We start from the raw sequence: 55,530 nt of genomic DNA, 5'->3' as shown, positions 1-55,530 counted from the left end.
ACAAGAAGTGATTATTGTTGATGCTGGCGATGCTGAGCCTGTTGTAGAGTTTGTAAACCGTGAAAATCTAACCATCACCCAAATATGGGTAACCCATCATCACAGCGACCACATCGGCGGCGTAACAGCATTGGCAAATGCGTTTCCAAACGCACAGATTTTTGCGCATGCCAATATTCACCCGTTAATCAATGCCAACAATCTAATCGCTATGGCTGAAGGGCGCGAATTAACCGCTTGGGGCAGTCCTGTGCAGGTGTGGCAGGTGGCAGGGCATACCGAAAATCATTTAGCGTATTTAGTGACGCTTGATAACCGTCTGCATATTTTTTGTGGAGATACGCTATTTCGCGCAGGTTGTGGCCGTGTTTTCACCGGCACGATTGAGACGTTGTTTGAAAGCTTTGACCGTTTTGCGCAGTTACATGACGATGAAACGCTATTTTATCCTGCCCATGAATATACGCTATCAAATCTAAAATTTGTTCAGTTTATTGAGCCACACAATCCAGCCATTGCACAGGCAATAGCGCATGACAGTGAGTTACGTCAACAAAATACGCCAACCTTGCCAACCTCGTTAGCCGATGAAAAAGCCATCAATCCATTTATACGTGCAGTGATTGCACCCAGTGATGAAATGATAAACACCGTACAAACGCAGACAGGAATTGAAGACGACAGTCCGTTTGAGATATTTAAAGCCTTACGCCAACTAAAAAATAACTTTTAAGGGCAACAATCAACGCTAACTATTAAGGTAAGGCTAATAATGAGGGATAACCATGGGCAAATATATTCTTAAACGGCTGTTGTTAATCATCCCCACCTTGTTTTTGATTCTGCTCACCAATTTCACCATTGTCCAATCGGCGCCTGGCGGTCCTGTCGAGCAAAAAATATCCCAAATTGAAGCAGAACAAAAACAGGGCGCCACCCAAACCCAACTGTCGACGACCACTTATCAAGGCAGTCGGGGCTTATCGCCAGATATGGTCGAGGCTATCAAAAAACAATACGGCTTTGATAAATCCGCGCCCGAGCGATTTCGGCTCATGTTGACAAGCTATGCCAAGGGCGATTTTGGTACCTCATTTTTTAAAGGAAAACCTGTGTCACAGCTGATTTTGGATAAAATGCCCGTGTCGATTTCGCTAGGGCTTTGGAGTACGCTACTGATTTATTTAATCGCTGTGCCGCTTGGGATTGCCAAAGCCAGACGCCATAATTCACTGATGGATAAAACCACCGCGTTACTGCTTGCGGTGAGTTATGCCGTGCCTGTGTTTGTGTTGGCGGTGGTGTTACTGGTGATGTTGGCAGGGGGGAGTTATTGGCAGATTTTTCCGCTGCAAGGCTTGGTGAGTGAGAATTTTGATAAGCTGTCCACGTTTGGCAAAATCAAAGATTATTTTTGGCATTTGGCATTACCCATCACCGCAAGCACGATTGGCGGGTTTGCGGGACTCGCGTATTTGACCAAGTTTAGTTTTATGGAAGAATTGAACAAACAATACGTGCTGACGGCTCGCAGTAAAGGGTTAAGCGAAAAAAAAGTGCTATACGGTCATGTATTTCGCAATGCGATGATGATTATTATTGCAGGCTTGCCATCGGCGATTGTGGGGATATTTTTTACGGGCAATTTTTTGATTGAAGTAATTTTTAATTTGGATGGTTTGGGACGACTAGGGTTTGAAGCGATTGGGCAACGCGATTATCCGGTGATTTTTGGCACGTTGTTTATTTTTACCTTGATGGGGTTGATTTTGCAGTTGATAAGTGATGTGACTTATCATCTGATTGATCCCCGTATTGATTTTGAGGGTCGCTAATGCTGATAAAACATCCTGTTTGGCAAGCCCGAATTCACCGCTTTCGGCGTAATCGGTTGGGATTTTTTTCGCTCATCATGTTTAGCCTGATTTTCCTTGCCTGTATGGGGGCAAACCTTATCGCCAATGACAAGCCGATACTGGTCAATTACCAAAATCAGTGGTATTTTCCCATCGTCAAGTCTTACCCCGAAACCACCTTTGGCGGTGTGTTCGAAACCGAAACCAACTACCAAGACCCTGTGGTGAAAGACCTAATCAACCAACATGGCTATATGATTGAGCCTATGATACCGTTTGCCGACCAAACGCCAAGTGTGAGTCGTGATGTGCCGTTTCCTGCGCCGCCAAATAGCGAGAACTGGTTCGGTACCGACGACCAAGGTCGAGATGTTCTGGCAAGGGTATTGTATGGCTTGCGTGTATCGCTATTATTTGGGTTGGCGTTGACGGTGGCAGGGTCAATCATTGGCATTGCAATAGGGGCGGTGCAAGGGTATTTTGGCGGCTGGACAGATTTGGTGGGTCAGCGGTTGATGGAAGTGTGGGGTGGTCTACCACAGCTGTTTATGATTATTATTTTGGTCAGTCTTTTTAGCCCAAGCGTGTTTGTGTTGTTTGGCTTGATGCTGCTCTTTGGCTGGATGGGGCTCGTTGGTCTGGTGCGTGCTGAGTTTTTGCGAGCGAGAAATTTTGATTATGTGCGGTCGGCAAAAGCGATGGGGGTGTCAAATGCCAAGATTATGTTTCGCCATATTTTGCCCAACGCCATGTCGTCGAGCCTGTCGCAGTTGCCGTTTATTTTGACGGCGAATATCACGGCACTCACCACGCTCGATTATTTGGGCTATGGCTTGCCTGCGGGGTCGCCGTCTTTGGGGGAGCTAATCTCACAGGGAAAAGATAATTTGGATTCACCGTGGCTCGCTTTGGCAGGGTTTTTTAGTTTGACAATTGTGTTGTCGCTGCTGATTTTTATTGGGGAAGCGCTGCGAGATGCGTTTGACCCAAGGCAGTCTTGAATTAACTAAAATTCAATGCAGCAATCAACCCAAAATGCTGAGTAAACGGAATAAAATCCCTATCGCAAAATAACAGGGGTAATTGATGTTCAACGCAAAAACTAGCAATCATCACATCATTGGATTTACGAATGGTAATGCCTTGCTTGCGTAATTGGCGGTAATAATCAGCGTATTTAATCGCATTTTGTTGGTTTAAAATATCGTAACATAATAAACTATCAAGGGCATTTTTGGCTTGATTGTAGTCTGTATCAAGGCGAAAACCTTGCAAGATTTCCATCAAAATCACATCAAAAATCGCCACATTACTTGCCTCAAGTTGCGTGTCCAAAAAATCGGTGTGAGGTGTTGAATGACCGTTAAAATAGTCTATCCAAACGCTAGTATCAGCGATGATAGGCAAGCTCACCCTTCAACACCTGTTTTACGCATTTCGGCTAAGTCGCCTTCCCAATGCAGTTTGCCCCGTAAGTCACGGATTTTTTGTTGTTGGCTTTTTTGCAAGAGTAGCTTTAGCCCTTGTTCGACGGCTTCTTTTTTAGTTTTAATGCCTGTGGCTTGTAGGGTCTGTTGCATTAGATTGTCATCTATTATGATGTTAGTTCGCATATCATTTCGCCTTTGTGTATGATTCTTTGATATTATACACATTTTAATAAATAGTTAAAAGGATAAAAATATGAGTTCAGGTTTTGTGGCAGGGACGCTCGTGCATACGGATAAAAGTTCGACCATTCGAGGAAATGATAAATGAGTGAGTTACTCAAGGTCAAAAACCTAACCATTAAATCCGCCACCCAAACGCTGGTCGATAACCTATCTTACACCCTCCACACAGGCGAAACCCTCGCCATTGTCGGCGAATCGGGCTCTGGTAAATCCCTCTCAAGCCTTGCTTTACTCGGACTGCTGCCAAATAGCCTAAGTATCACAGGACAAGTCCATCTAACCGACAGCCAAACCGACCAAGCAATCAGATTACCGATTGAAAAAAATAGCCTAAGCAAAGATAATCAAAACGTCTTTCGCCAAATCCGTGGCAAACGCATCGGCATGATTTTCCAAGAGCCCATGACCGCCTTAAACCCCTTGCACACGGTGAGCAAACAAATCGCCGAATCGCTTGCTATGGCTGGCGTGGCAAAAAAACACTGGCGACAGCGTACCATTGACCTACTTACTCAAGTCAATATTGCCAACCCTGAAAGCAAACTTGCCCGCTATCCGCACGAGCTCTCGGGTGGCCAACGACAACGTATCATGATAGCGATGGCACTGGCGCAAAACCCTGACATTATTATCGCAGACGAGCCAACCACCGCCCTAGATGTGACTTTACGCCATGAGATTTTGGGCTTGCTCAACCGCCTAAAAAATGAACGTGGCATGGCGATGATTTTGATTAGCCATGATTTAAACCTTGTCAAACGCTACAGCGACAATCTTATCGTCATGCAACAAGGCAAGGTCATGGAGCAGGGGGAGACTCAAGCAATTTTTGACCAGCCGCAGCAGGATTATACTCGCTCATTGATTTATCAAGATTTTGGACAAAGTTTGCCCATCATTGACAATTTACCCAGCGTTTTGGAAGTTAAAGCGTTAACCATTGCTTTCCCCCAAAAAAACAATATATTAGGTCAAACCACCCAATGGTTTGAGGCGGTCAAAGGGTTAAACTTAACCCTTACGCAAGGTCAATCCTTGGGTATAGTGGGCGAGTCTGGTTCTGGCAAAACTACCACGGCTTTGGCACTCATCAAATTATTGGCGAATGCTGCCAAGGTGCAAGGTCAGATTTTGCTGTCAGCCAATGCTCACATGACGGACGTTTTAGCGTTGTCGAATAAAGCCTTTTTGCCGTATCGCTCGGATATTCAAATGGTATTTCAAGACCCTTATGCCAGTATCAATCCACGGTTTAGTGTGTTTGAGATAATTGAAGAAGGGCTAACTATTCAAGGTATGGCAAAAACGGAGCGTGAAAAAGCGGTATTAGCGGCCTTAGACACGGTGCGGTTGCCACGAGATTTTATCAGCCGTTATCCGCATGAGCTTTCAGGCGGCCAGCGTCAGCGGGTGGCACTTGCGCGGGCATTGGTAATGAAACCCAAAATTTTGTTACTCGATGAGCCTACATCGGCGCTTGATAGCAGCACCCAAGTGGCAATGGTGAAGTTATTGCGAGATATTCAAGCAAAATTTGGTTTAAGCTATATTTTTATCAGCCATGATTTGCAGGTGGTTAAGGCATTGTGCCAAACGATACTGGTATTGAAAAATGGCGAAACACAAGCGTATGATACGACAGACAATATCTTCACCCAACCACAAAATCAGTATGTGACTGCCCTAATTGCGCACAGCGGTGAAAACTAGCGGGTTTGCTGTCAAAACATTAGAAAGTTAACAATTATCATGAACCACGTTGTTACGTAAGTTTGCTTGGTTATAGCCAATTTACCCTAGTGACTTTATTACAAGCACTTATAAAGCGACTTGATTACATGCAATTAACGACAGCCCCTTTAGCAATTGTTAAAAATTAACCATGCCAAATTCCATCATTACCGAAGACAAAAAGCCACAGCATGACCTATTTGCTATCGCTGCCTTGACCCCCGCGCAAACCAAATATTTGCCAATCGTGGTGGCAATCGCTTTGTTTATGCAAATTTTAGACTCAACGGTGCTCAATACCGCTTTGCCTGCGATGGCGCATGATTTGAATCAGCCTGCGTTATCAATGCAGTGGACAGTAATTAGCTATGCGCTTACTTTGGCAATTTTTACCCCGATTAGTGGTTTTATTGCCGATAAGTATGGTACTAAGACCACCTTTATGGTGGCGATTGGCGTGTTTACTGCAGGCTCGATGATGTGTGCGGTGTCACCAACGCTCAATAGCCTAATTTTTTCTCGCGTGGTGCAAGGATTGGGCGGTGCGATGCTGATGCCTGTGGGCAAGTTGACGCTGATTAAAAGCTATCCACGAGAACGTATGCTATCGGTAATGAATTATGCGGTGATGCCTGCAATGATTGCGCCAGTGATTGGACCTTTGGTCGGGGGGTATTTGGTGGAGCTTGCAAGCTGGCATTGGATTTTTTTGATTAATATTCCCATGGGGGTGTTGGGGATGTGGGCAGGGTGGAAACTGATGCCCAACTATCTACAGCGCAATCCCAGCATGGATTTGCTTGGATTTTTGCTGTTTGGTGGCGCGATGGCAAGCTTTACCTTTGCGCTCGAGTTTGCCAATAACATTCATGCCGATAATCTGGCTTCAGCGGTTTTTCCGGTGATGGTTGCTTTATTGGCGATTATGCTGCTTATTGGCTATTATTATCACGCCAAATACTCAGAATCGCGTAATGGACAACAACCACTATTTGGCTTGGATTTGTTTCAAGTGCGTACCTTTCGCGTGGGCATTGTTGGCAATTTGCTGACCCGTTTGGGGATGAGTGCGATTCCTTTTCTACTGCCGCTACTGCTGCAAGTGGTGCAGGGCTATTCGCCGTCACAAGCGGGTTGGATGTTGGCACCGATTGCGGTGGGCGCGCTGTTGACCAAACCGCTGGTCACGCGTATTGTGAAGCAATTTGGCTATCGTAGAACATTGGCGGGCAATACCTTGTTGATTGGCGTTAATATCATGCTGCTATCACAACTCAATCAAACCACGCCGATTTGGCTAAGTGTGCCATTTTTGACTTTTATGGGGGCGTGTAATTCGCTACAATTTAGCACGATGAACACCATCAGTATTGCACGGCTTCGCCCAAGTCAAACCAGCAGTGGCAATAGTTTATTGTCGGTTAACCAACAATTGGCGATTAGTTTTGGGATTGGCTTTGGGGCGATGCTGCTACATTTAATGACGCCCGCTCGCGCCTCGCTGGCACAGACGCAAACCGCGTTTTCATACAGTTTTATCATTTTGGGTATCATGACGATTTTATCTGGGCTGTATTTTTTGCGGTTGCACCGATTTGATGGCAAGGGGTTATATCAGTAGTTACCCTTATACTCTTGCCTATATTGTTGATACCACGTTGTCGATACTATATTGTCATTGTTGATATAGGTTATCTAGCCATACCGATGGGTAGCGTGGTGATTTATTTCACTCAATTTTATGATAATTTTAATCCTTTAACCCGATTGCCCTAATTGCTATGGCCGTAATCGTTTTGGAAACCCTATGCTCTCCAATGCTTTTTCAATGATAATTGATACCCGTTGGTGTCTTGATGAACTGCTAAAAGATGGCATCATTGACCAACGTGATTATAATTTGGTGATGACCCATAACCGCAAAACCTTGCATCCCTTGCAAGTGATTGCAGGCTTTCATCTAGTCGATAAGACTACGCACATGGCGCTCACTCTTGACCAGCTCAATCGCTGGTTGGCACAAAAAGCCGGCGTTGATTATGTACGTATTGACCCACTGAAAACCGATGTGCCCTCAGTGACATCGATTATGTCATTTGAATATGCGCGCTCGCAGCACATTTTGCCAGTCGCCGTCACCCAAAATACAGTGGAAATCGGCACTGACCAGCCATTTTATCAAGATTGGCAGCTCAATATTGCGCATATCGTGTCGCCCAAAAAAATCAAAACCGTATTAATCAGTCCTGAGCAAATCAACCGCTATCGCCAAGAATTTTATCAAGTCACCAAAGCCATTGCGGGGGCAAACCATCAGCAAAAACGCGCGGATGCCGATATCACCAATGTCGAAGCGTTATTACAACTGGGCAATGCCGCCAATATTGAAAATCCCGATGCCAATGACCAACACATCGTCAAAATTGTTGATTGGCTATTACAGTACGCTTTTGACCAGCGTGCCAGTGATATTCACTTAGAGCCGCGCCGAGATAAAAGCAACGTGCGTTTTCGTATCGATGGTATTTTGCATACCGTTTATCAAATGCCGACTGGGATTATGACCGCCGTGGTGGCTCGGATAAAAATTTTAGCAAGACTCAATGTCGCTGAAAAACGTAAACCGCAAGACGGACGGCTCAAAACCCGTACCCCCAAAGGTCAAGAAACCGAGCTGCGGTTATCGACGCTCCCCACTGCGTTTGGGGAAAAATTGGTGATGCGGGTATTTGACCCCGAGGTGCTGGTGCGCTCTTTTGAACAGTTGGGACTGACAGGGCGGGATTTGCAAAAATGGGATGACATGACCCGTAAAGCCAATGGCATTATTTTGGTCACAGGTCCGACAGGCTCAGGTAAAACCACGACGCTGTACAGTACCCTCAAAAAACTGGCGACAGAAGAAGTCAATGTCTGTACCATTGAAGACCCCATTGAGATGGTGGAGCCATCGTTTAACCAAATGCAAATTCAAAACAACATTGATTTGACCTTTGCTGACGGTATTCGCTCATTGATGCGTCAAGACCCTGATATCATCATGATTGGCGAGATTCGCGATACCGAAACCGCAGAAATGGCGGTACAAGCCTCGCTGACTGGGCACTTGGTGTTATCGACCTTACATACCAATGATGCACCCAGTTCGTTAACAAGGCTACATGATTTGGGCGTGGCGCCGTTTTTAACCTCAGCGACCATCTTGGGCATCATGGCACAGCGTTTGGTGCGTACCCTTTGCCCACATTGTAAATCCAATAAGCCCATGAATGACATTGAGCAGCAGACTTGGCAGGCGTTAGTCAGTCCTTGGAAAGCCGCCGCCCCAGATAGTATCAATCATGCCGTGGGCTGTGAACATTGCCGTAATACGGGTTATCTTGGGCGAGTGGGGTTGTATGAAATCATGGTACTCAGTAATGCGCTTAAAAAATTGATTAGCGAAGGCGCTGACTTGTCGCAAATCGCGCAAAAAGCCTACCAAGATGGGTTGCAGCCGTTAAGACTAGCAGGCGCGAAAAAGATTGCCGAAGGTATTACCACGTTTGAAGAAGTGATGAGAGTGGTGCCATTGACTTAGGCGGCTACCCATTATTTGAAAGACAACAAATAAAATTTGAAAAACAACAGGTAAAATTCAAAAATAATCGGCAACAAAAAAGCCTAAACGTAAAAGTTTAGGCTTAATCAATGGTGCCCGGGGCCGGACTTGAACCGGCACGCTCGTAAGAGCGAGGGATTTTAAATTCTTAGATAGTTAAATTCATGTGAAAACATGATAATTCATATCAATGCGTCAGGCTTCACAAAATCAGTATTTTCAAGGCTTACAAGGTTTTTTGGACTTCATATAAATTCATAAAAAATCATGTAACGACATATTTCAAGTATATTTTCAGTATATTTTTAGCCAATTTCGCTGATGAAAAGTATATTCAATATACTCCGATATACTGCAAATTAAGGGCAAAATTTCGGTTCTACGTCGGGATAATGATATCTATTTGAGTATAAAAAAAGCCAGCGTTTAGCTGGCTTTACGATAGTTGGCAGTACATTTGTAAGTCATGCGCTGTAAGAATCCATGTAAGACTCTCGCTTGGTAGAGTACGACGCTCCGGCATGGTTTAGAGTATTCCAGCTTGTCGCTGTCGTTGTCGCGCCAACTTTGCAGTGTGCGAGGCGATACGCCAATAAAAGCGGCGGCATACTCAGGTGTGAAATACTCGTCTGGACTGGCATGAGTGACGGCTGTTTTCATCAGTTCTTTTTCGTGGGCGGTGTAAGTTGCCCATTTCTTACGTGGTATCATGCCAGTTCTCCAAATAAGTCAGGTTGATTTTCTTCAATAGTCTTTTTTTGCTTGATGGCCATGGGCTTAGCTTCAACGGCGGGCGCATAGCTAATACCGTTCACATCCAAAGCTGATTGAAAGCCAAATTGGGAATCACTGCCTACAAATCCTTGCGGCTCCGCCTTCAAATGAAAATAGTATTTCTCATACAGTTCATTTAAAAACATATATGCCGGTACCGCACAGCCAACAAATTGACCTGTTTTGCAATGTTTGAGCATACCGATATAGTGTTGGCGTGGGTTCCGACAATATGAACTTTGGTGGTTCTCTATGCGGCAAGTTTCACTATAGATATCGTAAGGTTCAAAGCCTAAGTCTAGTATCTTCTTGAACATACCAAACGTGCTGTAAGTTCCACGAAAGACACTTGTTTTATAGCTTGTTGAGTCAAATGCTGATTTGATACCACTTGCTTCATACTCATAAAAATACTTTTTCCAAAACTGACCAGGGTTCTTTTCAAACTGTTTGGTGAAACTATCTTTTGCTCGCCAAAAATCGATTTCAACATTGCGATGATAGTCAATTGGCTCAATGACTTCGCCAAGCATGTTGTGAGTAGTGAAATAACCGTCAATCGCTATTCCTATATCCTCACGGTTCTCGTAGTGATTGCCGTTATAAATCCATGCAATGTTAGCTAGGATTTCGGCCTTGGTTGGTTTATTGCTCACGGCTTTCTCCTTATCCTTTTACCCATTAAAATGGGTGGCATAGGCAGCGCTTTGACTGCCTCTTTAAACTTTATTTCACACTTCACCGACTCATGATAGAGTCGGTGGTTGTTTTGGCGAATGCGTTTGGCAGTTCTTTTGTTCACGCCACACGCTCCGATTTTTCAACCGCATTGACCAATTCTTTTAGGTCATCAAGCGAGAGGGTAAGGGTTTTACTTGTCGCTCGTCGGTCTAAAAAGATTTTGGCTTTGCCTTTTTGCACTTGGTACCCATGATAGGATTGGGCGTAAAAGGCTTATTGCGTGGTTTTTTGGGCATGATTAATTTTTCGTACGGTGCGTCTTTGGCTTCTTCCAAGATGCTTATTTGTTTGACACCTTCATTAATTATGGCGTCATGGTCGGTATCCGTATCGATATCACTGGGATTAACGACCTTGGCACTTGGATTAGTGACTTCAGCACTTGGATTAATTAGGGTAGCTCCGTTGTTATCAGGGTAGCTAACATGGGGAGCTTGGGTATTAAGCTCCCCATCTTGCATATTTACAGGCGCTTCTTGGATATTAACGGCTACCGCATTTAATTCGTGGTCATCACGTGGCAAGTAATAGCCGTTTTCGTCTTGTTTGACGCCTTCAATCTTTGCCAATGTATTTTTGATGACAGTGGGGGATGAGCCAGTGGCATTGACTAGATCGTCGATTGTCATACTAATCATGCTGTCTTTTAAGGCTTCAGTGACTTTGCGGATGGTTTTCTTTTGTTGTGGGGTAAGTTTGGTTGTCATGGTTATCTCCAGTGCCACCGTTGCCAGTGGCACGTTTTTAGTTATTCAGTGGCTTGGTTGATAACGGTCTCAAGGATTTCGTTGAGCTCTTGCACGCGTTCATCACCTAGCTTGTCTTTGGCACCATAAATACGCTGGCGCATTTCTTGGGCATCATCTGCCGTTGACTGATTGATGTCATTTAGCAGCTCGTTGTAGATGATAGATGCGCGTTGCTCAGCCCAAGTGTTTTGCAAGATTGACAAGTCATCACCACATAGGTTCTCAGTGGCTTTGATTTGGGCAATGTCTTTCCCTAGCACCATCAATTCATCAAGCGTGGTGGCTGATTGGATTTCTTTGACCTTTGGATCAATGTCAAAGCATTCAGCCGCTTGCGCTTCCATCACTGGCTCAGCCTTTTTAGCTTTGATACGGTCTTTGATTGATGCGGTGCCGCCGTTTTTGGTTGGCGTAGGGGTCACGTCTTTAGGCTGTGCGTTGCGGTCTTGCAGTTCATCTTCGCTATATAAGCCTAAGACAACATCCGGGCAGTAGAGACGCGCCCAACGCTTCGCAGCAAGGTAGGCAAGTTGCTGGCGTGGGTCAGCAGTCCAAAGTGGTGAGTTACGCACCGTGCCAACTTGAGCCATTGACAGGTCAAGGACGGTTGGCTCGTCATCACCGCGCATGGTCGCTGATACCTTGACGCCTACATCCGCAGGGCTATCAGTCTTAGTTTTGACTTTTGACCAGTCGCCGTAGTATTCAAACTTCAAGCGACCAACGATAGGGGCTTTGCCATTGATGACAGCGATAATTAGCTGCGCTTCATATCCCAATACGCCATTCACAAGATGGGTTTTTTGCGCCACTGCATAAGGGTCAAACCCCCAGCGCAATGCTTGACCGACGATAGCGAAACAGTCGCCAACATTGCCCTGTAAATGCTTGGGCACGGTGCAAGCGCCGCTTGCCATGATTTGCGCCAGTCGATGGCATTGACCGAACAGGGTGTCATCAAGCGCGATTTGCATTGGGCTAAATGCGTCTGCTGTGGCTGGTGCGGTGATTGGGCTTGGGGTGGTTAAATCGTTCATGGTAATTCCTTATTACATTGGGTTGTTCAAGATTTGGTTAATATCACGTCGGCAACGGTTATAACCTTCGCTAAATGATTCGTTTTCGATGTACTCGATTATTCCACGAAGGTTAGTTAGGTCATGTTTGGTTGACTGCCCATAAAGTTCATCGCCATCTTGGTCAAGAATTACGCCTTCATCACTAACTTGAAATGCCAATAGCTGACCTAAAACTTCACGCTGTTCATTAAGGGGTAGCTTTCTATCTAATAAACTCATCATTTAATCCTCAATGTGCGACTGACTTCGCCAGTCTTGGTAAATTTGGCAAATTGCTCTGCCAGTTCTGGATAGGTTTTAAGACAGCCTTTTTTGTCAAAGGTTTCACGCCCTTTGCTTGCCTTGTAGGTCGCAACAAGTTCGCCATCGACCGCCAAGGATTCGTTAAATCCAATCAGGTTGATTAACTCGACTTGAGCTAACTCAAGGGCGGATTTGACAAGCTTTTCTTGGTCCTTTAGCTCAACATAGCGGTCAATGATGGCGATGTTGTCATAATCGTTAAACGCTAAATCAAGCGTGCTATCTGGAGTTGACGTTGCATATTTTTGCTTGGCATTGGCTAGAGTGGTGGGTGTTGGCTCAACTCTTGCTAATACATGATTGACCCAGAAGTTTTGAGCTTCATCAATCATGATTTCAAACAATTCGGCATCGAATTTGATGTTGTACTGGCGGTATTTGTTGCCCCCAAGTAGCAAGGCAAGGTCGCATTCATCGACGCCTGTAATGCCCATGTACCATTGACACTGCAAGTTATAGTTATCTGGCACTTGGTCCGATGCTTCATCACCCCATACATTTTTCATGTACTCAGATGCGGTTTTGACTTCAAGCAACTTGTTGGTGGTCAACTTGCCGTCTTTGAGTCGCACGTTGCCGCTAATGGCTGGATTGATAACAGCGCGGTCAGTGTTGGCTAGGGCAAAATCAAACTCAGGATGACGGATCATGTAATTGACCTTTTGCACTTTACAGTCATTACGCAGGGCGTATTCTTTGGCTACCACGTCCTCAAGGATTGTGCCCCAATAAGCCGCGTCGCTTTGAGCATCTGCCACCACGTCATTGATTTTGTCGTGGTATAGGTCATACGCGGTTTTGTAGGGGTTAAAGCCCATGATGGCTGAGATATCGCTGCCACCGATGCCACTTTGGCGTAAGCGTAGCCAATCTTCACGGCTTAGGTCTTTGGTGGGGATTGCCAAGGCTTGCTTGGCAGTATTTTGGATTGCTAAGTTGGTCATGGCTTAATCCTTATTTTGCTCGGCTTTTAGCTCAGCCTTGTGGTTTTCGATATTATCGGCTTCGGCTTTAGCCTGTGCGTCTAATCTACTTGGAATTGAATAAACAGCGATAATCACGAAGATTAAAGCAATAACGATGACCACCAGTTTTAACACTGACAGCCATGCTTTAAGGGGGTTGATTTTCATGCTCACCCCGCGACTGGATAAAGCTGATAGCCTTTTTGGTCGGCATCGGCTTCACTCATTTGCAGCACTTCTAAAAACCGTGGAGCGCCGCGGTTAACTTCACGTCTGACGATGTGTCCACGGGCTTCCATTTTGGTAGCGCCTTCGACTAATTCGGTCATCGGGATAGGGCAAGCATTGCTCACCCAAGTGATTTCAAATAGTTTCATCGTTGGCTCCTTAAGCTGCGTCATAATGGTCAGTCTCAATCTCTGCGCTTTCGATAAAGCGCGTGATGATTGATTTGATTTCGTCGATACGCGACATGTAGTTGATGCTGTCGCAGTCATAGCTATCTGCATAAGTGACTTTGAGTGCTGACACGCTTTCAACTTTGCCGTAATCATAAACGCGGCTGTGCCAGTGACCACGGCAGATTGACTCGTAGGGATGCTCAACCTCGGCGCTAAAGTTAAAACCAATCCATGCGCCGTTATCGCCGATTGCTAGATAAACAACGCCTTTTGCTTGGCTGCTGCTGATTTCAATTTCGTGGTCGCATTCGCTGTCCAAGCGAAGTGCTTGCTTTAAAAAGTCTAGTTGTGCCATAATTTGATTGCTCCTTTCTGAGTAAAGCCCTGTCACCGTCCAAAGTTGCAGGGCTTTTTTTTGTATAAAATTTGGTTGCCGTTCTCTGCACGGCTTGACAGGTTCCTAAGTTTTGATTGAATTTCGCGATAATCGGCTTATCGTGTTAAGTTAATCATAGTTTACTTTCGGTTTACTATTCTGTCAATGAAAAAGTTAATTATGATTTACTTATTTTGTAAACTAAATATAACTGGTTAACTTTAAGCAATAAAAAACCCGCATTTAAGCGGGTCAAATATTTGTAAGGAATTGTAAAAAGGATTGGCTAACCTTGAGCTTGATGTTTTTTTAAGTATGGGATAAACATTTATGTTTACATTATAAACAAAAACGTTTATAATATACTTAATTAAACAGCACAGAGAGGTGGTTATCAAACGCAATGACTTAATTCGCTACCTAGAGTCTTTAGGTGCGACGTTTAAAGAAGGTGGTAAACATACCAAGGTATCTTTAAACGGTAAGCAAAGTACGATTCCAAGACATACCGAGATAAAAGAAGGTTTGGTCAAGGCAATCAAAAAACAATTGGGCATACAGTAAACGAGTTGGGGGTAAGTCCCCCAATAAGCCTAATTATTAATCAGCGTTTGAGAGCACTCTTACTAGGATTTCAGACCACCAGGTCGCTCATCGTGCCTAGTCGATGAATTAAAGGAGAACCCTATGCAATATCCAGCAACTTTTTTGCAGGAAGATGGCGGATATATTGTAACTTTTCGTGATATTCCTGAAGCCTTAACCCAAGGCGATAGCTATGAAGAAGCACTTGAGATGGCGCAAGATGCTTTGGCAACTGCGATGGATTTTTATTTTGAAGATAACCGTCCAGTACCAATGCCAACCCAAGCGTTAGATGGTGAAGTTATGGTTAGTTTACCATTAAGTGTTTGGTCTAAAGTATTACTGCTTAATGAGATGTTAAATCAGCATGTCAGCCAAGTCGATTTAGCCCAACGTATGGGAATTAAACCACAGCAAGTAACCCGTATTGTTAACTTAGAACATGCGACAAAAATTGATACCCTAGTCGATGCGTTTAAGGCTTTAGGCAAAACCCCTGTGCTTTCTTTGGCATAAAATTATTAGTTACTTAATAAAAGCCCTGCGAATATGCAGGGTTTTTGATTTTTGGGAGTAGGGAAGGCAATAAAAACCCCACCGGGGTGGGTTGTGATTAGATAAGATTGTTAAGACGATGTAACGGAAGTATTTTGGATATGGGTTTCTATCATATCAATAGTGATATTCTCTAGTAATTCTACACGAGGTACGAGATTAATGGCAGTTTCCATGCGATAATTTTTATTATGCTTAATCAGATTCGCTTCTTCCTGAATATATTTGATACTTGACTGAAATTCTTTAATTTGTTCACTAGAGTATATTCCAGTAACTCGCGCCTTTATAGTGTTATGATTAAAATATCCACCAATATCAGCATTGGGATTGTTGTTTCCAAGGATTCTACTAAGTGATTCATAAAATACTGAAAGAGTAACCGCAAGTATAGACGGGTATTTGTCGACCGATAGATTACACATTGACTCGTAGAATTGACTAAGTTTTCTATTGTTTAGTTTGTTAATAGCATTAACAAGTTTTGAGTTCTTTGGTAAAGTTTTGATTTTTTTATTAGCGACTTTTGGTTTTGCCACTACTTGGGGTTTTTGACTGGATGTTTTTCGACTAGTTGCTGTCTTTTGAATAATTACTGATTTAGTATTGGGTTTTCTAGTGTTGATACCTGGATGATTAAATGGTTCATTTTCATCTAGAAAGTCAAGTTGATCACCAAATGTAATATGCGGATTGTTTTTTCGACGTTTTGGGCTGACTTTTCTGCGATAATCATCGGCAATTGGTTGGATTTTTTCGGCAACCTTGAGGAATAAGTGAGCATCGGTCGTAACTGCTGTTTTAGCCGTATTAATAGGTAGTAATGTTGGATCTGATGAGATAAATCTGACAATACAGACAAATCCATTGTACTCAGAGTGCCATCTGGTAGCCCAACCATATTGTTTCTCTGTGCTACTGCTGACGATTACACGGTCATTACAGACAATGTAAATACCAAAATCATCTGTTAGTGCTCTATTACTAGCTAGCGAATAGCTTTGTTCATCACTAAACCGGTAATCTGCATGAACACCTGCTACAATATCAATATATACACCATCTTCTACATAGTAGCCAAATTTTAGTGGTTTAAAGCCCTCATCTTCTCGAATAGCGACAAATTTATGCTTAACTGAAACTTTAGAATTATCTTGATACTTGATGTTAATTACCAATCCTTTTTCGAGATAAATGGTATAGCGTTGCTGAATACCGCGATAAGCATTTTCATACCATATTTCAGCTGTAATATCAGGCAAGATAGCATCTTTTAGCTTAGTAATAGCAAAGTAGGATTTAGTGTCACCTTCACTTGGCTCTATTTTTGGGGTGATAGTATTTTCTGAAGTTAGGTCATTGTTAGTGAGGTGTGCACTGATTCTTTCAGTACCATTATCGGTCAAAAAAGTATATTCATCGCCCATTTTTAGTAGCGCTCTTTTAAGCCCAATACCGTACTGTCCAATCCCATAATCGTGACTTGAGGGACTACCGATAAAAAATGCTCTAGTCTCTAGATCCCTTGCTGAAAATCCTGAGCAGTTATCCTTTATCTTAATTTCCTTTTCATTAACAGTAATATCTATTTGAAAGCCTGTATAGTCGGATGGCATACCGTATTCATCAAGAAGCGCTATTTTACTTTTAAAAATATCCCTTCTAGCAGCATCAATAGAATTATCGATCAAATCATAGATTGCTTCTAAAGAGCTGATATCTTGGGTAAGAGAATTTTCTAAATATCCTTTTTGAATGCCTGTATTGATGACGGTCTTCGTTGCCATGCTAGGATGTCCTTATTAAGCGATTATAAATTACTGTTAATATCTTTTGTGAAACAATTGGAGACACGCTGTTTCCAATCATCCTAAAGCTGTGCCATTTAGTTGGGTGGAAAATAAACCAATCAGGAAAGCCTTGTAATCGGGCTGCTTCTCTTACAGTGATCACTCGCCCTTGTTCTGGGTGTAAAGGCCGGACAGCTTGGTGGCTACCTTTATCCGAACCTGTGCCTGCTCGCAAGGTTGGAGCAAATCCATCCCAAGCCAATTTTTTTGAGCGACTTACCCGGTCAGTTTTGCCTTGGGGTGTATCTTTATAGCGTTGCTCGACTTCGGCTGTGTGGACGGTATCAAAGAAACCTGATACTTGATTATTGGAGTGCTTTTCTATAGCAAATGGTAAACCTAGCCCTTTTGGAGCAGGTTGACGCATTGCTAAAGCATATTCAGATAGATTTTCATTTTTTTTATACTTAGCGAAACCAAAGTCATTAACATCTTTGCTTTGAGTGATTGGGTTAGGCAAGTCATAAATGGCATCTCTAACAGTTACAGGAGAACAAGTAAAGAAAAAATCATCTTTATCTAGTGATTGGACTCTATTTTTGTCATACCCTATAACAATTACCCTCTTTCTTTTGGTGGGTACACCACAAGTTGACGCATCGACAATGATCGGATCTAAAATTGTATACTTGCTATCTGCTAATGCTAATGCTTTTTTAAGTTGTGGTAAGTTTTTAGCATCCATTAAGCCCTCAACATTTTCCATGATGAAGAAACTTGGATCTATTAAATTAACTTGATGAAAAAAGGCTGATAATAATTCGCGTCGTGGGTCATTTTCATCACCTAGACCCATTCGACTAAAGCCTTGGCATGGGGGACCACCTATAACACCATCAATTTTTTGTCCTTCAAGTAACTTTGTCCATGTTTCTTTATCGAAAGTAGTAATATCTTTGGTAATGGTGTTGGTGGCTGGGAAATTTAATTTATATGCAGATTGTAATGTACTATCAATATCTACTGCTGTATGGGTATGGAATCCAGCCAACTCTGCACCAAGACCAAAGCCACCACAGCCGCTAAACAAATCAACAATTAAGGGTTTATAGTTCATAGAAAATCCACAAATTTAAAAACAAACATTTTGCCAAAATTATCTCTAATTGTCGACCGATAATCTGTTTTAAATTGATCATACTTTAAAAGGCACCTTTCGCCCCGTCACCACCAACTGAGCGATATACACCAAGCTAAACGGCACCCAAGCATAAGCCAGAGCGGCTAACCACGTTGACAAAAACGCTGGTCTTACAATAAAAAGAGCGATAATGTCAGCAATCCATATTCCTGCAACACACGTCCACAAAATCAACCAAATCCATCTGTTCATATCAAAAATCCAACTCAATCTCTCGATAAACACACCAACCCTTTGCCCGTGTCGCTGGCGTGATCAGCTCACCATTGTAGATAAACCAAACGATGAAATAATGGTCAGGGTCAACATTTTCTAATGACCAGCCTGAAAGAATTGGCTTGGGTTTGGTGTGGTTGTGGGTGGGCATATTCATTTTAGTCAGATCACTATCTACAAAACCCATGTATAAACCCAGCAAAAAATTCATGCGGCTCAGGCGTCCAATATTCATTATATGAAGAAACCTTGTCTTTCTTTTCAATTAAATGCCCGTTCTTATCATAAAGTTGATATGCAGATATTCCCGCTTGAGTTTTGCTACAATCCAAAATTATACGCATCTTAATAGTTCTGACATTTGGCATATTTTTAAACATCCTTTGGTTCTCAAGCTTAAACCATGCTAGATACCTATTATTTTTATCTTTAGTAAATGAATCAGTATCGCCATAAAAATCACCTAATCTTATATCAGAGTCCAAATATTCCCAATGAGTAGCTAAGCAAGCAGGGCTCAAACATATCATCAAAGAAGCTAGAAGAAGCTTTTTCATAATAATTCCATTTAGAATTCAACAAATGCAAATTTAAGACGCCCAATAACTTCAAAAGTATTAAATAAATCTTCACTGACGTCTTGGTCTGGGTATAAATCTTTATTTGGATTATCTGAATGTAGCTTGATGGTACCATCTAAATTACGGTAAATGCGTTTACAGATAATTGCCCCATTAGCGCAGAACACATAAACCTTACCGTTGACCAGGGCATTAAAGCATTTCTCTAGCGTATTAATCAGTAAAGGCGTATCACTTGGAATAGATGGAGCCATGCTGTCACCATCGCTATCAATGAGTATCAAACCTCTGCCATCAGAAGGTAAACCTAGTCTAAATAAAAAATCTTCTGATATCTCATACCGCCCCAATATGTCTGGCGTATCTGCATTGAAAGCACCAGGGCCACACGCCGCCCTAGCATCCAAGTAAGGAATAGAAATTAATGATGAAGTGTCACTACCGCCGGTTAATAGGCGTTGAATAACATCGCGGGCAGGTTCGTCGCGGGTCAATTCAGTAGGTTCGATAGAGCTGTCTTTTGAGCCTTTCCCGGTAGTTATCCACTCAGCATTAGTCTTTAAAATCTGAACTAATTTAGTTAAGTTTGAGCCAGTTGGCTCAGTGTCACCTTTGCGCCATTTTCCGACCGCTACCTTACTAATTCCCACATGTGCAGCAACAGCAACATTAGACAGGTTTAATTCTGTCATGCGTTCATCGATTCTACTGCCTATCTTTTGTTTTTCTGATTCTTTCATGCTCACCTCTAAGTTAATTGTACTTTACTAACGTTATATAAAGCCATTGCAACCAGAGTTAACCTATAGTAAACTATAATTAACCAAATAAGTTAAACAAGGTTTACATCATGACTTTAGCTGAAATTAAGAAGTATTTTGGCGTTACGACCAACGCTGACGTTGCTCGGAAATTAGGCGTGTCAAAAGTTGCTGTTGGTAATTGGGAAAGTGAAATCCCAACCGAACGCCAAGCCATCATTGAAATTCAAACCAAAGGCGAATTAAAAGCCGATGGCATCCCTCAACTAGAAACCGCCTAGGAGCAACCCATGTGCCATAAACCGATAAGTGAATTATCACCCGAGCTACAGGAAATCGCACGAAAGAACGAACGGCTTTTATTGACTCGACTTTCCGAGATTGGTCAAAAAGAAGTGGGTGAGAAAGTTGGGACAAGTGAAAGCAGTATGTCAAAACTCAAAAGCGAAGGTCGCATTGAGTTTTTTGCTGTTTTGACTGCCGTGCTTGGCATCAAACTATCTGACAAAGATGATTTGATGTGTTCACCTGTCATTGCTGAAGCATTTAAAGAGATTTTAAAGAACTCGGCAGAAAGCCCAGAGTTTTTACAGATTCTATTTCGATAGGAGATATCGATGGCTAAATTCAATCCAGACGACTGCAAATTCTGCAATAACACAGAAAGCAGATGTTGCCATGAAGTGATCATGACTGACGAAAAAACGCCTCGTCATATCATCGACCCACAAGATGAGCATTACAACAAGCAGGCTGATAGCCATGTCTTTATGATGAATGGTTTGCTAGTCGCTAAAGATGTGGCTATGCCACGTTAAACCAAGGGGTTAACAATGAATTTAAAACAGCAAAAAATCAAATCAACTAAGCCAAGCAAATTTAACAAGCCTGAAAAGCCGCTAAATTTAGCAAGACGCGAAGATATGATTCGTCAATCAGTCGAGCGTATTCAAGGCCAAAAGCAAGATGCAGTGCCAAGCGCTGAAATAGAACTTTTCACTTGGCAATAAAAAACCCTAACGACTGGCATCGCTAGGGTTTTGGTATCAATCAATAAGCAAGGATATTTAACCATGAAAAATCTAAATAAGCAAGGGGACAACAATGTCAAAACAAGATGATGTATCAATCTGGATGCCGATCTATATCGGTGACATTCTTGCCATGACAACTAGGCTCACCACTGAACAAGTAGGTGGGCTTTACTTGCTCATGATGGATTATTGGAAGAATGGTGTTATCCCAAACGATGTAAAAATTATTGGTGCCATTACTGGCTTATCTTCATCTAAAGTAAAAGCCTTCATAAAAACCATCACAAATATTGGCATTTTTTCTATCGAAAATGATGAGTTATTTAGTGCGTACTTGGATGATAAAAAATCACAAGCAACTGATAACAAAAATAGCAAATCAGAGAAAGCACAAAAAGCCGCGCAAGCTAGATGGAATAAGGCTTCAAGCGAAAATCAACAAAATCAACAAAATCAAATTGCATTAAATGAGCATAACCCAAGCAATGCTCAAGCAATGCAAACGCAATGCCCAAGCGATGCTACAAATATGCTTGAGCAATGCCCTTCAACATCATCGTCATCTATTAATAATACACACACACAGCAAGCCGACGATTCGCAAAACGACAAAGCTGAACAAATCCGTTTAGAGCGTTCTCAAGAAATTCAAGACTGGCAAGCACCAACTTTGGATTTGATGAGACAAGAATTATCTCAAGCAGGGTTTATGGGTGTTTTAACCGAAAATATTTACCAAACCCATATCAAAGACTTCAAGGCGCATTACGCTGAACAAGCCTTAGTGGGTAAGCCACTAAATACGGACAGCCTTAGAAAATCAAAACTTCGTCTTTGGATTCAATCAGCCAAACCACCCAAGCAAGCTAAACCAAATCAAAAACTTGGTGATCCTAATGACCCATTGGCGGTCAATCAAAAATGGCGACCAGGTGAGACGGGCATCGTTGCGCCAAATACAAACTTTGAATTTATTGACGGCCAGTTAGTGGCTACACCACTTGATACATCATCGCCAGTACAAGGAGCTTGGTAATGGACCTACAAGCATTTCGTGACTCATTCAAAAAATTTACTGCAGCATGTCCGATCCATGGCGAGACCAGTTTTAGCAAAATCATGGACTTCCCAGAGCGATGTGACTTATGCGCAGCTGAACAAAAACGCATCGATGATGAGCGCCAAGCAAAACAAACTTACCGTGAACGTATGCTTAGCGGAATGGCAAGCTGTGGCATCAATATCAATGCCAAGGGTTTTGATGCTTGGGAAATTGATGAGACACAGCGCACGCGTCAAGAAGCGTTATTGGCCAATCTCAAAAAATATGCAACCGATTTTCATACTGGTATGCCAAATCTTTTGTTTTATGGCGGTACAGGGGCGGGCAAGACGATGTTAAGCAATGCCTTAGCGCGTGCCGTGTATCAAAGTCAGTTTAAGAAAAATTCACTATGCCCAGCCAAGTTTATTCGCTCGTCAGAATTTGTTGAGCAGTGCAAAGAATCATGGAGTGATAAGAGTAAGCCCACTCAAAACATGATTATCGCTCGTTTGGCTAGTTTTGATTTGCTTGTGATTGATGACTTGGGTGACGGTGACACCACGGGTAATCAATTAAGTGACCGCAGCCGCTTGGGTGGCTTGATTGATGCGCGTTATCAACAAAAACCAACGGTTATCACCACAAATTTAAGCTACGAAGAAACTAAAACCTTCATGGGTGATCGTGCGTGGGACCGGTTTCAGCAAAACCTAATCCATATTAAATGCGATTGGTCAAGCTATCGTCAAAAAGCAGGCGTAGCCAAGATTGGGGGATGGTAAGAGCATGAGCAAAGGCAACCGTTATTTTGCAGTAAAAATCAAATTATACATGCCCTGGGTGAGCAACCCCAAGGCATGGTCATCAACCTACATCGAAGATTTGCTTTTTGACGAAGAAGAATACAGACCTTCTCATGCATACATTGAGGAATCAGCGAAAGAAGCGTTTGGACTTTTTGACCGCATCGAAATTCTAAATATTGAAGAACTGACAAAGGCTGATTTTGAGCATATCACCAAAGATGGCGATTGGACGGATAAAAACTGGAAAGAGCAACTTTGGGAACGAAAAGAGCAGTTTTGGAAAGAGCAGGCAATCAAAAATAGCCAAAACACACCTAGACGCACACCAGTTTTTAAGGTTTTGGATGGTGGTAAATGACCCACCTTAGCCACCCAAACCATAGACTAACCAGCACAGGCTACTACGTCTGTGCGGTTAAGCGCGGCGAGCTTACTTGGCGCGATAACAGGACTAATGAGCTTAAAACAATCAAGTACATAAGCGGACGTATCACCAAAAGCCCATACAATGAGAGTCTGCACCCAGCGCAGTGGGCAAAATGGCGATTAGATGGGCGGGCAATTAAACACGAATTCGGGGATTTAATTTTAGGGAGTGAGAAGTGACAGCAATCATGACACCAAAACAAGCAAAAAAGCTTTTTGCAAAACGCGGGACCACAAAAGAGACCAAGCCGAAAAAGTCCAAGTATAAAAACATCCGGGTCCAGTACAATGGCAAATGGTTTGATAGTAAAAAAGAGCTGCGCCGCTATCAGCATCTTGAGCTTTTACAGCGTGCTGGCAAGATTAAAAACCTATGCTGCCAAGTTGTTTATGACTTACTGCCAACGACTCGTATCGGTGGTCAGACTCAGCGAAAAATGACTTATACCGCTGATTTCGTTTATTGGGATATCGAAAAAGATTGCGAAGTGATTGAAGACGCTAAGGGCATGAGAACGGATGTTTATAAAATTAAGCGTAAATTGATGTGGGAAATTCTGGGGAAAGAGGTTAGAGAGGTATGATCAACAAAATCGAAGAATGGGGAAAGTGGGCAAGGCACACAGGTTATGAGCGCCATAGCACACCGATGTATGCTTTGATGCGCGCTAATGGTTGCTTTCATACTGGCAATAATCGGGAACCAAACATCACTGATGAAGAAGCCTTGGCGATTGATAAAGCCGTATTGGTTTTGAAGAAAAATTGGCTAGTTCTCTATGAAGTTCTTTTTCTAAAATACGTCAAAGGCGCATCATTGCGTGATATCGCAAAGTGGTACTTAACGCCACTTGAATACCCAAAGCAAGTTAAGATGAAAGACGATGACCCGAGAAAGAAATTTGTTTGCCATAAAATCGCAGGCAAGATGTTGGAACAAGCTGAAAAAATAGTTTATAAAAACCTTGATTTTGACCCCAGCACTAGGTAAGATTGTGATACATTTGAAATAAGTTATACATAAGGCGAAGTCGAAAGACTGTCGCCTTTTTTGTTGTCTGTTTATCGCCGATTAACTTACTAAGCGGGGTGGGTTATGTAAAACAGTACGGGGCGAGCCCAAAACAAATCATAGCCGACTATAACCGATGTGCGTATTTGCATATCGGTTTTTTATATCCTGCAATTTGACCGTTGCAGAACGTACCAGAGTGTAAAAAACCAGAATAGGGGATTTAGTCACCCCGACCTTGAATAGCGAAAGCAGAAACAGGAGCCTTGTGCGTTAGGCGAATGTGAAAGCGAGTAGCACAATCTACCTTTACGCCCGTGCCTATTTGCAATAACGGCGGGCTTTTTTACATGTGACCTATGAACCGACCAATGCCACCCGACACGTCAGCCAAGTTTGCCGAGGCAAGCGAAGTGTATCTGTGGGTGCATGAAACGCTTTTTAACCCAAACCATGATTGGCACAATGCTGATCACAATCACCTGGTCGATTATCAAGTGAATGAAATCGCCTTCTTATGGGCAAACATTCCATTTGAGAAAGCGGGCAAGCGTATTTTAGGTCAGACTGAAAAGGTCATGATTGACGCAGGCGGTTGGCGCAAGGCGCGTCAAGAAATGTGGTTTGAAGATATGTTGGGTGCTAAGCCTGACTTTCTCATCACGCTCGATGCTGAGTTTTGTCGCGAATGTTTAGATATGCAGTTTTTGGCATTGATTGACCACGAGTTGTATCACATTGGCCATGCAACTGATAACTTCGGTGAGCTTGCTTTTAATCGTGATACTGGACGTCCTAAATTGCGGCTGGTATCGCATGACGTTGAAGAATTCCACGGTATTACGCGGCGATACGGGGCAAATATCTTTGATGATAGCTTGCAAACGATGATTGACTTGTCGCAATTGGGCGGTGAGTTGAATGGGTAATTTACCTATACCTACCTATACGGAATTTAAAATATGGCAACCCTTAACGATAAGGTGAAAGCCTTTATCATTCAAGGGCTTGCAAGCTTTCAGAAACCGCAGGAAATAGCTGATGCTGTAAAGGCTGATTTTGGCATTGATATAACTCGCCAACAAGTTGCGAATTATGACCCCACAAAAGCAGCAGGAAAGGATTTGTCCGAAAAATGGCGAAAGTTATTCTATGAATATCGTCAACAGTTTATCGATGAAAAAGACAATATCCCAGTTACTCATTTGACATATCGATTAACCCAACTGCAAACCTTGATTGATAAAGCCATGAAATCTGGAAATATGGTTTTGGCGGCCGATTTACTTAAACAGGCGGCAGAGGAGGTTGGCGGTAAATACACCAACCAAAGCAAGGTTGATAGTAAGGTTGAGCAGACTGGTGATGTTACACACACCCATAACTTGCCCACGGTTGACGCAGTTATTGAACGAATGAAAGAACTCGATGAAAAATATTGATGCTGAAGACTTACTGGCTTTGCAAACCAAATGCAAAGCCGATTTCTATTTCTTTAGCCGATATATGTTTTATGAGCGTAAAAACTTCAAGTGGATGCATAACTGGCACCATCGGTTTATCTGTGACAAGTTGATGGCGGTATTCTGTGGTGAAATTACACGGTTGATTATCAATATCCCGCCGCGTTACTCAAAAACAGAGTTGGTGGTGGTCAACTTTGTCGCTTGGTGCATGGGACAAGTGCCAGATTGTGAGTTTATCTATACCACTTATTCAGCGGATTTAGCTCACAATTATAATGCACAAGCCCGCGACTTGATAAAAACTGAAGCGTATCAGCGTATTTTCCCCAAAGTCAAAGTATCAGTCGATAAAGATGCCAAAGGGCATTGGGGAACTACCGATGGCGGTGTGTGTTATTCCGCTGGCGTTGGCGGCACAATGACAGGTTATGGCGCTGGAAAGATGCGAGAGCAGTTTGGCGGCGCTATTTTACTTGATGACCCCCATAAGGCAAGCGAAGCAAGGTCGAAAAAACGCCGTGAAAACGTCCATAATTGGTTTGCTGAAACATTAAAAACCCGTTTGAATGACCCAAAGCGCACGCCAATGATTATCATTATGCAGCGATTGCACGAAGATGATTTAACGGGTTGGTTATTAGCAGGTAATGATGATGATGAGTGGGAGCATGTAAAGCTACCCGCGTTACAGCCTGATGGCACGGCATTATGGGAAGCCAAGCATAATGTACAGCAACTCAAGGCAATGGAAAAGGCAAAACCATATATGTTCGCAGGTCAAATGCAGCAAGAACCGACGCCGGGCGATGGCGGTGTGTTTAAGCCGTCAAACATTGAGATTATAGACGCAGTGCCACAGGGCAATATCAAGTGGGTACGTGGTTGGGACTTAGGCGCAACGGTAGGCGGTGACCCAACGGCAGGCGTCAAACTTGGCAAGCTACCCGATGGGCGTTTAGTGATTGCTGATATCGTGCATGGTGATGTATCAAGCGATGACCGTGACCGCATGATGAAAAACACAGCAAGTCAAGACGGCAAAGGCGTGTTAATCAGCATACCGCAAGACCCAGGGCAAGCAGGTAAAACCCAAGTACAATACTTGGTTAAACTGCTGCAAGGCTACAAGGTACACACTAGCACAGAGACAGGCGACAAGGTGACGAGAGCCGAGCCAATCGCATCACAGGTCAATGTGGGCAACGTGGTAATGGTGCGTGGTGCGTGGAATGATGCCTTTTTAGATGAGATGCGTATGTTCCCGAATGGCGCACACGATGACCGCATAGACGGACTATCACGCGCTTATAGCCAATTAATTGATAGTATTTTTAGCTACGACAACGTTTAGAGACAAACCATGATTTATACCACTGACAGCCTTACATCGCTAGTTAGCGGTATGGGCAACGCACAGCGCGACAAGTTAGCAAGCACAACTTACAGCTATGTTGAGTTAACAGACGAGCAATTAACCAATGCTTATCGTAACTCATGGGTAGCGAAACGATTGGTTGAAGTGCCTGCGATGGACGCTATCAAAAACTGGCGGGTGTGGCAGACAGATAACGATAGCTTAAACGCGCTCGAGCAGTACGAGGACAAGTTAAGCATTAAGCAAAAGTTGCTACAAACAATCATAGCAAGCCGCGCATTAGGCGGTGCAGGGTTATACATTGGCACTAAAGACCAAGATTTACTACAGCCGCTTGATGCAAGCAAGATAAAAAAAGATGGGCTATCTTACCTTATCGTATTCCCACGTACTGCATTGGTGGCGGGCGAATTAGACGATGACGTATTAAGCCCATACTTCGGCAAGCCCAAATACTACGAGATTATGAGTAATGGGCATATGCTCAAAATCCATCCGAGCCGATTTGTGCTATTTTACGGAGAGCAACGGCTTGATGAATGGGCATATAGTGGGGCATCACGCGGTTGGGGCGATAGTGTACTACAAGCAGCATATAACTGGATGCGTAACGCTGATAGCACAGGTCACAACATTGCAAGTCTGATTTTTGAAGCCAATATCAATGTATTTAAAATCCCCGATTTATTCGACAAATTAGGCGACCCCGAACAGGAAAGCAAAATCCAAAAACGGCTAACGCTGGCAAGTGCATCAAAAGGCATTACAGGCGATTTAGTGATGGATAGCGCAGAAGAATTTATCCGCAATTCAGCAAGTTTTAACGGCTTATCTGATATCTTAGACCGCTTTATCGTCTATGTGGGTGCGTCTCAAGGCATACCTGCTAACAAATTCTTGGGGCAAGCAAACAAGGGCTTATCAGACGGTAGCGACCTACTGGCAAACTACTATGATGATATCAAAGCCGTACAAACGCTTGAGATACAGCCAGCCTTGCAGATACTTGATGAGTGTTTAATACGGTCAGCATTGGGGCATAAACCCGATAACATTAGCTACTCATGGCAGCCGCTAGAACAGGCTAATGCTAAAGAGATAGCAGAAACTGGTAAAATCCTGTCAGAGATGGCGAGCAATCTTACTAGCGAAGGCTTGTTTGAGCCACAGGAAATACGTGAGGCTATGATTAACAAGCTAGTTAATGACAACGTGCTACCGAACTTAGGCGATGTGATAGATGCGTCTAATGGGCAGCTAGAGAGTGATTTAAGTTTAGACAATCCGACAGAAAGTAATAGCGAGCCTACCGCAAACACGGTATAATAAAGGCTACTAAAAAAGATATTACTAAGTGCTTAACGGTTTTATCTTTCATTGTGTAGGACAATGTTTACACTGGTGACAACATACTGGCTATGTGATGGTTCGATTCCATTCATTCCTTTGGTAACGGTCAGTCTTAGATGGGTTCGATTCCCATGCCAACGCACTTTTGGCCATAATTAAAACACAAACCGTCTAGCTAACTACTAGACGGTTTTTTATTGCTTAGAGATAGACTATGAACTACGACCTATCCAAACTCACAGGGGCAAGCGATATCGAATTACCTTTTATCGCTGAACGCCTATCGAGTGAGCGAGCATATCAAAAGGTCATGCGTAGGCTCATTGTAAGCATTAAACAGGCGGTCATTGACGATGTGCTACCTATCTACCGCCTATATATTGCAGACGGCATTACGGACTTGCTGGGACGCTTTACGGCTAAAGTTAAGCAAGCGGCAGACAATGCGATAAACTGGGTAGCTGGTTTTGTGCATAGTGAGACCGACTGGCACACCGATAAATTTGCTCAAAGCGTCAAGACAGCGACAGGCGCAGACGTTAAACCAATAGTGCATATCGCTAACATGGACGATATCAAAACCGCTATGATTGAGCGCAATGCGTCACTCATCACTAACCTTGCTGATGATACAAGGCAAAAGATTGTGCAGTCGGTCATCAATGCCAGCGTCAACAAAAAGAGCATGGCAGAGTTAAAAGCCGATATTGAGCAGATACTAGGCGGGCAAGCTGCTAGGGCTGATTTAATCGCACAAGACCAAACGATAAAGCTAACAGCCGATTTAAACCGCTACAGGCAAGAACAGGCAGGCATCAAGCGGTATAAGTGGGTATCAAAGCAAGATAACAGGGTGAGACCACTGCACCAAAGGCTCAACGGTAAAATCTATGAGTGGGGTAAGCCTACAGGCGCAGAGCGTGGACTTCCCCCAGGGCAGCCGATACGGTGCAGATGTAGAGCAAAGGCGGTGTTATGATAGGCGGATATACAGGCGATTGTAAGGCAGATGATATCAAGGACTTTCTAAACGATATGCATTGCTGCAACATACGCATAGATAAAAAGCGCATGGACAAGGCGTTAGCGGCTGATAGGGTAAAAATGCCAAAAGGTTTAAGCCGACAGCAGCGGCATGAGTTTCTGATTAATAGAGCAAAAGCCATAAATGAAGGATGGAAGTTATGAGCAGCACCCGATATTTTCTAGTTGGTTATACCACAACTCAGTTTGACGGTTCGGCAAATATAGCAAGCCAAGTTCTAACAACTAGCGGCGAATATATTTATCAATATAAATTTTCAAATTGGGTTAAAGAAAACAATCCAAAAATAAATCAAGTGTTTATTCTTAGCGTTACTGAAATGTCATTGGCTGATTACACGCAATTTCTTAGCGAGCCTGTAGATAAACCAAGTCACTTAAAGGTACTCTAATGGATTCTTTAATCAACATCGCAACAGCAGTCGGTTACGCTTACTTAGTGATTATTGTTTTTGCAGTCATCACGGCTATTATCATGTTCGTGGTTCTCTTTAAATTCTTTAAGAAATTCGATAAAGAATGGGACGAAATGGAGCAGCGACACAAAGAAATGCGTGAGCGTCTTGAAGGCAAGCGAAAGCATGAAATCAAGCTATGATATAATGGCAAAAACTAACAAGGATTTTGCTATGCAATCACTTGATTTAAACAATCCAATACCGCGCTTCATGGGCGAATTTTATTTTCATGTGTGGGAGTACATTGCGAAAGTTAATAACTTTGAGAATTTTCGCGCATTGGATGATTATATTTACAGCGGCAAAACTCTATCAGACTGTGAAGTAGCTATGATTGGCAGCTTGTACGAAAAGCATTGCATTGATAACAGCATTGTAGCTTCACCCGATTTTATTCGCTATTTGCAGGGTAGTAAACCTAGTGAATTTGCAAAAACACTAGAAGAACACTTGCCATACTGTGATATTGCTATCGGTTGGGATAGGTATAATCAGTTTAACCACGGTCATGTTTTTGTTGCAGTTGTTGACCCAAACGCTAATGATGTTATCTTTGAATTGGTCAGTGATTTGCAAGGTGGCGATATGGACGCAATATTTGCTTATGACAAGCTTAAAGCATTAGCAGATAAGCAAAATATTTTAATTGGCGTTGATAAAAACCCAGTCTTAGCATTGCAAAAAGCTATTGATAGCTATCATGGACGAATTTTAAACAGTTAAAACTTAATCAAAAACACAAAGAGCCTTAGCCTAACCGCTAGGGCTTTTTTAATGGGTAAATTTTATGAAAATCATTAAGCGTGGCGAATTACCACAAAACAAAATCTATCAAGCTAAATGCCATCGATGCAAAACTATTTTTGAGTTTGAAAAACATGAGGCGCGGCCATTTAACGATAGAGGCGAAATGGTTTTAGCTATTGATTGCCCGGTGTGCAAGCATAATTTGTTAGTAACCCAATAGGTAACTAAATGCAATTTACAGACAACACAACACTAGCCAATACACGGCTTACCAGTGACGGCTATCTAGTAGGTACTGTATCGGTAGCACGCACAGGCGTACAAGTCTATCACGGCAGCGAAATCGGTGGCGGTAATGGCTTGATTAATGTCTATCGTGACGAGAGCGAAGTATTTGCACTCGATAGCCTAGCGTCATTTGTAGGCAAGCCAGTGACCGACAATCACCCACCTGTAGAAGTCAAGGCAGACAACTGGAAACAGTTTGCCGTAGGGTCAATCGGTGAGGGTGTATTGCGTGATGGTGAGCATATCAAAGTACCAGTTACATTGATGGACGCTGATACGATTAAAGCCGTACAAAATGGCAAACGTGAAATCAGCATGGGCTACACGGCAGAACTTGAATGGGTGGACGGTGTAACGCCACAGGGCGAACACTACCAAGCTAAACAAAAGAATATCCGAATCAATCACCTTGCCATTGTCGATAAAGGGCGGGCAGGGTCAACGTGTCGCATAGGCGATGCACTATGGGGTGATACGTCCCCGAACAACAACACAGGAGAGAAACCAGTGGCAACACGTACTGTAATGGTGGACGGTTTACCAATCGAAACAACCGATAACGGGGCTTTAGCTATCGAAAAGCTACAAGCAGACAAGGCAGCAGCCGAAAAGCTTACTCGTGATGCTCAAGTAGCAGCCGACAAAGTGATTGCTGAAAAAGACGCACAACTAGCGGCTAAAGATGCCGAGATTGACGCGCTAAAAGCAAAACAGCTTACCGATGCTGACATTGACGCAAAAGTTGCGGCTCGTAGTGAGTTAATCACTAAGGCTAAGGCTATCCATGATGCGGACTATAGCGGCAAGTCTGATGCCGAGATTAAGGCACTGGCGGTATCTGCAAAAGGCGTGGACATCAAAGACAAGCCACAAGCGTATGTCGATGCAAGTTTTGACATCTTGGCTAAAGACATTAAGCCGAAAGACACATTTGCTGATGCCATGCGCGGCACAGTGAGCGCACCTGTCACAATGCAGGACAACGGACAATCTGATTATGAAAAACGCATTGCTAATGCGTACAAAGGGGGCAACTAATGGCTACTACTTACAAGCAAGAGATGGATGCAGGTGTAGCGGGTGCAATCGCTACCACCGAAAACAAAGACATCGTGAGCCGCAATGTTGAAACAGCAGCAGGCATTGGTTTTGGTTTGGCAGTTGTGCAAGGCGTAAATGATAAAGGCATCCGTCTAGCCACCACAGGCGATACTAAAATCTTAGGTGTGACTGTACTTGACCGCACCGCAGGCGATTTAATCAATGGCAAATTTGCCCAGTATGAATCTGCTCGCGTATTAATTAAAGGCACTATTTGGGTACAAGTCACTGAAGATGTGAAGGCAGGTGATGACGTTGCCGTTGACCTTGCAACCGCTAAATTTAACAAAGCAGGTGTAAAAATCGCTAATGCTCGCTATGAAACAAGCGCGGCTACTGGCGGACTTGCTCAAATCCATATCAAATAAGGGGCAATGACCTATGAAAATGTATGACGCAGCAACCGCGTTAGCGTTTGTCGAGAACGCACGCAAGTATGTGGAAAGAGAAGTCAATGAGACTGTTTTTCCCGAAATCCTTTACCCTAGCCTTATTCCTGTCGATACGTCTGCACCAGAGTGGACTAAAACTATCGAATATCGCAGCCAAGAATCATACGGCAAAGCTGACTGGATTAACGGCAATGCTGATGATATCCCACTGGCAGGTAACAGCTATAGCAAAGACCAATCAACCGTGTTTATGGCGGGTATCGGCTATGGCTATGGCTATGAAGAACTGCACGCAAGCATGGCGTATGGTGTCAACTTGCCAAATGATGATGCCATTGCAGCACGTCAAGCCTATGAACAGTTTGTTGATGAAGTGGCGTTTGTAGGTGATGCAAGCAAAGGCAAAAAAGGTTTGTTGAATGCTGATGGCGTGGCGATTGACGCAGCAACAGCGACATTTGCAACCGCCAACGAGTCGCAAATCTTGCAGATGTTTAACAAGCTAATCGGCGGCACAGCAACAGGCACAGCTTACCGTTTTGTATCTGATACCGTGTTGTTACCGTTTGACCAATTCACTTACCTAGCAAGCACGCCACTGACTAACAAAGAAGGCACGCTACTAGACTTTGTGCAAAAGTACAATATCTATTCAGCAACCACAGGCAAGCCGCTAGTTATTCGCGCATTTGACCGCCTAAACGGGGCAGGTGCTGGTGGTGTTGACCGTGCAGTAGCTTATAGCCGCAATCCTACCGTGGTGAAATTGCATATCCCAATGCCGCATCGTTTCTTGCCTGTTTATCAGACTGGCGCGTTGAACTTTGTTGTTCCTGGTGTGTTCCGTCTATCGGGTACTGAAATCCGCAACAAAGCAGCCGTACGATATATGGATGGGGTGTAATATGAAAATCACCAACCTATCACAATCAACATTAACCTTGCCAACTGGCGAGGTTTTAGCAAAGGGTGAAACAGTCGAAGTAAAAGAGTTTGACGAAAAGCACCATGTAGTAGCGGCATGGCTAGACGCTGGCTTGATTGAAAAAGCCACTTCTCGCACCACTGCAAAAACTGAAGATAAGGCGTAACTATGGACTTGGCATTATTTAAGGCTCGATACCCACAATTTGTAGATGACGTGGCAATCACAGTGGCGTTAAGTGATGCCGAGGTTTTGTTGCAGTCATATCAAATCAAGCCGTCACAGTATGACCTAGCTATGGCATTTATGACGGCTCACTTATTGACCGTTGATAAAACTAGCGAAGATACCACAGAGCCACAGGTGAAGCGCACCAAAGCCGATACGGTAGAGGTTGAGTTCTTTGCACAAGGCGGCAGCGATAGCGTGAGTGATTGGCTAAATAGCACAAAATACGGCAAATTATTATTGGCTTTAATTGGTCGAAAAAGTACAGGTGTGGGGATTTTTGTAGTATAATAGGCGGCAAGAGCGTCGAAACTCTATTCAGAAAGCGTAACACAGCGTCAATGTGTATTTTTATGCCTTAAATGCGGCAAACTCTTACATATTCTCTTATGTCGAGAGGGTGATAGTCATACAACAGCCGAAAGGTAAAAGCTATCCGCCGTTCTTTCTGACGGTTTCGAACCTCTTGATGCCCTTTTGGGTTTCTTAATCGAAAAAACAGAAAGGAGTTCCAGTTATGGACTTAATTCAAAAATCATTATCGGTGGACTTCCACCAAGACAAACTAACCTTAGTTGAATACAACGGACAGCCCTATGTGGCAATGAAGCCGCTTGTAGAAAACATGGGTTTAGATTGGCGTTCACAGCAAAGAAAACTAACAGCTAAAAGATGGGGCATGGTCAAGATGACCATACCTACCAATGGCGATTTACAAGAGATGCTTTGCTTGCCACTTCGTAAATTATTTGGGTGGTTAAATACAATCAGCCCAAACAAAGTTAAGCCCGAACTAAAGCAAAAAATTGAAGTCTATCAAGATGAATGTGATGATGTTTTGTGGGCGTACTGGACGAATAAAAACGGCTTGCAAGAGCAGTACAATGAATGGTTTAACAAAAACAAGCTATCAAAAGATAAAGGCAGTTTTCACGGTTTTGGACTAAACCAACGCAAACTAGAAAAGCGTGTGATTGAGCCACAATTAAAACGCCTTGAGAATTTACTACAGCTATCATTTAGCTTTATTGAAGTTAAGGCGGTGTAAGATGGAATGGATAGATGCTGTAAAAAACCCGCCAAAGGGTAATGAAAACAAAGATTATCTAGTTTGGCAAAATGGCAAGGCTTACATTGCTCAATACACAAATGTAATTACAGAGTATGTATATACAGATAGGATAGAATTGCAACCAAAAACGCTAGATGAGTACATTTGGATGGGTGGTAGTGGCAAGTACAATCCTAGTCATTATGCGGATATAACATCACCAATCAATAACAGCGGCAATGATTTAAACTGGCTACTTGACCCATTTAGCTAACAGACCGCAAACAAACAAAAACCCTAGCCTAAAAACTAGGGTTTTTTAACGCCTAGAGATAAACCATGATAAACGCAATCGCAACCAAAGCTATCAGCCAAGCATTTGACAAATCGCTAAAAGATGCCGTATTGCCGTTTACTGGCAGTCGTAAAGGGTTTGGCGGTGATGGTGGGGTCTATGACCCTGCGACAGATACCTATATCAACCCGACAGGCGCAACAGGCGATATCAGCTATCAAGGTCGTGGTGTATTCGGACGCTTTAGCGATAGTGAGTTACTAAGCAACGGTATCAACATAACCGACACAAAGTTAACTTGCCTTGTCGCAGAAGTGGGCGAAATTCCACAGGTTGACGATATTATCACCTTCAATAAACTAGGCGAAAAATCGCTTAGGGTGATGAATGTATCGGTTGACCCTGCACAGGTGGCTTATACGGTGCAGCTTCGAGGTGCTGAGGTAGAGAACATAAAATGACGTGGGATTTATCTTATATCACTAAACAAGTGGAAGAACAGGCGGTTGAGCACCTAAGAGCAATAGCGCATGATATGGCTAATTCAATCGCTAGTAGGGCGAGCGTTGATACTTCGCGCATGGTGTCAAACAACTATATTTCGCAGATTGTACCCGATGAATCATTTGATGATAACTTTTTCTTAGGTCGTGCAGGTGCAAGAAACTTCATGTTTATGCAAGTTCAAGATATCAAAACACTACAAGATGTGTATTTTAGAAATTTAACGCCATACGCACCAACACAAGACGTAAGAACAGGATTTTATAGATTAACTCTGCCAGCAGTAGCGAGAAAGTGGGGTTATTAGCGGTTTTATGGTATAATTAAAGACGAAAAGCCTAGTTATTGGAGTAACTAAGCCTTTCTAATCATCAATGATATTGGAGTATCAATAATGACTGAGCAAGATTTTACCGTTATTGCTTGCAAAAAGCAATCAACAAGAAAGCTAACTCAAAAAGCCTTTTTGAGAAAAATGGCAAAAAAACACCCAACATTAGACTTTTCAAAGTCTATATATGTGAATGCTAAGACAAATGTTGAAGTGATATGCGGCACACATGGCTCTTTTCTTAAAACGCCAAACGCTTTAGATAGTCAAGGTTGTCCTAAGTGTGGCTATGAAAGGGTAGGGCAACTAAAAAGAAAAAGTTTTAGTGATTTCATATCTCGAGCTAATAAGATTCATAACCATAAATATCAGTATAAAGAAGACAAATTTAAAGGCAGTAAAAGCAAGATAGATATATTTTGCCCAACACACGGTTGGTTTGAGCAGAACATTAACAACCATCTAAAAGGTTATGGCTGTTCTAAATGCAGTGGGATTACCAAATGGACAGCAGAAACCTTTTTTGCAAAATGTAGAGAAGTGCATAATAATAAATTTCATTATCCAGTGCAGACCTATAGAAATCAACGCCAACAGATTACTTATATTTGCCCAATTCATGGCGAAACAAAGACCACAGCACAAGTACACCTATCTGGTGGTGGTTGTCAAAAATGCTCAGCAATAAATTCCTTTGGTTTTAGTAGAACTGATTTTATTAGTAGTTGCGAAGGCAATAATAGAAAACCATTGGTTTACGTAATTAAGTGCTACACCAAAAATCTTGATGAAGTATTTTACAAGATAGGCATAACGGGTGAAGGCATTGAGCGTAGGTTCAAGAAAACAGTATGGAATTATGAGTATGATGTATTATTTGAAATATTTGGAAGTCCGTCTTGTGTTTTTGACCTAGAAAAAACATTACATAGACTAATGAGTGACTATAGATATATTCCAATGATACAATTTCAAGGCTATAGCGAGTGTTTTAGCTACATCCCTAAGTCAGTCATCAAGCTACTGAAAGACCTTGAGAATACGCCACAATTACAGCTAATTGCATAACTAAGAGCCTGTCAGAAATGACGGGCTTTTTTAATGGAAAAATTATGAGCCTAGAAACAATCAGACAACTAGCAAGCAAGCGATTTGCAGACTTTCAAGGCTTGCCCAACAGCGCGAAGTTTTATCCGAATCAAAAAGACCCTGCTATGCCTGAAACAGGGATTATCGCAAAACTTAGGATTGTCCCAGTGTTGCGCTATGTTGCAAGTATTGGCAGCGAGCCATGCACAAGGCGCGGCGGCTCAATCGTCATTGAGCTATACGCACCCTTGGACAGTGGAACGGCAACCATAAGCCGTTTGGCGGATGAACTTGAACGATGGTTTAGTTTTTACCAAAAAGGCGGGCTATGGTGTGACGCGGGGAAAACCTATTTAGACGGACGCTTTGAGCCGCTAGACGGTGATAGCCAGTTATCCACAACAAAGACCGTAGCCTATGTCGCAAGGGTTTATATCCCATTTGAATATGACGAAAACTAATTTTTAACTTAACCAATAACCACCTTTTACGGTGGTTTTTTAATGCCTAATTTTTATCAACGCCCCTTGATGGGGTTTTTTCATGGAGTAAAAATCTTATGTCAAGAGGTAACCGTGTTGTCCTAAATATCGCTCAACAGAGCGATGTGGATATTGTCCCACAGGATAATTGGAAAAACCTGCCTTATAAGTCTGAAAACTTAGACCATAAGGTCGAGCTAACCGATAGCGAGACAATCACAGCAAGCCGCCTAAAAACCGCAGGTATCCCTACCAAAGCGAGTGTTGAAGGTGACATCGAAGTTGAATTTGCCAAAGGCGCATTTGATGACTTGATGGCGGCAGCCGCAGGAAATGATTGGACTGGTAATAAGCTGATTTTTGGTGGTGACGTACAAAAAATGTTCGCTATCGAAAAAGGCTTTTCTGATGTTGGCGAGTACCACTATTTCAAAGGTATGCGTGTAAACACCTTCAAACTAGATATCCCAGAGCAAGGCTTTATTGGTGCAACCTTCGGTTTTGTAGGTCAAGGATATGAGCAAGGTAGGGCAGCTTATGCGGTTACGCCAGCAGTCACCAATATGTCGCAAAAAGCGTCAAGTATTACCGTTGGTGATATCAAAATTAATGGCTCTACGCTCAAAGGTGTGGCGTGTGCTAAAAGCCTAAGTTTTGAAATCACGAATAATATTGATAGCGTGCCATGCTTAGGCGGTGGTTTATATCCACGAAACTTGCTTGAAATGATGGCTGATATCACAGGCTCAATGACATTGGCTTATGCGTCAACTGCTCAGACTTACCTAAACAATCAAATCACAGGTACGCCTATTTCGATTGAAGCCACTATCAATACACCCGATGGCTCAAGCTATGTATTGACAATTCCAAAGGCGCAAATCAGTGGCAGCCTACCGACTGGCGGCAGAGATTTAACCAATGCGGATATTTCGTACACGGTTATCGCTGATACCGCAGCAGACGCACCATACATTACTCGTACATTAAAACCATAAGGATAGCGCATGGCTTTTTTAGTAAAGAAAAATAACTTTTTGGACTTAAATAAAACCAAGTCACAAAAATTTACCCATGAATCGGGGCTTGAGTTAACACTCAAGTCTATTTTTACCCCAAACTTTCAAAAAGCGTGGGATGCCATCGGTATTAGCTTTGAAAAAGAGAGCGAAAAGCCATTGACTAGCGCGTTAATCACATCAATCAGTGATGATACCTTAACACGCGGACAAGCAACAGCCCATGCGATTGCTGAATTTTTGATTGATGACTGGAACGCGGTGGACGAGAATGGCGATAAGCTAGATATCAATGCGGACAATCTATTTCAAGTGATTGCTAATATCCCCGAAGATAGCCTTGCAACGCTCAAAAATGGCGAAAAAGAGTCTATCTTTGATTGGATTTTTAAGTCAGCCAGTGAAGTGGCAAAATCAATCGCGGATAACATCGAAGCTACTAAAAAAAAGCCATCGAGCGTTACCAGTGGGAAAAAGAATACGGCAGTCTAACCGACTTTGAACGTGAAGTCATGGCGCATATTGGGCTTGATGTGCCTAATGAGCCGCCAACCAGCTATGATATCCATGCCGTGATTAATACCTTTTACCTAGCGAATCGCGGGCGCGGTTATCTAAGCGGTATGGCAGTTTCACCATTGCCGCTAAGTGTGCGTGATATCAGTCATGTATTGACCGCACACCCTGTTCTGATTGAGCGTGACGTGCTAGACGCTTGTGTGTTTGCCATTGATGATATTTATTTATCCGAAGCCAGTGAGAAGGCAGAAAAGGCAAGCGAGGATAACACAAATTAACATCATGGCAACTTTGTTTGATTTATAGTAAGAATTTTACAAACAAAGGTTATGGATATGAAAAGGCTAATTGCTATTACTATCTGCTTAGGAATGGCTGTTAACGCAAATGCTAAAGTCAGGGATAAAGCAGATTTATGCTTAAGCATTGCCAAAGGCGCTGAAAGTGTAATGACAGATAGGCAAAATGGCGAGTCAATGATTTCTCTTTTAGAAAGTAATGAGGATACGTACAAAAGCACCAAGTATAAAGCTGGATATACGTTGATGAAAGCTATGATTTTAGACGCTTATAAGCAGCCGCAATATACTACAGATACTTTCAAGCAGCGAACCATAGATGACTTTGTTGCTAAATATTATTTAATGTGCAATCAAGAGATAAAGTGAAAACAAACCCACTCAAGCAGTGGGTTTTTTATTTTCAATCCAAGAATTAACCATATTAGCAAGTAAAGTTGATGTTTCATCTACTGGCATTCCAGTAACAAGATTTTTTAAATGGCGCATAAATATATCCATTTCGTTGATGTTGGTGTCTTGCAGCTTTAAACCCTTTCTTAATAGCTGAACAATGGCAGCATTCATAGAGAGGTCGTTATTTTTTGCATATTCTTTGATGTCGGGGTGTAAATCGGGTGGTAATCTGACTTGGGTTTTTGCCCAATCTTTTTGTAAAGTCATTTTAAATACTCCAAAAATAAATATTGACAGTATTGTAGCGTGTACCTATAATAACGTCAATGTATTTATTTTAGGTACATTAAAACCCAATAAAAAGCCCCTTGCATTGCCGTAGGAAGTTTTGCAAAGGGCTTGGAACAATCACCGACATATTGGAGAATATTCTATGTCAAGTTTAACAGTTTTAAACCATGAAATCCACCAAGTGGACAATCTTTACTGTTTGAATGATTTACATAAAGCAAGTGGCGGACTTGAAAAACATCGTCCAACTTTCTTTTTACGCAACCAAGAAACAAAAGATTTGGTCGCAGAAATCATTGATGAAAAATTAAGCTCTGCAAATTTGCAGAGTGAAAAAAGTGATGTGCAAATTCGCACATCAGTTGAAAATAGCGTGTTGCGGGTGGTAAAAGGTAATTTTGGAAAGGCAAAACAAGGTGCTTTTGCCTGTAAAGAAATCGTTTATCGCTATGCAATGTGGATTAGCCCAAAATTTGCTTTAGCAGTCATTCGTGTGTTTGATGCCTTTGCTAATGGCAAACTGCAACCAACACAGCCACAAATTGACACGCTATCAAGCGTAGCGGATAGAAAGCCGTTGGTTGAAGCAGTTAATCGCTTAGTCGATGAAACAGGCGCAATTTATAGCAATGTTTGGAAAATGGTACACCAACAATTTAATATTGAAAGTGTTGACCAATTAACCAAAGAGCAAGTTAAACAAGCGATTGCTTATATTCACAGCCTGTTTATTGTGGCGGTTAAAGCATCAAAAACCCAAAAAGCCGTAAATATTGAGCATATTCAAGCCATGTATTTATTGGGTGAAAATAAAACCAATGAAAACTATGAGTTGCTTAACAAATTACAGCACATAATCAATGACTTGGATTATTTTGCTGGCTTGGTGCGAAAGAATACAGCAACGCAACTAAGCGCATTTAAAAGCATTGAGCATCAATTTACTGGCTTTATAGCATGATGTTAAAGGATGGTAAATATGAATTTATTAGACTTGTCTAAATGCAAAAACCCTAAGTCTATTCTCGAATTTAGGGTTGATGGTCGCACAGTGCAAATTTATGCGAATCAAGTAGATGTAATTAAGAACGCTGATTTTCCTATTTATTACTCACATGGCGCGCTTTACCGCGTTGGTAACAACGATAAAATGTTGAGGCTTTCTCATAATGGGAAGTGGGTAAATGGCAGTTTTAGAAAGAGCCAATTAGAAAAATATAGTTTTCATCAAGTTTACTTCTCTTAATCATAAACAAGCTACAAAACCTCAGTCGAAAGATTGGGGTTTTTTATTATCTAAAGGAAAGTGATATGGCAAGCGGCTTAAGCATTGTTATTGATACCCGAAACGCTGAATTGAACATTAAAAACCTTAATCAAGCGTTAGAGCGGTTAGAAAATCAAGGTAATTCCATTGCTAACATGATGCGTAACTTGGGCAGCAATAACCCATTTGCTGCATTGACCGCATCAATCAACGTCACAAAGTCTGATTTTAATGCATTAGCCGCGTCTGCAAACATGGTGAAAACCACCACAAAAGAGATGGGGGACGCGCTTGTCTATGCCAAAAGCACACTAACAGGCGCAGCGACAGCCGCTACTACGTTTCAAGCGGCAATGCGTGGCGTTGGTAATAGCTTAAATACCGCACAAGCAGCAATGGCGCGTTTTAACCAAAGCGGACAGTCGATTGCTACCGTGCTAAATAGCATGAATGGGGCAAATGGCAGCAATGGTGTTAATAACCTAAACAATGCCATTAAGCAGCTTAACCCTAATGTAGCAGCATTAAACGCTGAGTTTAAAGCGGTCAATGGCACACTTAATAGCTTTACCACAGCCGCGAATAAAGCTGATGCGGCAGCCTTGCGCCTCAATACAACACTTACCGCTACACGCACTAACTTAACAGGGCTTGCTACTGCCAATGCGTCTGTCAATGCGTCAATCGGTAATCTTGGTAACGTGCTAAATAACTTGCAGACGCGCCTTGCAGGGCTTGGTACAACTTTAAACGGTTTAAATGCCAATTTGCGTAACTTACCGCCATTAAACAATGCAGCAGCGAGTAGTGCTAATCGTGCGGCTGCATCAACAAGTTTGTTTCAGCGCAATGCTCAAGGATTAGAGGCGACATTAATGCGTCTGCAAACCTTGATGACTGGCGGGTTGTTTGGCATGGCGGCATTAAGTGTGCTAAAAACCGCTGATGCTATGCAAACGCTTGACAACCAAGTTCGCATTGTCACGAAGTCCACAGAGGAACGCCTAGCGGTTGAAAAAGAGGTTCATAGAATTGCTAATACAAACTACACTGATATTAAAACAACAACTGACATCTACCATCGTAATGCCTTAGCTATGGCAAGCATGGGTGCATCTCAAAAAGATGTGCTTAGATTTACCGACAATATGAGCCTTGCTATGCGCACCAGTGGTCGAACAATCACTGAACAAAACTCTGCATTGTACCAATGGTCGCAAGCAATGGGCGCAGGAAAACTACAAGGGCAAGAGTTTCGCATTATCGCCTTAGCCGTGCCATCTTTGCTTAAATATATTTCTGCTGAAATGGGGGTGACTACAGGTCAGTTAAAAAAACTAGGCGCAGAAGGCAAAATCACTGGAGAAGTGATGGTAAAAGCCGTTGAGAAGGCGCGACCAGAGTTAGAGAAATTAGCATCTCAAATGCCAATGACAATGAGCCAAGCATTCACCGTTGCTAATAATGAGTATAAGTTATTCATTGATAAAATCATGAATGGTACAGGTGGCGCAAGTCAAACTATTGCCTCGATGATATACGGCATTGGCAAAAACTTTGATACGATTATTAAAGGCATGACCATTGCAGGCGGCTTGGCATTTATTGGTTTTGCAAGCAAAATTGATATTGCCACAAAATCAATGGCTTTATTCAACTTTGTGGCTAATGCTAACCCATTTGTACGCATGGCGACCATCATTTTGGCGGTGTCAAGCGCGTTCTATGGTTTGGATGACGTGATTAACACCACTAGCGTTATCATGGGCGATTTAATCCACATGATAACCGATGGTTGGACTGGCATTTTTAATCTTATCGGTGACGGTCTCAACTCACTACAAGGCGTAGTGGCTCAAAACAATGACGATATAGGCAAGTCCTATAAAGATATGTTCACCAATGCCACAACTGACCATGATAAATTCATTGCCAATGCTACGTTTGCAAGTAACAACCTTGTCAAAACGATTAGCACTGACAATATGAAAAACGAGCAGTCGTATTTTGGCTTCTATAGCAGAACACAAAAAGGCTTTTTAGGGTTCGTTGAGTTTGTTGGTACGGCTGTCATTGCCGCTGTATCTACTTTAGGCGGTTTCTTTAAATTCATTTTTAACGGCATTGAAGATACATTAAAGCGCATGGGTAATGCGTTGATGACTGCTGAGGAATGGATTCAAAAGAAATTAGGAAATAACGTACAGCACAAACGATACGATACGTTTAATAATCTCTCTGCTGACCAATCCTATGCTGATGTTAATAGCGCAGGTCAAAAATGGTGGCAAGATAATTTTATTATGCCGCTATCGGGACAGGTAAGACAAAAAGAAATTGCTACAGGTGGTATTCCACAAAGTATGTACGCCCCGATTGACCCTAACGCAAAGCCGCCTAGTAGTAGTGATATCAATGACAAAAAGAAAAAAGCGCATGATTTGTTAAAAGGGGAGATTGCGGACGCTATTCAATGGGCTGCTGCTGACTTAAAAATCAGACCTAATGACTTAGCAGCCGTGATTTCTTTCGAGACAAGGGGTACATTTAGTCCTGCTGCAAAAAATCCAAACTCATCAGCTACTGGGTTAATTCAGTTTATGGCGGACAAATATACTGCTTACGGCTATTCAAGAAATCAATTTGCCGCTTTGGGTGCAAATGAACAAATGAAATATGTTGTTCAGTACCTAAAAGGTCGCGGCATCGGTCAAGGCAGTGGATTAGGTGATATTTATGATGCGGTTGCAGGCTATGGCTATCGTGATGGAAATCCAAAATACAACAAGCAAGGCAAGCGTGTCGATGCTTACTACCTTAACCGTGTTTGGGATGCTAACCGCGATGGTTATGTTGCCAAAGGTGAAGCAGTAACAGCTAGGGCTTTTCAGCCGCATATCAAAAACTATTTCCCTAACGGCATTAATTTGCAAGATGTTGGCAAGGTTGAGACTGACCTAGCCAAAAATCAAGCCGCCTTAGATAAAGCGCGTGAAGAATACATTGCAAGTATCGCCACAGGCGAGGCTAAGATTAATGCGCAGCTTAATAAAGCTATTGCTGATTTACCTAGCAAAGGTTTTAGCGGTCAAGCACTTGAAGATGAGAAAAAACGCTTAACCGAAGAAGCAGAGTTTGACCGTCTTTTGTCTAGTGAAACCAATCGTCAAAAACTTGATGAATTAATGGGGGTGCATAAAACCAAGAAAAGCCAAATCCTTGATGAAGCTACCTTACAAAGGCTGACTATTCAAGCTGATGAAAGCAAGTCAAGAGAGCAGCGCAAAGCTGAACTTGAAGCGTTAGATGTTGGCACGAAAGAAAAAATCCGTCTGAATGATATCGCTAACAAATACGAACTTGGAAAAATTTGGGCATTTCGCAAAACATCTAGCGAGTTAATTGCTGATGAGTGGGATGAAAAAATCCAAGCGGCTATGAATGGCAATGACGAGCTTAAAGATGAGTATATAGCATCGTATAAAGAGCAAAAACAACTTGCACTTGATATTGATAGGCTAAATTACCAACAGCAGCTATTAGACCTGCAAAAGTTTAATATGGCAGATATCGCCTACCTTGAGCAGACCTTGAAAATCAAAAAAGATTTGATTGCCAAGAGCAATGCTACGCCTGAGATGCAGAACGCACAAAATGCGGCTGCTGACTACCAAAACCGCAAAGATGTTTTAGGCTTATTCAAAAATCAGCCTGAAAACCTTGATAGACCGCTATATTTTGGCAAAGGTGCAGAAGGTCAGTACCAAGAAGCGATGTATAACGCGGCTGAAATCCTACGCATCTATGACAAAAATTACGCTGATTTAGAGGCAAGGGGTGAGTTACATAGTCAAACTATGATTGATTTTCAGCGAGCGTATGAGGAAGCGGTACGCCAGTCTAATGAGTCTATCTTAGAAGCCGAACGCAATGTTATGAGCGAACGCCTATCTATTTGGAGTCAAGGGTTAGATATGGTTGGCGGCGTATGGGGTCAGATGACCGATATCATCACCAATGCTTACGGCAAGCAATCAGCCGCAGCAAGGGCGTTTTTCTTTGTGCAAAAAACCATTGCAGCCGCACAAGCGATTGTTAACACGGAAGAAGCAGCAACAAAGGCATTGGCTCAAGGCGGTGCATTATTTGGTATTCCTATGGCAACCCTAGTAAGGGCAAGTGGTTATGCTTCTGCTGGCATTATCTTGGGTCAAGGTATTGCAGGGGCTATGGGCAAAGGCTTTAGCACAGGCGGTTACACTGGCAACATGGGTGTGAATGATATCGCTGGCGTGGTGCATGGCAAAGAGTATGTGTTAAATGCGGCAGCCACTAAGCGTATCGGCGTTGATAATCTTAACGCCATGAACAAGGGCGCAAGTATCGGCAACAACAACGTATCCGTCAATGTCGTAGTCAATGCAGACGGCTCAAGCGATGTGCAAAGCAACGCTCAGATGGGTAAAGAATTAGGCGATTCTATCGTTGCATTAATCGATAGTCGAATTATTAAACATCAAAGACAGGGTGGGCTATTGGCAGGTACTAGACGATGAAAACATTTACATGGGATATTGACGCAAGCAGTAGCGAGAACACAGCTTACAGCGTCAATAAAGTGCAATTTGGCGATGGTTACGAGCAAGTGTCTAGTTTTGGGATTAACAACAAGCGCAAAACATGGCAATGCTCAAAACAAAGCTATAAATCCACCATAGACGATATTTACAACTTTCTAGGCTCAACTCAAGCGGTTGAGCCTTTTTATTTTCAGCCGATTAAAACCGAGCAGGGTTTTACTGTGCGTCTTGTCGGTGAAGTCAGCCGTCAGAAAATCGGTGGCGATGTTTGGAAAATCTCTTTTAATCTTGAGCAAGCCTTTATTTAGGAGTAATCATGGCAATACAAAGAATTAACTTAGGCACAGCACCGAGCGGTACAGGCGGTGATACTAATCGTAGTGCATTTAAAAAAATTGATGATAACTTTGCTGATAGTGCCAATGCAGCCAGCCGTTTAGTAGGCACGGCAGCGGGCAACGTCATGGAAGTGGGGGCGTTTGGTTTCGGCAAAGGGTTTTTTTTTAGCAATCCCAATCCGTATAAAAACGCAACTAACGATGAGTTAGCAGCGAATCAAATGATTATTTTTAGTGAGGAGTTTGGTTATCCAGCTGGTATAAGCATTGCCTACGGCGAAAAGAAAAACTTTATCGGGTTTACCGCCTTTGGTCAAGACCCTGTTTACATTACGTTAGACGATAGCAGGAAACCATCAGACCAAAGAGTTATTAATAGCTACGGATTTAGAACAACAAAAAACACTTCGGTCGACCCAAACGGTTTTATTAAAAATGCTTCGCCTATCATTAGTCTGTATGCTGACAAAATTGAGTTAAATGATGAAGCCAGCGAGCAACCAATCACGTTTGAAAAACTAGGCGTTGGCGACTATCTTGTAAAAGGCTCGACAGGTTTTGCTCAAGAGGGCTGGTATATCGAGATGCCAAAAGACGCAAACGGTAATGTACTTGTCGCAGTTGTCTATGAGCAGCTAGACAATAATGATATCAGCGTCAAAACATACGCTAAGACATTTGACCCTGAAACAGGCGATATTATTGCGAACACCGCAAAACCCCGTGACATCCCATCTACTCGTTGGATTGACTTACGTTTGCAAGCTTTACCACAGACAGACATCAAACCTTTTAATAACTATGAAACGGCTATCCTAGATGCTTAATTCAGATTTTCAAAAGCTCAGTGTCGCAGGTATTGTCACACTGTATCAATTAGATGCCACGCGCTTAGGCGGTGGCGTTTTTTATTGGCACGGACATATCACTTGGGAAGATTGGGCGCGTATCTTAGACTATGCAGGCGATAGCAGTTTGATTGACAACAATCAATTAGCAGGGCATGACTACGATATCAGCAGCACGGATAAAGAGATTAAGCGCGATATTATTTGGCAGGGGCAAGTGTACTCGCCGATTGCGATACAGTCTGACGGACTTGAGCTGCGTGGCGATGGCAAAGCCAGTACACCAAATCTAGTATTATCAAATACGATTAACGGTATCAATGGCGCTGTGTCTGCGCTGTGTCTGCATTTTAATGATTTTGCAGGGGCAAAACTGACGGTTATCACCACCCTAGCCAAGTATCTTGATGCGGCTAATTTTGTCAATGGCAATCCATCGGCGGCAAACGAGTATAAACAGCAGATTTGGTTTGTTGAGCAAAAAACATCCGAAAATCACAGTCAAGTATCGTTTGAATTGTCTAACCCTGTCGATTTTGAAGGCGCAAAAATCCCCTGCCGAGAGATTACTAACTATTGTCACTGGTGCGTCACTGGGCGCTATCGTGGCGAAGAATGTGGCTATATGGGTGCGGCAATGTTCACCGAAAAAAATGAACTTACAGACAATCCCGAAATGGATAAATGTGGCGGCACAATCCAATCCTGTAAAATCAGATTTGGTGAAAACAATCCATTGCCGTTTGGCGGCTTCCCAAGCAGTAGTTTGAGTTAAGTGGTATAATAATCAAAACAATTAAAAGGAGGTAATGATGAAAGCTGAATTTAAAAATTTTGATTTAAATAGCACCCTACCATCTGCTGACAAGGCGATTAATGATATTTTTTTAACAATCGCTAAAACAAGCAATACTGACAACATCAAGTTAATACAAACTGACTTTAGCAAAAACGATGTACAACTTAGTGAGCATTTAGCTAATATAACCGAAATCTGTGATTACAACGCTAAGGTACTGGGTTTGCAGTACGAAAAACCGCAAATCGTCATAGGCAGTCTAACATTGGAAGAGCATTTAGCTTGTAGAAATATCGGTAAAGTTTACGATGCAATACATCAAGCTTTTGATTTATATTTATCGCGTTAGCAAACAAATCAACTCATAAACCACCGTCATTGGTGGTTTTTTTATGGGCGAAAAATGAAACTTACTAAAAAACTCAAGACAGCGATATTAAACCACGCAGAGTCCGAATATCCGCGAGAGTGTTGCGGCTTGATTGTCGGCGGTAACTATATCCCCTGCACCAATCAATCTACCCTTGATAGCCAGTTTGCTATCAACCCACAGGACTATGTAGCAGCCAGTGAGCAAGGCGAGATTACCGCTATTGTGCATAGCCACCCCGATGGCTCAAGCACGGCTAGCGAAGTCGATAAGGCGCAAATGGCATTACACGGCTTACCGTGGGTGATTGTCGGTTACCCACAAGGCGATTTTGCTATCCATCAACCTACTGACTACACAGCCCCATTGCTAGGACGAGAGTATTATCATGGACTACAAGATTGCTATAGTTTGTGCCGCGATTATTATCATCGCGAATGCGGTATTGGACTTAGTGATTATGTACGTGATGATTTATGGTGGGAGTTAAAAGACAATCCTAGCCTGTATCTTGATAATTTTAAAAATGAGGGCTTTATTGAGATTGACCCTACTATCACACCCCTACAAAAACATGATGCGATTTTATGCCGTGTTGGGCGTACTGAGCACGTTAACCATGCAGTCATCTATCTAGGTGACGGGCAGCTTACCAGCGAGCAAACGCCTAGTGTAGTGGGTGACAATATCATCTTGCATCACCCTTACGGTCGCCTATCGGTGCGTGAAGTTTGGGGCGAAATGTGGGCTAAACGTGCTGTCGTGTATTTACGATATAAGGATTATTTGTGAAAACTATTAAGCTTCACGGAATCTTGGCTAAGAGATTCGGACAGTTCTTTAAGCTTGACGTGCAAACCGCGCGTGAAGCCACCCATGCGATTGCCTGTCAAAACGCAGAATTTAAACGCTTTATGCTAGAGAGTGACAAGCTTGGTTTAAAGTTTGCGGTGTTTTTAGGGCGTAAAAATATCAGCGCAAATGACATTGATAATATCACCGACACCGATGTTATCCATATTGTGCCGCGCATTGTGGGTAGTGGTGGCAATGCTTTTAACTGGCTGCAAGTGGTAGCAGGTGCGGTATTGGTTGGTGTGGGCGCGTTTACGTTTGGCGCAACGACAGCAACAGGTGCAGCACTCATCGGCGCAGGGATTGGGATGTTTGTAGGTGGTGTGGCAGGGTTATTCATGCCAACGGTTGATATGAGCAATCAAGACCCTGACGGCAATAAAGCAAATAAAGGGTTTGGTAGTGCGGTCACTACCGTATCACAAGGCAACCCAGTGCCAATACTCTATGGTGAGCGCGAGATTGGCGGTTTTTACGCCTCAGGCGGTATTTACGCAGAAGATGCAATGTAAGGATAAAAAAGATGATTAAAGGCGCAAAAGCAGGACAACAACAGCAACGACAACCTAATATTGCTAAAGACAGCGCAGCGTCAATCAGCTATTTAAAAATCCTGTACGGCTTGTCTGAAGGTGAAATCAGCGGCTTAGCCAATGGCGCAAAATCTATCTATCTTGACGATACGCCATTACTTGACGATAGCGGCAATCCTAACTTTAAAGACGATAATGGCAATCTAGCGGTAACGTGGGATTTTCGCAGTGGTACGAATGACCAAGACTATATTAAAGGTTTTCCATCGGTTGAGAATGAAACCAATATCAATGTCGAGTTAAAAGGTGGCACGCCATACGTCAAAACTGTCACCAATGGGCAGTTGTCTGCTGTGCGTTTGCGCCTGTCTTGGGGTGCGCTGCGTAAGCAAGAAACCAATGGCGATGTAAACGGTATAACGATTGAATACGCGATTGACTTGTCAACGGATGGTGGTGCGTATCAAACCGTTTTAAATACCCAAGTCAGCGATAAAACATCGGCAAAATATGAACGTAGCCACCGTATTGACTTGCCCCGCGGCAACACATGGAATATCCGTGTGCGCCGCCTAACACCAAATGCGACAAGCGATTTAATCTCGGACAAAATGTATGTCGATGCTATTACAGAGATTATTGACGCTAAATTGCGCTACCCAAACACCGCTATGCTTGGCCTACAGTACAATGCTGCTACCTTTAGTAATGTTGCTAAACTGGCGGTGCGTTGTCGCGGTAAAATTATATCCGTACCTAGCAACTATGACCCGGTAACGCGCACGTATAACGGCATTTGGGATGGTACGTTTAAACAAGCCTACTCAAACAATCCGGCTTGGGTGTATTACGATATCTGTACACAGTGGCGCTATGGCTTGGGTGATAGACTCACCAGTGCGATGATTGATAAATGGTCATTGTATGCCCTTGCACAATATTGCGACCAACAAGTGAGTGATGGTAAAGGCGGTAATGAGCCACGTTTTAGCGTCAATGTGTATTTGCAAGCCCAGCAAGATGCGTTTAGCGTGCTGCAAAGCCTGGCATCAATTTTTAGAGCCATGAGTTATTGGCAAGGCGAGCAGATCGTATTGGATGCTGATTTACCCAAAGACCCTGTTTATACGTTTAGCCGTGCTAATGTGGTTGGCGGCGAGTTTAGCTATACAGGTACTCGTGCGCGTGATCGTCATACCATTGCAAAAGTGGCATGGGATAACCCCGAGCAAAAATTTAAAACCGAATATGAATTTGTACGCGATGAAGCCGCGATTGCCAAATATGGCGTTAAAGTGCTTGATTTGTCGATTGTCGGCTGCACCAGTCAAGGGCAAGCGCAACGTGCAGGATTGTGGGCGTTAAAGTCTGAGCAATTAGAGACACGCACGGTTACCTTTAAAACTGGCTTGGATGGTTTTATCCCCACTGTGGGCAGTATTATCAACGTATCTGATGAGGTGCTAGCAGGTCGTGCCAATGGCGGTCGCGTATCTGCCGTGTCGAGTGATTTTTTAACTGTCACGCTTGACCGTGATACTGTTGTGAGCGCAGGCGATACGCTTATCATCAATGGTAATAACGGTAAAGCGCAGCGCCGTATTGTGTCATCTGTCAATGGTCGTGATATAACTGTATCTATGGCGTTTACTGATATCAGTTCACAAAACGTATGGGCAGTCGATAGCAGTGACTTAAAAACGATGCAATTTCGCGTCTTGTCGATTAAGCAAGATGATGTGACGTTTAGTATCACCGCGCTGCAGCATGAGCCGCAAAAGTATGATGCCATTGATTATGGTGCGATTGTTGAGCCAACATCTATCAGCATCATTAAACCCAACGTCATCGATGCGCCTAAAAACATTGCAATTACTCAGCGCAATCGTGTTGAGCAAGGGCAAAACATTGCCACCATGATTGTATCGTGGGAACAAGTTAGCGGCGCAGTAGCGTATGATGTTGAATGGCGCAAAGATGATGGCAACTGGACAAAAGTACCACGCACAGGTAACAACTCAATTGAGATTGATGGCGTCTATAGCGGTAACTATCTAGCGCGCGTTGCGTCTGTGTCCGCGTTTGATTTGGTATCAAACTTTGCCACATCTATGCTTACGGCAGTTGTCGGTAAATTAGGCACGCCGCCCAGCCTTGCAAGCCTTAAAGCCACAGGTATTTTATTTGGTATGCAGTTGGATTGGCTGTTTGCTCAAGGCTCAAGCGACACTAACTACACTGAGATACAAGTAGCAAGTGCGCCCGATACCAATGTCGCACTGTTAGGTACTTATGCCTACCCAACTAATACCGCAACAATTAACGGTTTACAAGGCAATTTAACGCAATATTATCGTGGTCGTATCGTTGATAAATTGGGCAATGTATCACCGTGGACGGCTTGGGTTAAAGGCGTAACCAGTGCCGATGCCAGTAAAGTATTAGACTTGCTGAACGGTCAAATCACCGAATCACAGCTTTATAAAGATTTGGGTGCAAAGATTGATAAAATCGGTACGCTTGAAGATGGGTTATCGCAAGAGATACAAAACCGTGAGAACGCTATCAATGCATCAAAAGCAGCCGTACAACAGGACTACACGCATTATGTGGACACCCTACTCAATGCGCCAAACGGTGTTAATGAACGAATCACCAAAAGCACTGATGGGCTAACCACCTATCTTAAGACCTACAAAGACAGCAACGGCAATTATGTCGGTGGCGTGGTCGATGAGGTTGCAACTAAAATCGGTGATAACGGCACACTGGTTACTAAATTAGATGGCGTGTTTGCTCAAGTCAATCCAGAGATGGCAGGTAGCACTAACGATTTAGCGGGTAGTGACAAATTTGCAGGGGTGTGGACTGAGCAATCGGCAAGAATTGATGCTGATAGTAGCTTGTCACTAAAGATTGATAATCTTAACAGTGAATTTGGTAGCAATCAAGCCAAGATTACCAGTCAATATTACACTCTAGCCGATAATTTATCGAGTGTAGCAAGTAAAGTTGACTTAATTACTGCGCTGTCAGATGGTAATGTTGCTGAATTTGTAAATACGGTTTATACAAAAGCAGCGACAAATGATGCGATTAATAGCGGTATTCGTCAATTTAAAACGGATTACTATGATAAAGAGATGCCGCTTAAAGCCAGTGCTAAAGCGGTTGAGGATATCACCAACCTAGTTGGCGAGCAAAACCAAAATATCACAGCAATGTCTCAAAAGATTGACGGTGTATTTGCTCAAGTCAATCCAGAGATGGCGGGCAGTAATGAGTCATTAGCGGGTAACGATAAACAAGCTGGCGTATGGACTGAGCAATCAGCACGTATTGAAGGCGATGTTGCTACTGGCATCCGTATCGACAATGCTGTTAGCGAAATCAACGGCATTAAAGCTGCGATACAAGAGCAGGAACTTACTTACTCAAACGGTGTTGATGCGCTTGCCGCTAAAATCACGACAGTGCAGGGCGTGGTGAATGGTCAAAAGCAATCGGTTGAAGTGATACAAGGGGTTGGTGATGTAACAAAGCTGAAACTCGAAACTGAAAAGGCGCGTAATGACAACAGTATTGACGCATTAACTGTGCAAGCGACAAAACTACAAGATAGCATTACTACGTTAACCAAACAGATTGCTAGTCTAAATGACAAACGCACACCAGATAATGCTGCATTAACTGACGAAAGTATTGCTAAATTGCAAGCGGCAAGGGTTGAGGCGCAAACTGCGCTCGATGCTATCCCTGCACAAAAACAGCAATTACTTGACGAGAAAAAACGCCTTGATAGTTTGGTGTTGACTGAGAGCAAAATCAAAAATCAGTACACTATCAGACTAGACGGTAATAATCGTGTTGCTGGGTTTGGCTTAGCATTGGATGATACAAATAATTTTGACTTTGCCATCCGTGCTGATAAGTTTTACATTGCACCGCCTGAAGGCACAGGTAACGGGGTCAGCCCATTTATGGTGTTGACCTCACCACAGGTTATCAATGGTACGACTGTGCCAGTTGGGACGTATATCAAAGGTGATTTAATTGCTACAGGCTCAATTACGGCTGATAAGATTGACACTAGAGGTTTGTCTATCAGAGATGCCAATGGCAACGTACTATTTGGGTCGGGAACGGCATTAGATGTTGCCAATATCACTGGTTTGGGTGGTCTTGCTACTAAAGACACGGTAACTACAAGTGAGGTTACTGGTTTGGGTAGTCTTGCAAAGGTTGATAAACTAACTACTAGCAATATCACCACTTATGTTGATGGGTTGGGTGTTAGAAACTTGCTTGTTGGTGATGCTCAAATTACAACCGCAAATATTGGCACAGCACAAGTTGATACGCTACAAATTGCAGGTGAAGCGGTAGTTGTGCCAAAAATGCTATATAACCCTAATGCTATCATGTTTGGTAAAAATGGTTTAGTAGAATTAGGTGCATCTAGTATCAACACTCAAGGGTCGCCTGTTATTGTCACTATAAGCATGGAGTCATTTAACTTCAGTTATTCTTACATATCAGATAGCGCAGATAACTATTTAGAGTTATATCTATTATTAACTCTAAAGAGGAATGGCAACACAATTAAGACGTATGAGTTTGGTAGCTCATATTTAGTTGAGGCAATCCCAAGAGGCGATGTGTATAACTACAATAATACTTTAGCTATTGGTGGTGTAAATACTACGCTACCACCGTTTCTTGATGTACCACCTAATGCAGATACACGCTACTCAGTAGAAGGTGTAATAATGCGAAGGAGCAATGGGCAGGTTTGGAAAACTGCTGATATGGTTATGAAAGGTTTTTCTATATTCTTACAAGGTGTGAAACGATGAGTATATTGTTTATATATCAAATTATTGATGGTAAGTTTTTATATCAATGCACTGGCAGCATTAACAGTATCATGCTTGACTTGACGGATGACAAAGACTTTACATTAACTCAGCCGCCTAATTACGACAAGGCATGGTATTGGTATAACAATCAGTGGAACAACAAACCTAGCAATTAAGCTAGGTTTTTTTACTTAAGGAGGCGTAAATGCCGCACAATGTAGCTGTAGTCAAGACAGCGATTGTTGGAGTTGTTGGCAGCACTGGAAATATCGTGCTGTCTGCGGCATCTGCTGTCGCTATCACCGAGCAATTAAACATTGCTCAACCTTTTTTACACTTGTATCTGCCATTATGGTTTGGGTACTTGATGGTTTTTATTTTAGCCTTAGTTGGGGCGGTTGGCTCATTGTTTACTGATACCATGCAGCACTCGAAGGCTGGCAAGGCTAAAAACTTTTTCATGGGTTTTTTACTGGGTATCGTTGGCGCATTTGTGATACTACCAAACCTTACCACTAAGCCGCCAACATTTGAATTAATGTTTATCACGTCACTAGCATTTGCCTTCAGTGGCGTTGTCCTGCTTAACAACTTATCTGTGATACTACATAGCGATATGCTCAAAAATGGCATGGTAAATGCGGCAGGTGAAGCAGGGGGTATTGTGAAAAATCGCTTCCTTAGAGCCTTAAAAGTATTTTTTGGCATGGACGACAAAGGGGGTGAGTCATGATTGATTTAACCAACATTGACTATATGCTAAGTCTCAACCGACTGACGCCAATGGTTGCGATATTTTTGACGTTAATTGCCTTATTTAGCAAAAAATACATCACAAGAGACTATGTATCATCGAGCATCATGCACTTAACGATTCTCCTATGGACTATGCTGATTTGGGCTGATTGGGGTAGTGAGGTATTTAGACCATCAAGACAAACAATAGTAGCTAGGTGTCTAATGGTAGTTATCCTGGGGCTTGTAGTGCTTCTTATTAGAAACTACTCAAAGATATTTAGACGCATGAAATTTAATAATCAAGCATTGTCAGATGAAAAAAATCGACTTAAGCAGTTGCTGCAAGACCAACTCAATCAAGACAAACCAAACAAAAACCACACCGCCAAATAAGGCGGTTTTTTTATGGAGAACGGCAATGAAAACAAGTAA

General features: G+C 42.7%; 72 protein-coding genes (2 of these 72 running past the window's edge). 55 read left to right on the top strand and 17 right to left on the bottom strand.

Translation table 11 applies throughout. The annotated features are described in order from the left end of the window. The 3 genes in view from gloB to RT143_RS03735 are tightly spaced (at most 52 nt apart) and all read left to right on the top strand, a layout consistent with a single transcriptional unit that may run on beyond the window. Positions 1-733, top strand: partial view of a hydroxyacylglutathione hydrolase gene (gene gloB, locus RT143_RS03745; RefSeq protein WP_313091275.1) — the 3' portion only. It extends 68 nt beyond the left edge of the window; the window shows 733 of its 801 coding nt (coding positions 69-801); its start codon lies beyond the left edge, outside the window; its stop codon occupies positions 731-733. A gap of 52 nt (positions 734-785) precedes the next feature. Next, entirely contained in the window at positions 786-1,835 is a 1,050-nt protein-coding gene (gene yejB / locus RT143_RS03740; protein WP_313091273.1) for a microcin C ABC transporter permease YejB, read from the top strand. After that, entirely contained in the window at positions 1,835-2,857 is a 1,023-nt protein-coding gene (locus tag RT143_RS03735; protein ID WP_313091271.1) for an ABC transporter permease, read from the top strand. The genes yejB and RT143_RS03735 overlap by 1 nt, the downstream gene beginning before the upstream one ends. A gap of 1 nt (position 2,858) precedes the next feature. Here the strand turns inward: RT143_RS03735 and vapC are convergent, their stop codons facing one another. Together vapC and RT143_RS03725 are read right to left on the bottom strand one after the other, a co-directional pair. Then, on the bottom strand, positions 2,859-3,269 hold the full coding sequence (vapC, locus tag RT143_RS03730) for a type II toxin-antitoxin system VapC family toxin (RefSeq protein ID WP_313091269.1): 411 nt from the start codon (positions 3,267-3,269) through the stop codon (positions 2,859-2,861). Then, positions 3,266-3,469: a type II toxin-antitoxin system VapB family antitoxin gene (locus RT143_RS03725; RefSeq protein WP_203172083.1), complete on the bottom strand. Its 204-nt coding sequence runs from the start codon at positions 3,467-3,469 to the stop codon at positions 3,266-3,268. The genes vapC and RT143_RS03725 overlap by 4 nt, the downstream gene beginning before the upstream one ends. Before the next feature lie 141 nt (positions 3,470-3,610). On the opposite strand from RT143_RS03725, the gene RT143_RS03720 reads away from it, so the two are divergent. From RT143_RS03720 to tfpB, 3 genes are all read left to right on the top strand, one after another. Beyond that, a complete protein-coding gene (locus tag RT143_RS03720; RefSeq protein ID WP_313091266.1) occupies positions 3,611-5,239 on the top strand; it encodes an ATP-binding cassette domain-containing protein in 1,629 nt (542 codons plus the stop codon). 172 nt (positions 5,240-5,411) lie between these two features. Next, entirely contained in the window at positions 5,412-6,881 is a 1,470-nt protein-coding gene (locus RT143_RS03715; protein WP_313091264.1) for a DHA2 family efflux MFS transporter permease subunit, read from the top strand. A 186-nt stretch (positions 6,882-7,067) separates the two neighbouring features. Further along, positions 7,068-8,840: a type IV pilus assembly ATPase TfpB gene (gene tfpB / locus RT143_RS03710; protein ID WP_313091262.1), complete on the top strand. Its 1,773-nt coding sequence runs from the start codon at positions 7,068-7,070 to the stop codon at positions 8,838-8,840. Positions 8,841-9,287: 447 nt separating this feature from the next. Here tfpB and RT143_RS03705 read toward each other — a convergent pair whose 3' ends face one another. From RT143_RS03705 to RT143_RS03665, 9 genes are all read right to left on the bottom strand, one after another. After that, a complete protein-coding gene (locus tag RT143_RS03705) occupies positions 9,288-9,572 on the bottom strand; it encodes a hypothetical protein (protein WP_160001469.1) in 285 nt (94 codons plus the stop codon). After that, positions 9,569-10,291, bottom strand: coding sequence for a hypothetical protein (locus RT143_RS03700; protein WP_313091260.1), 723 nt, complete (start codon positions 10,289-10,291; stop codon positions 9,569-9,571). Before RT143_RS03700 ends, RT143_RS03705 begins: the two co-directional genes overlap by 4 nt. A 234-nt stretch (positions 10,292-10,525) precedes the next feature. Then, positions 10,526-11,083 (bottom strand): hypothetical protein, encoded by a 558-nt coding sequence (locus tag RT143_RS03695; protein ID WP_313091258.1) that lies wholly within the window; start codon positions 11,081-11,083, stop codon positions 10,526-10,528. 41 nt (positions 11,084-11,124) lie between these two features. Next, positions 11,125-12,162 carry a RecT family recombinase gene (locus tag RT143_RS03690; protein WP_313091256.1) on the bottom strand — a complete coding sequence of 346 codons (1,038 nt, stop codon included), beginning with the start codon at positions 12,160-12,162 and terminating at the stop codon, positions 11,125-11,127. Between the two features lie 12 nt (positions 12,163-12,174). Then, positions 12,175-12,423 (bottom strand): hypothetical protein, encoded by a 249-nt coding sequence (locus RT143_RS03685; RefSeq protein ID WP_313091253.1) that lies wholly within the window; start codon positions 12,421-12,423, stop codon positions 12,175-12,177. Beyond that, complete coding sequence (locus RT143_RS03680) at positions 12,423-13,451, bottom strand: YqaJ viral recombinase family nuclease (RefSeq protein WP_313091251.1); 1,029 nt, start codon at positions 13,449-13,451, stop codon at positions 12,423-12,425. Before RT143_RS03680 ends, RT143_RS03685 begins: the two co-directional genes overlap by 1 nt. Before the next feature lie 3 nt (positions 13,452-13,454). Continuing rightward, positions 13,455-13,640: a hypothetical protein gene (locus tag RT143_RS03675; RefSeq protein ID WP_313091249.1), complete on the bottom strand. Its 186-nt coding sequence runs from the start codon at positions 13,638-13,640 to the stop codon at positions 13,455-13,457. A 2-nt stretch (positions 13,641-13,642) separates the two neighbouring features. Continuing rightward, the gene (locus RT143_RS03670) at positions 13,643-13,849 is read right to left on the bottom strand and encodes a hypothetical protein (RefSeq protein WP_313091246.1); all 207 of its coding nucleotides are present in this window, start codon (positions 13,847-13,849) and stop codon (positions 13,643-13,645) included. Between the two features lie 10 nt (positions 13,850-13,859). Continuing rightward, on the bottom strand, positions 13,860-14,228 hold the full coding sequence (locus RT143_RS03665; RefSeq protein WP_313091244.1) for a hypothetical protein: 369 nt from the start codon (positions 14,226-14,228) through the stop codon (positions 13,860-13,862). Between the two features lie 408 nt (positions 14,229-14,636). Between RT143_RS03665 and RT143_RS03660 the strand changes: the two genes are divergently transcribed. Together RT143_RS03660 and RT143_RS03655 are read left to right on the top strand one after the other, a co-directional pair. Next, a complete protein-coding gene (locus RT143_RS03660) occupies positions 14,637-14,813 on the top strand; it encodes a type II toxin-antitoxin system HicA family toxin (RefSeq protein WP_313091243.1) in 177 nt (58 codons plus the stop codon). 123 nt (positions 14,814-14,936) lie between these two features. Next, entirely contained in the window at positions 14,937-15,350 is a 414-nt protein-coding gene (locus RT143_RS03655; protein ID WP_313091242.1) for a type II toxin-antitoxin system HicB family antitoxin, read from the top strand. 110 nt (positions 15,351-15,460) lie between these two features. On the opposite strand, the gene RT143_RS03650 is transcribed toward RT143_RS03655, so the two are convergent. The 5 genes from RT143_RS03650 to RT143_RS03630 all read right to left on the bottom strand — a co-directional run bounded on the left by RT143_RS03650 (position 15,461) and on the right by RT143_RS03630 (position 19,917). Continuing rightward, on the bottom strand, positions 15,461-17,176 hold the full coding sequence (locus RT143_RS03650) for an ATP-binding protein (protein ID WP_313091240.1): 1,716 nt from the start codon (positions 17,174-17,176) through the stop codon (positions 15,461-15,463). A gap of 1 nt (position 17,177) precedes the next feature. Then, entirely contained in the window at positions 17,178-18,296 is a 1,119-nt protein-coding gene (locus tag RT143_RS03645) for a DNA cytosine methyltransferase (RefSeq protein WP_313091238.1), read from the bottom strand. 277 nt (positions 18,297-18,573) lie between these two features. Then, positions 18,574-18,753 (bottom strand): hypothetical protein, encoded by a 180-nt coding sequence (locus RT143_RS03640; protein WP_313091237.1) that lies wholly within the window; start codon positions 18,751-18,753, stop codon positions 18,574-18,576. 13 nt (positions 18,754-18,766) lie between these two features. Next, on the bottom strand, positions 18,767-19,153 hold the full coding sequence (locus RT143_RS03635; protein WP_313091234.1) for a surface-adhesin E family protein: 387 nt from the start codon (positions 19,151-19,153) through the stop codon (positions 18,767-18,769). An 11-nt stretch (positions 19,154-19,164) separates the two neighbouring features. Beyond that, the gene (locus RT143_RS03630) at positions 19,165-19,917 is read right to left on the bottom strand and encodes a S24 family peptidase (RefSeq protein ID WP_313091233.1); all 753 of its coding nucleotides are present in this window, start codon (positions 19,915-19,917) and stop codon (positions 19,165-19,167) included. Between the two features lie 110 nt (positions 19,918-20,027). Between RT143_RS03630 and RT143_RS03625 the strand changes: the two genes are divergently transcribed. The 33 genes from RT143_RS03625 (at position 20,028) to RT143_RS03465 (ending at position 39,593) form a co-directional block, all read left to right on the top strand. Then, positions 20,028-20,219 carry a Cro/CI family transcriptional regulator gene (locus tag RT143_RS03625; protein WP_313091232.1) on the top strand — a complete coding sequence of 64 codons (192 nt, stop codon included), beginning with the start codon at positions 20,028-20,030 and terminating at the stop codon, positions 20,217-20,219. A gap of 9 nt (positions 20,220-20,228) precedes the next feature. Beyond that, entirely contained in the window at positions 20,229-20,546 is a 318-nt protein-coding gene (locus RT143_RS03620) for a CII family transcriptional regulator (RefSeq protein WP_248105711.1), read from the top strand. 81 nt (positions 20,547-20,627) lie between these two features. Then, entirely contained in the window at positions 20,628-20,756 is a 129-nt protein-coding gene (locus tag RT143_RS03615; RefSeq protein ID WP_313091230.1) for a hypothetical protein, read from the top strand. Between the two features lie 15 nt (positions 20,757-20,771). Next, positions 20,772-20,948: a hypothetical protein gene (locus tag RT143_RS03610; protein WP_248105715.1), complete on the top strand. Its 177-nt coding sequence runs from the start codon at positions 20,772-20,774 to the stop codon at positions 20,946-20,948. A 94-nt stretch (positions 20,949-21,042) separates the two neighbouring features. Continuing rightward, a complete protein-coding gene (locus tag RT143_RS03605; RefSeq protein WP_313091228.1) occupies positions 21,043-22,008 on the top strand; it encodes a hypothetical protein in 966 nt (321 codons plus the stop codon). Continuing rightward, the gene (locus tag RT143_RS03600; RefSeq protein WP_160001487.1) at positions 22,008-22,799 is read left to right on the top strand and encodes an ATP-binding protein; all 792 of its coding nucleotides are present in this window, start codon (positions 22,008-22,010) and stop codon (positions 22,797-22,799) included. Before RT143_RS03605 ends, RT143_RS03600 begins: the two co-directional genes overlap by 1 nt. 4 nt (positions 22,800-22,803) lie before the next feature. Further along, the gene (locus tag RT143_RS03595) at positions 22,804-23,181 is read left to right on the top strand and encodes a hypothetical protein (protein ID WP_313091227.1); all 378 of its coding nucleotides are present in this window, start codon (positions 22,804-22,806) and stop codon (positions 23,179-23,181) included. Continuing rightward, a complete protein-coding gene (locus RT143_RS03590) occupies positions 23,178-23,429 on the top strand; it encodes a hypothetical protein (RefSeq protein WP_313091224.1) in 252 nt (83 codons plus the stop codon). Before RT143_RS03595 ends, RT143_RS03590 begins: the two co-directional genes overlap by 4 nt. Then, entirely contained in the window at positions 23,426-23,833 is a 408-nt protein-coding gene (locus RT143_RS03585) for a DUF1064 domain-containing protein (protein ID WP_313091223.1), read from the top strand. The genes RT143_RS03590 and RT143_RS03585 overlap by 4 nt, the downstream gene beginning before the upstream one ends. Beyond that, entirely contained in the window at positions 23,830-24,240 is a 411-nt protein-coding gene (locus RT143_RS03580) for an antiterminator Q family protein (protein WP_313091222.1), read from the top strand. The genes RT143_RS03585 and RT143_RS03580 overlap by 4 nt, the downstream gene beginning before the upstream one ends. Before the next feature lie 392 nt (positions 24,241-24,632). Beyond that, on the top strand, positions 24,633-25,190 hold the full coding sequence (locus RT143_RS03575) for a putative metallopeptidase (protein WP_313091221.1): 558 nt from the start codon (positions 24,633-24,635) through the stop codon (positions 25,188-25,190). A 33-nt stretch (positions 25,191-25,223) separates the two neighbouring features. Then, a complete protein-coding gene (locus tag RT143_RS03570; protein ID WP_313091220.1) occupies positions 25,224-25,703 on the top strand; it encodes a DUF2280 domain-containing protein in 480 nt (159 codons plus the stop codon). Beyond that, complete coding sequence (terL, locus tag RT143_RS03565) at positions 25,690-27,078, top strand: phage terminase large subunit (protein WP_313091219.1); 1,389 nt, start codon at positions 25,690-25,692, stop codon at positions 27,076-27,078. Before RT143_RS03570 ends, terL begins: the two co-directional genes overlap by 14 nt. Before the next feature lie 9 nt (positions 27,079-27,087). Next, the gene (locus RT143_RS03560; RefSeq protein ID WP_313091217.1) at positions 27,088-28,428 is read left to right on the top strand and encodes a DUF1073 domain-containing protein; all 1,341 of its coding nucleotides are present in this window, start codon (positions 27,088-27,090) and stop codon (positions 28,426-28,428) included. A 238-nt stretch (positions 28,429-28,666) separates the two neighbouring features. Next, positions 28,667-29,431: a phage head morphogenesis protein gene (locus RT143_RS03555; RefSeq protein ID WP_313091216.1), complete on the top strand. Its 765-nt coding sequence runs from the start codon at positions 28,667-28,669 to the stop codon at positions 29,429-29,431. A 205-nt stretch (positions 29,432-29,636) separates the two neighbouring features. Then, entirely contained in the window at positions 29,637-29,888 is a 252-nt protein-coding gene (locus RT143_RS03550; protein ID WP_313091214.1) for a hypothetical protein, read from the top strand. Then, positions 29,888-30,094 (top strand): hypothetical protein, encoded by a 207-nt coding sequence (locus RT143_RS03545; protein WP_313091211.1) that lies wholly within the window; start codon positions 29,888-29,890, stop codon positions 30,092-30,094. Before RT143_RS03550 ends, RT143_RS03545 begins: the two co-directional genes overlap by 1 nt. 31 nt (positions 30,095-30,125) lie before the next feature. Then, positions 30,126-30,677 carry a hypothetical protein gene (locus RT143_RS03540; RefSeq protein WP_313091209.1) on the top strand — a complete coding sequence of 184 codons (552 nt, stop codon included), beginning with the start codon at positions 30,126-30,128 and terminating at the stop codon, positions 30,675-30,677. Between the two features lie 252 nt (positions 30,678-30,929). After that, a complete protein-coding gene (locus RT143_RS03535) occupies positions 30,930-32,027 on the top strand; it encodes a DUF2213 domain-containing protein (protein ID WP_313091207.1) in 1,098 nt (365 codons plus the stop codon). Next, complete coding sequence (locus RT143_RS03530) at positions 32,027-32,458, top strand: structural cement protein Gp24 (protein WP_313091205.1); 432 nt, start codon at positions 32,027-32,029, stop codon at positions 32,456-32,458. Before RT143_RS03535 ends, RT143_RS03530 begins: the two co-directional genes overlap by 1 nt. Positions 32,459-32,471: 13 nt before the next feature. After that, positions 32,472-33,386 carry a DUF2184 domain-containing protein gene (locus RT143_RS03525; RefSeq protein WP_313091204.1) on the top strand — a complete coding sequence of 305 codons (915 nt, stop codon included), beginning with the start codon at positions 32,472-32,474 and terminating at the stop codon, positions 33,384-33,386. A 1-nt stretch (position 33,387) separates the two neighbouring features. Further along, positions 33,388-33,573: a hypothetical protein gene (locus RT143_RS03520; RefSeq protein WP_313091203.1), complete on the top strand. Its 186-nt coding sequence runs from the start codon at positions 33,388-33,390 to the stop codon at positions 33,571-33,573. A gap of 2 nt (positions 33,574-33,575) precedes the next feature. Next, on the top strand, positions 33,576-33,926 hold the full coding sequence (locus tag RT143_RS03515) for a DUF4054 domain-containing protein (RefSeq protein ID WP_313091202.1): 351 nt from the start codon (positions 33,576-33,578) through the stop codon (positions 33,924-33,926). Between the two features lie 226 nt (positions 33,927-34,152). Then, the gene (locus RT143_RS12300) at positions 34,153-34,683 is read left to right on the top strand and encodes a phage antirepressor N-terminal domain-containing protein (protein WP_409519684.1); all 531 of its coding nucleotides are present in this window, start codon (positions 34,153-34,155) and stop codon (positions 34,681-34,683) included. 1 nt (position 34,684) lies between these two features. Then, positions 34,685-34,960, top strand: a complete 276-nt coding sequence (locus tag RT143_RS03505; RefSeq protein ID WP_313091199.1) for a hypothetical protein — start codon at positions 34,685-34,687, stop codon at positions 34,958-34,960. A gap of 65 nt (positions 34,961-35,025) precedes the next feature. Continuing rightward, the gene (locus RT143_RS03500; RefSeq protein ID WP_313091197.1) at positions 35,026-35,442 is read left to right on the top strand and encodes a glutamate 5-kinase; all 417 of its coding nucleotides are present in this window, start codon (positions 35,026-35,028) and stop codon (positions 35,440-35,442) included. Then, positions 35,439-35,792: a hypothetical protein gene (locus RT143_RS03495; protein ID WP_313091194.1), complete on the top strand. Its 354-nt coding sequence runs from the start codon at positions 35,439-35,441 to the stop codon at positions 35,790-35,792. The genes RT143_RS03500 and RT143_RS03495 overlap by 4 nt, the downstream gene beginning before the upstream one ends. An 87-nt stretch (positions 35,793-35,879) precedes the next feature. After that, positions 35,880-36,884, top strand: a complete 1,005-nt coding sequence (locus RT143_RS03490; RefSeq protein ID WP_313091193.1) for a GIY-YIG nuclease family protein — start codon at positions 35,880-35,882, stop codon at positions 36,882-36,884. A 44-nt stretch (positions 36,885-36,928) separates the two neighbouring features. After that, on the top strand, positions 36,929-37,366 hold the full coding sequence (locus tag RT143_RS03485) for a hypothetical protein (RefSeq protein ID WP_313091191.1): 438 nt from the start codon (positions 36,929-36,931) through the stop codon (positions 37,364-37,366). Between the two features lie 98 nt (positions 37,367-37,464). Further along, positions 37,465-38,385: a phage tail tube protein gene (locus RT143_RS03480; RefSeq protein WP_313091189.1), complete on the top strand. Its 921-nt coding sequence runs from the start codon at positions 37,465-37,467 to the stop codon at positions 38,383-38,385. 9 nt (positions 38,386-38,394) lie between these two features. Further along, the gene (locus RT143_RS03475; RefSeq protein ID WP_313091187.1) at positions 38,395-38,898 is read left to right on the top strand and encodes a hypothetical protein; all 504 of its coding nucleotides are present in this window, start codon (positions 38,395-38,397) and stop codon (positions 38,896-38,898) included. A gap of 20 nt (positions 38,899-38,918) precedes the next feature. Then, positions 38,919-39,203 carry a hypothetical protein gene (locus RT143_RS03470; protein ID WP_313091184.1) on the top strand — a complete coding sequence of 95 codons (285 nt, stop codon included), beginning with the start codon at positions 38,919-38,921 and terminating at the stop codon, positions 39,201-39,203. A gap of 57 nt (positions 39,204-39,260) precedes the next feature. Beyond that, the gene (locus tag RT143_RS03465) at positions 39,261-39,593 is read left to right on the top strand and encodes a hypothetical protein (RefSeq protein WP_313091182.1); all 333 of its coding nucleotides are present in this window, start codon (positions 39,261-39,263) and stop codon (positions 39,591-39,593) included. Between the two features lie 12 nt (positions 39,594-39,605). Here RT143_RS03465 and RT143_RS03460 read toward each other — a convergent pair whose 3' ends face one another. Beyond that, on the bottom strand, positions 39,606-39,887 hold the full coding sequence (locus RT143_RS03460; RefSeq protein ID WP_313091180.1) for a toxin-antitoxin system HicB family antitoxin: 282 nt from the start codon (positions 39,885-39,887) through the stop codon (positions 39,606-39,608). A 166-nt stretch (positions 39,888-40,053) separates the two neighbouring features. Between RT143_RS03460 and RT143_RS03455 the strand changes: the two genes are divergently transcribed. The 14 genes from RT143_RS03455 to RT143_RS03390 form a co-directional block, all read left to right on the top strand. Next, positions 40,054-40,872, top strand: a complete 819-nt coding sequence (locus tag RT143_RS03455; protein ID WP_313091178.1) for a KilA-N domain-containing protein — start codon at positions 40,054-40,056, stop codon at positions 40,870-40,872. Positions 40,873-40,890: 18 nt separating this feature from the next. Further along, entirely contained in the window at positions 40,891-41,157 is a 267-nt protein-coding gene (locus tag RT143_RS03450) for a hypothetical protein (RefSeq protein WP_160002184.1), read from the top strand. A gap of 65 nt (positions 41,158-41,222) precedes the next feature. Further along, positions 41,223-45,734 carry a tape measure protein gene (locus RT143_RS03445; protein ID WP_313091176.1) on the top strand — a complete coding sequence of 1,504 codons (4,512 nt, stop codon included), beginning with the start codon at positions 41,223-41,225 and terminating at the stop codon, positions 45,732-45,734. Next, positions 45,731-46,066 carry a phage tail protein gene (locus RT143_RS03440; RefSeq protein ID WP_313091175.1) on the top strand — a complete coding sequence of 112 codons (336 nt, stop codon included), beginning with the start codon at positions 45,731-45,733 and terminating at the stop codon, positions 46,064-46,066. Before RT143_RS03445 ends, RT143_RS03440 begins: the two co-directional genes overlap by 4 nt. Positions 46,067-46,074: 8 nt before the next feature. Further along, the gene (locus RT143_RS03435) at positions 46,075-46,923 is read left to right on the top strand and encodes a phage tail fiber protein (RefSeq protein WP_313091174.1); all 849 of its coding nucleotides are present in this window, start codon (positions 46,075-46,077) and stop codon (positions 46,921-46,923) included. Further along, complete coding sequence (locus RT143_RS03430; protein WP_313091173.1) at positions 46,916-47,719, top strand: phage minor tail protein L; 804 nt, start codon at positions 46,916-46,918, stop codon at positions 47,717-47,719. Before RT143_RS03435 ends, RT143_RS03430 begins: the two co-directional genes overlap by 8 nt. A gap of 37 nt (positions 47,720-47,756) precedes the next feature. Next, positions 47,757-48,092: a hypothetical protein gene (locus tag RT143_RS03425; RefSeq protein WP_313091172.1), complete on the top strand. Its 336-nt coding sequence runs from the start codon at positions 47,757-47,759 to the stop codon at positions 48,090-48,092. A 54-nt stretch (positions 48,093-48,146) separates the two neighbouring features. Beyond that, positions 48,147-48,905: a C40 family peptidase gene (locus RT143_RS03420; protein WP_313091170.1), complete on the top strand. Its 759-nt coding sequence runs from the start codon at positions 48,147-48,149 to the stop codon at positions 48,903-48,905. Further along, positions 48,902-49,480 (top strand): tail assembly protein, encoded by a 579-nt coding sequence (locus tag RT143_RS03415; RefSeq protein WP_313091167.1) that lies wholly within the window; start codon positions 48,902-48,904, stop codon positions 49,478-49,480. The genes RT143_RS03420 and RT143_RS03415 overlap by 4 nt, the downstream gene beginning before the upstream one ends. Positions 49,481-49,491: 11 nt before the next feature. Further along, positions 49,492-54,357, top strand: a complete 4,866-nt coding sequence (locus RT143_RS03410; RefSeq protein WP_313091166.1) for a TipJ family phage tail tip protein — start codon at positions 49,492-49,494, stop codon at positions 54,355-54,357. After that, on the top strand, positions 54,354-54,536 hold the full coding sequence (locus tag RT143_RS03405; RefSeq protein ID WP_313091164.1) for a hypothetical protein: 183 nt from the start codon (positions 54,354-54,356) through the stop codon (positions 54,534-54,536). The genes RT143_RS03410 and RT143_RS03405 overlap by 4 nt, the downstream gene beginning before the upstream one ends. A gap of 29 nt (positions 54,537-54,565) precedes the next feature. Then, positions 54,566-55,093 (top strand): hypothetical protein, encoded by a 528-nt coding sequence (locus RT143_RS03400; protein ID WP_313091163.1) that lies wholly within the window; start codon positions 54,566-54,568, stop codon positions 55,091-55,093. Continuing rightward, positions 55,090-55,491 (top strand): hypothetical protein, encoded by a 402-nt coding sequence (locus tag RT143_RS03395; protein WP_313091160.1) that lies wholly within the window; start codon positions 55,090-55,092, stop codon positions 55,489-55,491. Before RT143_RS03400 ends, RT143_RS03395 begins: the two co-directional genes overlap by 4 nt. Positions 55,492-55,516: 25 nt before the next feature. After that, positions 55,517-55,530 carry the start of a lysozyme gene (locus tag RT143_RS03390; protein ID WP_313091158.1) on the top strand. It continues 430 nt past the right edge of the window, so 14 of the gene's 444 nt are visible here — the first part of the coding sequence; the start codon lies at positions 55,517-55,519; the stop codon falls past the right edge of the window.

Source organism: Moraxella sp. CTOTU48268 (genome assembly GCF_032069585.1).
Lineage (GTDB): Bacteria > Pseudomonadota > Gammaproteobacteria > Pseudomonadales > Moraxellaceae > Faucicola > Faucicola cinerea.
This window is presented reverse-complemented; position numbering and strand designations above follow the sequence as displayed.

Excerpts from the sequence above, each read along its gene's own strand:
- RT143_RS03575 (WP_313091221.1), top strand. The coding sequence starts at position 24,633 with ATGCCACCCGACACGTCAGCCAAGTTTGCCGAGGCAAGCGAAGTGTAT.
- RT143_RS03635 (WP_313091234.1), bottom strand. The coding sequence starts at position 19,153 with ATGAAAAAGCTTCTTCTAGCTTCTTTGATGATATGTTTGAGCCCTGCT.
- RT143_RS03420 (WP_313091170.1), top strand. The coding sequence starts at position 48,147 with ATGAAACTTACTAAAAAACTCAAGACAGCGATATTAAACCACGCAGAG.
- RT143_RS03465 (WP_313091182.1), top strand. The coding sequence starts at position 39,261 with ATGAAAAGGCTAATTGCTATTACTATCTGCTTAGGAATGGCTGTTAAC.
- RT143_RS03665 (WP_313091244.1), bottom strand. The coding sequence starts at position 14,228 with ATGGCACAACTAGACTTTTTAAAGCAAGCACTTCGCTTGGACAGCGAA.
- RT143_RS03725 (WP_203172083.1), bottom strand. The coding sequence starts at position 3,469 with ATGCGAACTAACATCATAATAGATGACAATCTAATGCAACAGACCCTA.
- RT143_RS03515 (WP_313091202.1), top strand. The coding sequence starts at position 33,576 with ATGGACTTGGCATTATTTAAGGCTCGATACCCACAATTTGTAGATGAC.
- RT143_RS03670 (WP_313091246.1), bottom strand. The coding sequence starts at position 13,849 with ATGAAACTATTTGAAATCACTTGGGTGAGCAATGCTTGCCCTATCCCG.
- RT143_RS03695 (WP_313091258.1), bottom strand. The coding sequence starts at position 11,083 with ATGACAACCAAACTTACCCCACAACAAAAGAAAACCATCCGCAAAGTC.
- RT143_RS03445 (WP_313091176.1), top strand. The coding sequence starts at position 41,223 with ATGGCAAGCGGCTTAAGCATTGTTATTGATACCCGAAACGCTGAATTG.
- RT143_RS03435 (WP_313091174.1), top strand. The coding sequence starts at position 46,075 with ATGGCAATACAAAGAATTAACTTAGGCACAGCACCGAGCGGTACAGGC.
- RT143_RS03715 (WP_313091264.1), top strand. The coding sequence starts at position 5,412 with ATGCCAAATTCCATCATTACCGAAGACAAAAAGCCACAGCATGACCTA.
- RT143_RS03455 (WP_313091178.1), top strand. The coding sequence starts at position 40,054 with ATGTCAAGTTTAACAGTTTTAAACCATGAAATCCACCAAGTGGACAAT.
- RT143_RS03735 (WP_313091271.1), top strand. The coding sequence starts at position 1,835 with ATGCTGATAAAACATCCTGTTTGGCAAGCCCGAATTCACCGCTTTCGG.
- RT143_RS03440 (WP_313091175.1), top strand. The coding sequence starts at position 45,731 with ATGAAAACATTTACATGGGATATTGACGCAAGCAGTAGCGAGAACACA.
- RT143_RS03505 (WP_313091199.1), top strand. The coding sequence starts at position 34,685 with ATGGAATGGATAGATGCTGTAAAAAACCCGCCAAAGGGTAATGAAAAC.
- RT143_RS03525 (WP_313091204.1), top strand. The coding sequence starts at position 32,472 with ATGAAAATGTATGACGCAGCAACCGCGTTAGCGTTTGTCGAGAACGCA.
- yejB (WP_313091273.1), top strand. The coding sequence starts at position 786 with ATGGGCAAATATATTCTTAAACGGCTGTTGTTAATCATCCCCACCTTG.
- RT143_RS03495 (WP_313091194.1), top strand. The coding sequence starts at position 35,439 with ATGACGTGGGATTTATCTTATATCACTAAACAAGTGGAAGAACAGGCG.
- RT143_RS03610 (WP_248105715.1), top strand. The coding sequence starts at position 20,772 with ATGAATTTAAAACAGCAAAAAATCAAATCAACTAAGCCAAGCAAATTT.
- RT143_RS03600 (WP_160001487.1), top strand. The coding sequence starts at position 22,008 with ATGGACCTACAAGCATTTCGTGACTCATTCAAAAAATTTACTGCAGCA.
- RT143_RS03550 (WP_313091214.1), top strand. The coding sequence starts at position 29,637 with ATGAGCAGCACCCGATATTTTCTAGTTGGTTATACCACAACTCAGTTT.
- RT143_RS03705 (WP_160001469.1), bottom strand. The coding sequence starts at position 9,572 with ATGATACCACGTAAGAAATGGGCAACTTACACCGCCCACGAAAAAGAA.
- tfpB (WP_313091262.1), top strand. The coding sequence starts at position 7,068 with ATGCTCTCCAATGCTTTTTCAATGATAATTGATACCCGTTGGTGTCTT.
- RT143_RS03650 (WP_313091240.1), bottom strand. The coding sequence starts at position 17,176 with ATGGCAACGAAGACCGTCATCAATACAGGCATTCAAAAAGGATATTTA.
- RT143_RS03625 (WP_313091232.1), top strand. The coding sequence starts at position 20,028 with ATGACTTTAGCTGAAATTAAGAAGTATTTTGGCGTTACGACCAACGCT.
- RT143_RS03535 (WP_313091207.1), top strand. The coding sequence starts at position 30,930 with ATGCAATTTACAGACAACACAACACTAGCCAATACACGGCTTACCAGT.
- RT143_RS03540 (WP_313091209.1), top strand. The coding sequence starts at position 30,126 with ATGCAATCACTTGATTTAAACAATCCAATACCGCGCTTCATGGGCGAA.
- RT143_RS03530 (WP_313091205.1), top strand. The coding sequence starts at position 32,027 with ATGGCTACTACTTACAAGCAAGAGATGGATGCAGGTGTAGCGGGTGCA.
- terL (WP_313091219.1), top strand. The coding sequence starts at position 25,690 with ATGAAAAATATTGATGCTGAAGACTTACTGGCTTTGCAAACCAAATGC.
- RT143_RS03520 (WP_313091203.1), top strand. The coding sequence starts at position 33,388 with ATGAAAATCACCAACCTATCACAATCAACATTAACCTTGCCAACTGGC.
- RT143_RS03405 (WP_313091164.1), top strand. The coding sequence starts at position 54,354 with ATGAGTATATTGTTTATATATCAAATTATTGATGGTAAGTTTTTATAT.
- RT143_RS03620 (WP_248105711.1), top strand. The coding sequence starts at position 20,229 with ATGTGCCATAAACCGATAAGTGAATTATCACCCGAGCTACAGGAAATC.
- RT143_RS03615 (WP_313091230.1), top strand. The coding sequence starts at position 20,628 with ATGACTGACGAAAAAACGCCTCGTCATATCATCGACCCACAAGATGAG.
- RT143_RS03555 (WP_313091216.1), top strand. The coding sequence starts at position 28,667 with ATGAACTACGACCTATCCAAACTCACAGGGGCAAGCGATATCGAATTA.
- RT143_RS03720 (WP_313091266.1), top strand. The coding sequence starts at position 3,611 with ATGAGTGAGTTACTCAAGGTCAAAAACCTAACCATTAAATCCGCCACC.
- RT143_RS03655 (WP_313091242.1), top strand. The coding sequence starts at position 14,937 with ATGCAATATCCAGCAACTTTTTTGCAGGAAGATGGCGGATATATTGTA.
- RT143_RS03470 (WP_313091184.1), top strand. The coding sequence starts at position 38,919 with ATGGCGCATATTGGGCTTGATGTGCCTAATGAGCCGCCAACCAGCTAT.
- RT143_RS03545 (WP_313091211.1), top strand. The coding sequence starts at position 29,888 with ATGGATTCTTTAATCAACATCGCAACAGCAGTCGGTTACGCTTACTTA.
- RT143_RS03685 (WP_313091253.1), bottom strand. The coding sequence starts at position 12,423 with ATGAGTTTATTAGATAGAAAGCTACCCCTTAATGAACAGCGTGAAGTT.
- RT143_RS03430 (WP_313091173.1), top strand. The coding sequence starts at position 46,916 with ATGCTTAATTCAGATTTTCAAAAGCTCAGTGTCGCAGGTATTGTCACA.
- RT143_RS03640 (WP_313091237.1), bottom strand. The coding sequence starts at position 18,753 with ATGAATATGCCCACCCACAACCACACCAAACCCAAGCCAATTCTTTCA.
- RT143_RS03560 (WP_313091217.1), top strand. The coding sequence starts at position 27,088 with ATGATTTATACCACTGACAGCCTTACATCGCTAGTTAGCGGTATGGGC.
- RT143_RS03460 (WP_313091180.1), bottom strand. The coding sequence starts at position 39,887 with ATGACTTTACAAAAAGATTGGGCAAAAACCCAAGTCAGATTACCACCC.
- RT143_RS03425 (WP_313091172.1), top strand. The coding sequence starts at position 47,757 with ATGAAAGCTGAATTTAAAAATTTTGATTTAAATAGCACCCTACCATCT.
- RT143_RS03500 (WP_313091197.1), top strand. The coding sequence starts at position 35,026 with ATGATAAACGCAATCGCAACCAAAGCTATCAGCCAAGCATTTGACAAA.
- RT143_RS03450 (WP_160002184.1), top strand. The coding sequence starts at position 40,891 with ATGAATTTATTAGACTTGTCTAAATGCAAAAACCCTAAGTCTATTCTC.
- RT143_RS03475 (WP_313091187.1), top strand. The coding sequence starts at position 38,395 with ATGGCTTTTTTAGTAAAGAAAAATAACTTTTTGGACTTAAATAAAACC.
- RT143_RS03605 (WP_313091228.1), top strand. The coding sequence starts at position 21,043 with ATGTCAAAACAAGATGATGTATCAATCTGGATGCCGATCTATATCGGT.
- RT143_RS03690 (WP_313091256.1), bottom strand. The coding sequence starts at position 12,162 with ATGAACGATTTAACCACCCCAAGCCCAATCACCGCACCAGCCACAGCA.
- RT143_RS03675 (WP_313091249.1), bottom strand. The coding sequence starts at position 13,640 with ATGAAAATCAACCCCCTTAAAGCATGGCTGTCAGTGTTAAAACTGGTG.
- RT143_RS03570 (WP_313091220.1), top strand. The coding sequence starts at position 25,224 with ATGGCAACCCTTAACGATAAGGTGAAAGCCTTTATCATTCAAGGGCTT.
- RT143_RS03645 (WP_313091238.1), bottom strand. The coding sequence starts at position 18,296 with ATGAACTATAAACCCTTAATTGTTGATTTGTTTAGCGGCTGTGGTGGC.
- RT143_RS03400 (WP_313091163.1), top strand. The coding sequence starts at position 54,566 with ATGCCGCACAATGTAGCTGTAGTCAAGACAGCGATTGTTGGAGTTGTT.
- RT143_RS03680 (WP_313091251.1), bottom strand. The coding sequence starts at position 13,451 with ATGACCAACTTAGCAATCCAAAATACTGCCAAGCAAGCCTTGGCAATC.
- RT143_RS03580 (WP_313091222.1), top strand. The coding sequence starts at position 23,830 with ATGATCAACAAAATCGAAGAATGGGGAAAGTGGGCAAGGCACACAGGT.
- RT143_RS03395 (WP_313091160.1), top strand. The coding sequence starts at position 55,090 with ATGATTGATTTAACCAACATTGACTATATGCTAAGTCTCAACCGACTG.
- RT143_RS03630 (WP_313091233.1), bottom strand. The coding sequence starts at position 19,917 with ATGAAAGAATCAGAAAAACAAAAGATAGGCAGTAGAATCGATGAACGC.
- RT143_RS03590 (WP_313091224.1), top strand. The coding sequence starts at position 23,178 with ATGACCCACCTTAGCCACCCAAACCATAGACTAACCAGCACAGGCTAC.
- RT143_RS12300 (WP_409519684.1), top strand. The coding sequence starts at position 34,153 with ATGGACTTAATTCAAAAATCATTATCGGTGGACTTCCACCAAGACAAA.
- RT143_RS03480 (WP_313091189.1), top strand. The coding sequence starts at position 37,465 with ATGTCAAGAGGTAACCGTGTTGTCCTAAATATCGCTCAACAGAGCGAT.
- RT143_RS03485 (WP_313091191.1), top strand. The coding sequence starts at position 36,929 with ATGAGCCTAGAAACAATCAGACAACTAGCAAGCAAGCGATTTGCAGAC.
- RT143_RS03410 (WP_313091166.1), top strand. The coding sequence starts at position 49,492 with ATGATTAAAGGCGCAAAAGCAGGACAACAACAGCAACGACAACCTAAT.
- RT143_RS03490 (WP_313091193.1), top strand. The coding sequence starts at position 35,880 with ATGACTGAGCAAGATTTTACCGTTATTGCTTGCAAAAAGCAATCAACA.
- RT143_RS03595 (WP_313091227.1), top strand. The coding sequence starts at position 22,804 with ATGAGCAAAGGCAACCGTTATTTTGCAGTAAAAATCAAATTATACATG.